Origin of the sequence: Shewanella sp. S1-58-MNA-CIBAN-0166 (genome assembly GCF_040310085.1) — a bacterium.
Taxonomy (GTDB): Bacteria; Pseudomonadota; Gammaproteobacteria; order Enterobacterales; family Shewanellaceae; genus Shewanella.
The window spans coordinates 1-56,282 of the sequence record NZ_JBEOPN010000002.1; the positions used below are offsets into that span (position 1 = coordinate 1).

At 41.2% G+C, this 56,282-nt stretch carries 63 protein-coding genes (1 of these 63 running past the window's edge); 29 read left to right on the top strand and 34 right to left on the bottom strand.

Features of this window, described 5'->3' with window-relative positions; translation table 11 throughout:
- Positions 1–852 precede the first annotated feature (852 nt).
- Both AAEY99_RS01490 and AAEY99_RS01495 read right to left on the bottom strand, forming a co-directional pair.
- Positions 853–1,980 carry a zinc-binding dehydrogenase gene (locus AAEY99_RS01490; RefSeq protein ID WP_350978753.1) on the bottom strand — a complete coding sequence of 376 codons (1,128 nt, stop codon included), beginning with the start codon at positions 1,978–1,980 and terminating at the stop codon, positions 853–855.
- 140 nt (positions 1,981–2,120) lie between these two features.
- Positions 2,121–2,798: a glutathione S-transferase family protein gene (locus AAEY99_RS01495; RefSeq protein ID WP_350978754.1), complete on the bottom strand. Its 678-nt coding sequence runs from the start codon at positions 2,796–2,798 to the stop codon at positions 2,121–2,123.
- A 221-nt stretch (positions 2,799–3,019) separates the two neighbouring features.
- Between AAEY99_RS01495 and AAEY99_RS01500 the strand changes: the two genes are divergently transcribed.
- From AAEY99_RS01500 to AAEY99_RS01515, 4 genes are all read left to right on the top strand, one after another.
- Positions 3,020–3,931: a LysR family transcriptional regulator gene (locus tag AAEY99_RS01500; RefSeq protein WP_162022851.1), complete on the top strand. Its 912-nt coding sequence runs from the start codon at positions 3,020–3,022 to the stop codon at positions 3,929–3,931.
- Positions 3,932–4,367: 436 nt separating this feature from the next.
- A complete protein-coding gene (locus AAEY99_RS01505) occupies positions 4,368–4,790 on the top strand; it encodes a hypothetical protein (protein WP_101087523.1) in 423 nt (140 codons plus the stop codon).
- Positions 4,791–5,003: 213 nt separating this feature from the next.
- A complete protein-coding gene (locus AAEY99_RS01510) occupies positions 5,004–6,011 on the top strand; it encodes an alpha/beta hydrolase family protein (RefSeq protein WP_351008724.1) in 1,008 nt (335 codons plus the stop codon).
- A gap of 145 nt (positions 6,012–6,156) precedes the next feature.
- A complete protein-coding gene (locus AAEY99_RS01515) occupies positions 6,157–7,017 on the top strand; it encodes a hypothetical protein (RefSeq protein WP_162022853.1) in 861 nt (286 codons plus the stop codon).
- Positions 7,018–7,674: 657 nt separating this feature from the next.
- Here the strand turns inward: AAEY99_RS01515 and AAEY99_RS01520 are convergent.
- From AAEY99_RS01520 to pdsR, 4 genes are all read right to left on the bottom strand, one after another.
- Complete coding sequence (locus AAEY99_RS01520) at positions 7,675–8,100, bottom strand: hypothetical protein (protein WP_162022854.1); 426 nt, start codon at positions 8,098–8,100, stop codon at positions 7,675–7,677.
- A 67-nt stretch (positions 8,101–8,167) separates the two neighbouring features.
- Positions 8,168–9,358 carry a cystathionine beta-lyase gene (locus tag AAEY99_RS01525; protein ID WP_351008727.1) on the bottom strand — a complete coding sequence of 397 codons (1,191 nt, stop codon included), beginning with the start codon at positions 9,356–9,358 and terminating at the stop codon, positions 8,168–8,170.
- Positions 9,359–9,521: 163 nt separating this feature from the next.
- The gene (gene pdsS, locus AAEY99_RS01530) at positions 9,522–11,693 is read right to left on the bottom strand and encodes a proteobacterial dedicated sortase system histidine kinase (protein ID WP_351008729.1); all 2,172 of its coding nucleotides are present in this window, start codon (positions 11,691–11,693) and stop codon (positions 9,522–9,524) included.
- Positions 11,694–11,696: 3 nt separating this feature from the next.
- On the bottom strand, positions 11,697–12,386 hold the full coding sequence (gene pdsR / locus AAEY99_RS01535; RefSeq protein ID WP_011637090.1) for a proteobacterial dedicated sortase system response regulator: 690 nt from the start codon (positions 12,384–12,386) through the stop codon (positions 11,697–11,699).
- Between the two features lie 261 nt (positions 12,387–12,647).
- Between pdsR and pdsO the strand changes: the two genes are divergently transcribed.
- The 3 genes from pdsO to AAEY99_RS01550 all read left to right on the top strand — a co-directional run bounded on the left by pdsO (position 12,648) and on the right by AAEY99_RS01550 (position 16,320).
- Positions 12,648–13,415, top strand: a complete 768-nt coding sequence (gene pdsO / locus AAEY99_RS01540; RefSeq protein ID WP_182744844.1) for a sortase-associated OmpA-like protein PdsO — start codon at positions 12,648–12,650, stop codon at positions 13,413–13,415.
- An 89-nt stretch (positions 13,416–13,504) separates the two neighbouring features.
- Positions 13,505–15,673 carry a marine proteobacterial sortase target protein gene (locus AAEY99_RS01545; RefSeq protein ID WP_351008732.1) on the top strand — a complete coding sequence of 723 codons (2,169 nt, stop codon included), beginning with the start codon at positions 13,505–13,507 and terminating at the stop codon, positions 15,671–15,673.
- Between the two features lie 14 nt (positions 15,674–15,687).
- Entirely contained in the window at positions 15,688–16,320 is a 633-nt protein-coding gene (locus tag AAEY99_RS01550; protein ID WP_351008735.1) for a class GN sortase, read from the top strand.
- A gap of 82 nt (positions 16,321–16,402) precedes the next feature.
- On the opposite strand, the gene ilvN is transcribed toward AAEY99_RS01550, so the two are convergent.
- The 3 genes from ilvN to AAEY99_RS01565 all read right to left on the bottom strand — a co-directional run bounded on the left by ilvN (position 16,403) and on the right by AAEY99_RS01565 (position 20,172).
- On the bottom strand, positions 16,403–16,897 hold the full coding sequence (gene ilvN / locus AAEY99_RS01555) for an acetolactate synthase small subunit (RefSeq protein WP_101087532.1): 495 nt from the start codon (positions 16,895–16,897) through the stop codon (positions 16,403–16,405).
- Positions 16,897–18,615 carry an acetolactate synthase 3 large subunit gene (locus AAEY99_RS01560; RefSeq protein WP_351008737.1) on the bottom strand — a complete coding sequence of 573 codons (1,719 nt, stop codon included), beginning with the start codon at positions 18,613–18,615 and terminating at the stop codon, positions 16,897–16,899. The genes ilvN and AAEY99_RS01560 overlap by 1 nt, the downstream gene beginning before the upstream one ends.
- A 396-nt stretch (positions 18,616–19,011) precedes the next feature.
- Positions 19,012–20,172 carry a multidrug effflux MFS transporter gene (locus AAEY99_RS01565; protein ID WP_182744867.1) on the bottom strand — a complete coding sequence of 387 codons (1,161 nt, stop codon included), beginning with the start codon at positions 20,170–20,172 and terminating at the stop codon, positions 19,012–19,014.
- Positions 20,173–20,476: 304 nt separating this feature from the next.
- On the opposite strand from AAEY99_RS01565, the gene AAEY99_RS01570 reads away from it, so the two are divergent.
- The 5 genes from AAEY99_RS01570 to AAEY99_RS01590 all read left to right on the top strand — a co-directional run bounded on the left by AAEY99_RS01570 (position 20,477) and on the right by AAEY99_RS01590 (position 26,394).
- On the top strand, positions 20,477–22,393 hold the full coding sequence (locus AAEY99_RS01570; protein ID WP_351008739.1) for a choice-of-anchor I family protein: 1,917 nt from the start codon (positions 20,477–20,479) through the stop codon (positions 22,391–22,393).
- Positions 22,394–22,544: 151 nt separating this feature from the next.
- The gene (locus tag AAEY99_RS01575; RefSeq protein ID WP_502959485.1) at positions 22,545–24,347 is read left to right on the top strand and encodes a SulP family inorganic anion transporter; all 1,803 of its coding nucleotides are present in this window, start codon (positions 22,545–22,547) and stop codon (positions 24,345–24,347) included.
- 228 nt (positions 24,348–24,575) lie between these two features.
- A complete protein-coding gene (locus AAEY99_RS01580) occupies positions 24,576–25,199 on the top strand; it encodes a 2OG-Fe(II) oxygenase (RefSeq protein WP_351008741.1) in 624 nt (207 codons plus the stop codon).
- A 181-nt stretch (positions 25,200–25,380) separates the two neighbouring features.
- Positions 25,381–25,971 (top strand): GNAT family N-acetyltransferase, encoded by a 591-nt coding sequence (locus AAEY99_RS01585; RefSeq protein ID WP_335692576.1) that lies wholly within the window; start codon positions 25,381–25,383, stop codon positions 25,969–25,971.
- Between the two features lie 18 nt (positions 25,972–25,989).
- Positions 25,990–26,394 carry a hypothetical protein gene (locus AAEY99_RS01590; RefSeq protein WP_101087535.1) on the top strand — a complete coding sequence of 135 codons (405 nt, stop codon included), beginning with the start codon at positions 25,990–25,992 and terminating at the stop codon, positions 26,392–26,394.
- A 52-nt stretch (positions 26,395–26,446) separates the two neighbouring features.
- Here AAEY99_RS01590 and AAEY99_RS01595 read toward each other — a convergent pair whose 3' ends face one another.
- The 5 genes from AAEY99_RS01595 to sbcB all read right to left on the bottom strand — a co-directional run bounded on the left by AAEY99_RS01595 (position 26,447) and on the right by sbcB (position 33,035).
- A complete protein-coding gene (locus AAEY99_RS01595) occupies positions 26,447–26,779 on the bottom strand; it encodes a YdbL family probable chaperone protein (RefSeq protein ID WP_182744849.1) in 333 nt (110 codons plus the stop codon).
- A 15-nt stretch (positions 26,780–26,794) separates the two neighbouring features.
- Positions 26,795–26,953 carry a YnbE family lipoprotein gene (locus tag AAEY99_RS01600; protein ID WP_081430160.1) on the bottom strand — a complete coding sequence of 53 codons (159 nt, stop codon included), beginning with the start codon at positions 26,951–26,953 and terminating at the stop codon, positions 26,795–26,797.
- Positions 26,954–27,016: 63 nt separating this feature from the next.
- Positions 27,017–30,163 (bottom strand): intermembrane phospholipid transport YdbH family protein, encoded by a 3,147-nt coding sequence (locus tag AAEY99_RS01605; protein WP_351008743.1) that lies wholly within the window; start codon positions 30,161–30,163, stop codon positions 27,017–27,019.
- A 508-nt stretch (positions 30,164–30,671) separates the two neighbouring features.
- On the bottom strand, positions 30,672–31,568 hold the full coding sequence (gene cdd / locus AAEY99_RS01610) for a cytidine deaminase (RefSeq protein ID WP_101087538.1): 897 nt from the start codon (positions 31,566–31,568) through the stop codon (positions 30,672–30,674).
- A 45-nt stretch (positions 31,569–31,613) separates the two neighbouring features.
- Positions 31,614–33,035 (bottom strand): exodeoxyribonuclease I, encoded by a 1,422-nt coding sequence (gene sbcB / locus AAEY99_RS01615; protein WP_162022861.1) that lies wholly within the window; start codon positions 33,033–33,035, stop codon positions 31,614–31,616.
- A gap of 186 nt (positions 33,036–33,221) precedes the next feature.
- On the opposite strand from sbcB, the gene AAEY99_RS01620 reads away from it, so the two are divergent.
- Entirely contained in the window at positions 33,222–34,433 is a 1,212-nt protein-coding gene (locus tag AAEY99_RS01620) for a tyrosine-type recombinase/integrase (RefSeq protein WP_351008746.1), read from the top strand.
- On the opposite strand, the gene AAEY99_RS01625 is transcribed toward AAEY99_RS01620, so the two are convergent.
- The 14 genes from AAEY99_RS01625 to AAEY99_RS01690 all read right to left on the bottom strand — a co-directional run bounded on the left by AAEY99_RS01625 (position 34,430) and on the right by AAEY99_RS01690 (position 41,629).
- Positions 34,430–34,651: a hypothetical protein gene (locus AAEY99_RS01625; protein ID WP_351008749.1), complete on the bottom strand. Its 222-nt coding sequence runs from the start codon at positions 34,649–34,651 to the stop codon at positions 34,430–34,432. The two genes, AAEY99_RS01620 and AAEY99_RS01625, sit on opposite strands and share 4 nt — an antisense overlap.
- Entirely contained in the window at positions 34,651–34,776 is a 126-nt protein-coding gene (locus tag AAEY99_RS01630) for a hypothetical protein (RefSeq protein ID WP_259395480.1), read from the bottom strand. Before AAEY99_RS01630 ends, AAEY99_RS01625 begins: the two co-directional genes overlap by 1 nt.
- A gap of 9 nt (positions 34,777–34,785) precedes the next feature.
- The gene (locus AAEY99_RS01635; RefSeq protein WP_351008751.1) at positions 34,786–36,216 is read right to left on the bottom strand and encodes a DNA cytosine methyltransferase; all 1,431 of its coding nucleotides are present in this window, start codon (positions 36,214–36,216) and stop codon (positions 34,786–34,788) included.
- Positions 36,213–36,455 (bottom strand): hypothetical protein, encoded by a 243-nt coding sequence (locus tag AAEY99_RS01640; RefSeq protein ID WP_351008754.1) that lies wholly within the window; start codon positions 36,453–36,455, stop codon positions 36,213–36,215. Before AAEY99_RS01640 ends, AAEY99_RS01635 begins: the two co-directional genes overlap by 4 nt.
- Positions 36,452–36,754, bottom strand: coding sequence for a hypothetical protein (locus AAEY99_RS01645; RefSeq protein ID WP_162022864.1), 303 nt, complete (start codon positions 36,752–36,754; stop codon positions 36,452–36,454). The genes AAEY99_RS01640 and AAEY99_RS01645 overlap by 4 nt, the downstream gene beginning before the upstream one ends.
- Positions 36,755–37,018 (bottom strand): PapB/FocB family fimbrial expression transcriptional regulator, encoded by a 264-nt coding sequence (locus AAEY99_RS01650; RefSeq protein WP_351008756.1) that lies wholly within the window; start codon positions 37,016–37,018, stop codon positions 36,755–36,757. It lies immediately after the preceding gene.
- Entirely contained in the window at positions 37,015–37,338 is a 324-nt protein-coding gene (locus tag AAEY99_RS01655) for a hypothetical protein (protein WP_351008759.1), read from the bottom strand. Before AAEY99_RS01655 ends, AAEY99_RS01650 begins: the two co-directional genes overlap by 4 nt.
- 11 nt (positions 37,339–37,349) lie before the next feature.
- Positions 37,350–37,685 carry a hypothetical protein gene (locus AAEY99_RS01660; RefSeq protein WP_351008761.1) on the bottom strand — a complete coding sequence of 112 codons (336 nt, stop codon included), beginning with the start codon at positions 37,683–37,685 and terminating at the stop codon, positions 37,350–37,352.
- An 8-nt stretch (positions 37,686–37,693) separates the two neighbouring features.
- Complete coding sequence (locus AAEY99_RS01665) at positions 37,694–37,855, bottom strand: hypothetical protein (RefSeq protein WP_351008764.1); 162 nt, start codon at positions 37,853–37,855, stop codon at positions 37,694–37,696.
- Positions 37,852–38,175 carry a hypothetical protein gene (locus tag AAEY99_RS01670; protein ID WP_351008766.1) on the bottom strand — a complete coding sequence of 108 codons (324 nt, stop codon included), beginning with the start codon at positions 38,173–38,175 and terminating at the stop codon, positions 37,852–37,854. The genes AAEY99_RS01665 and AAEY99_RS01670 overlap by 4 nt, the downstream gene beginning before the upstream one ends.
- A gap of 351 nt (positions 38,176–38,526) precedes the next feature.
- The gene (locus AAEY99_RS01675; RefSeq protein ID WP_351008768.1) at positions 38,527–39,102 is read right to left on the bottom strand and encodes a hypothetical protein; all 576 of its coding nucleotides are present in this window, start codon (positions 39,100–39,102) and stop codon (positions 38,527–38,529) included.
- A gap of 96 nt (positions 39,103–39,198) precedes the next feature.
- Positions 39,199–39,582: a hypothetical protein gene (locus tag AAEY99_RS01680; protein WP_351008770.1), complete on the bottom strand. Its 384-nt coding sequence runs from the start codon at positions 39,580–39,582 to the stop codon at positions 39,199–39,201.
- Positions 39,583–39,703: 121 nt separating this feature from the next.
- Positions 39,704–40,096, bottom strand: a complete 393-nt coding sequence (locus AAEY99_RS01685) for a hypothetical protein (RefSeq protein WP_188956585.1) — start codon at positions 40,094–40,096, stop codon at positions 39,704–39,706.
- 840 nt (positions 40,097–40,936) lie between these two features.
- Positions 40,937–41,629, bottom strand: a complete 693-nt coding sequence (locus AAEY99_RS01690) for an XRE family transcriptional regulator (protein WP_351008773.1) — start codon at positions 41,627–41,629, stop codon at positions 40,937–40,939.
- Positions 41,630–41,747: 118 nt separating this feature from the next.
- Between AAEY99_RS01690 and AAEY99_RS01695 the strand changes: the two genes are divergently transcribed.
- From AAEY99_RS01695 to AAEY99_RS01705, 3 genes are read left to right on the top strand one after another with little or no spacing between them, the layout of a single operon-like run.
- Positions 41,748–41,933, top strand: a complete 186-nt coding sequence (locus tag AAEY99_RS01695) for a Cro/CI family transcriptional regulator (protein WP_011637116.1) — start codon at positions 41,748–41,750, stop codon at positions 41,931–41,933.
- 27 nt (positions 41,934–41,960) lie between these two features.
- Positions 41,961–42,554: a toxin YdaT family protein gene (locus AAEY99_RS01700; protein ID WP_351008776.1), complete on the top strand. Its 594-nt coding sequence runs from the start codon at positions 41,961–41,963 to the stop codon at positions 42,552–42,554.
- Position 42,555: 1 nt separating this feature from the next.
- Positions 42,556–42,759, top strand: coding sequence for a hypothetical protein (locus AAEY99_RS01705; RefSeq protein ID WP_342859161.1), 204 nt, complete (start codon positions 42,556–42,558; stop codon positions 42,757–42,759).
- Between the two features lie 158 nt (positions 42,760–42,917).
- On the opposite strand, the gene AAEY99_RS01710 is transcribed toward AAEY99_RS01705, so the two are convergent.
- Positions 42,918–43,121, bottom strand: coding sequence for a hypothetical protein (locus AAEY99_RS01710; protein ID WP_123884537.1), 204 nt, complete (start codon positions 43,119–43,121; stop codon positions 42,918–42,920).
- Between the two features lie 166 nt (positions 43,122–43,287).
- Between AAEY99_RS01710 and AAEY99_RS01715 the strand changes: the two genes are divergently transcribed.
- From AAEY99_RS01715 to AAEY99_RS01740, 6 genes are read left to right on the top strand one after another with little or no spacing between them, the layout of a single operon-like run.
- The gene (locus AAEY99_RS01715; protein WP_351008778.1) at positions 43,288–44,064 is read left to right on the top strand and encodes a helix-turn-helix domain-containing protein; all 777 of its coding nucleotides are present in this window, start codon (positions 43,288–43,290) and stop codon (positions 44,062–44,064) included.
- Positions 44,061–44,723, top strand: a complete 663-nt coding sequence (locus AAEY99_RS01720) for a replication protein P (protein ID WP_351008780.1) — start codon at positions 44,061–44,063, stop codon at positions 44,721–44,723. Before AAEY99_RS01715 ends, AAEY99_RS01720 begins: the two co-directional genes overlap by 4 nt.
- Positions 44,716–44,937, top strand: coding sequence for a hypothetical protein (locus AAEY99_RS01725; RefSeq protein ID WP_351008782.1), 222 nt, complete (start codon positions 44,716–44,718; stop codon positions 44,935–44,937). The genes AAEY99_RS01720 and AAEY99_RS01725 overlap by 8 nt, the downstream gene beginning before the upstream one ends.
- Positions 44,937–46,199 carry a site-specific integrase gene (locus AAEY99_RS01730; protein ID WP_351008783.1) on the top strand — a complete coding sequence of 421 codons (1,263 nt, stop codon included), beginning with the start codon at positions 44,937–44,939 and terminating at the stop codon, positions 46,197–46,199. The genes AAEY99_RS01725 and AAEY99_RS01730 overlap by 1 nt, the downstream gene beginning before the upstream one ends.
- A 27-nt stretch (positions 46,200–46,226) precedes the next feature.
- Positions 46,227–46,472, top strand: a complete 246-nt coding sequence (locus tag AAEY99_RS01735) for a helix-turn-helix domain-containing protein (protein WP_351008786.1) — start codon at positions 46,227–46,229, stop codon at positions 46,470–46,472.
- A 50-nt stretch (positions 46,473–46,522) separates the two neighbouring features.
- Positions 46,523–46,840, top strand: a complete 318-nt coding sequence (locus AAEY99_RS01740) for a hypothetical protein (protein ID WP_351008789.1) — start codon at positions 46,523–46,525, stop codon at positions 46,838–46,840.
- A 107-nt stretch (positions 46,841–46,947) separates the two neighbouring features.
- On the opposite strand, the gene AAEY99_RS01745 is transcribed toward AAEY99_RS01740, so the two are convergent.
- From AAEY99_RS01745 to AAEY99_RS01755, 3 genes are all read right to left on the bottom strand, one after another.
- Positions 46,948–47,079 carry a hypothetical protein gene (locus AAEY99_RS01745; RefSeq protein WP_351008791.1) on the bottom strand — a complete coding sequence of 44 codons (132 nt, stop codon included), beginning with the start codon at positions 47,077–47,079 and terminating at the stop codon, positions 46,948–46,950.
- Between the two features lie 167 nt (positions 47,080–47,246).
- On the bottom strand, positions 47,247–47,765 hold the full coding sequence (locus tag AAEY99_RS01750) for an ImmA/IrrE family metallo-endopeptidase (RefSeq protein ID WP_351008793.1): 519 nt from the start codon (positions 47,763–47,765) through the stop codon (positions 47,247–47,249).
- Between the two features lie 4 nt (positions 47,766–47,769).
- A complete protein-coding gene (locus AAEY99_RS01755) occupies positions 47,770–48,123 on the bottom strand; it encodes a helix-turn-helix domain-containing protein (protein ID WP_351008796.1) in 354 nt (117 codons plus the stop codon).
- A 672-nt stretch (positions 48,124–48,795) separates the two neighbouring features.
- On the opposite strand from AAEY99_RS01755, the gene AAEY99_RS01760 reads away from it, so the two are divergent.
- The 3 genes from AAEY99_RS01760 (at position 48,796) to AAEY99_RS01770 (ending at position 51,158) form a co-directional block, all read left to right on the top strand.
- Positions 48,796–49,974 (top strand): hypothetical protein, encoded by a 1,179-nt coding sequence (locus AAEY99_RS01760; RefSeq protein WP_351008799.1) that lies wholly within the window; start codon positions 48,796–48,798, stop codon positions 49,972–49,974.
- A 322-nt stretch (positions 49,975–50,296) separates the two neighbouring features.
- A complete protein-coding gene (locus tag AAEY99_RS01765; protein WP_351008801.1) occupies positions 50,297–50,794 on the top strand; it encodes a hypothetical protein in 498 nt (165 codons plus the stop codon).
- Between the two features lies 1 nt (position 50,795).
- Positions 50,796–51,158 carry a hypothetical protein gene (locus AAEY99_RS01770; RefSeq protein ID WP_351008804.1) on the top strand — a complete coding sequence of 121 codons (363 nt, stop codon included), beginning with the start codon at positions 50,796–50,798 and terminating at the stop codon, positions 51,156–51,158.
- Positions 51,159–51,578: 420 nt separating this feature from the next.
- Here the strand turns inward: AAEY99_RS01770 and AAEY99_RS01775 are convergent, their stop codons facing one another.
- Together AAEY99_RS01775 and AAEY99_RS01780 are read right to left on the bottom strand one after the other, a co-directional pair.
- The gene (locus AAEY99_RS01775; protein WP_351008807.1) at positions 51,579–51,944 is read right to left on the bottom strand and encodes a hypothetical protein; all 366 of its coding nucleotides are present in this window, start codon (positions 51,942–51,944) and stop codon (positions 51,579–51,581) included.
- Positions 51,945–51,968: 24 nt separating this feature from the next.
- Entirely contained in the window at positions 51,969–52,553 is a 585-nt protein-coding gene (locus AAEY99_RS01780) for a Rha family transcriptional regulator (protein ID WP_351008810.1), read from the bottom strand.
- Positions 52,554–53,276: 723 nt separating this feature from the next.
- Here AAEY99_RS01780 and AAEY99_RS01785 point away from each other — a divergent pair.
- The 4 genes from AAEY99_RS01785 to AAEY99_RS01800 form a co-directional block, all read left to right on the top strand.
- On the top strand, positions 53,277–53,984 hold the full coding sequence (locus tag AAEY99_RS01785) for a hypothetical protein (RefSeq protein WP_351008812.1): 708 nt from the start codon (positions 53,277–53,279) through the stop codon (positions 53,982–53,984).
- 116 nt (positions 53,985–54,100) lie between these two features.
- Positions 54,101–54,847: a hypothetical protein gene (locus AAEY99_RS01790; protein ID WP_351008814.1), complete on the top strand. Its 747-nt coding sequence runs from the start codon at positions 54,101–54,103 to the stop codon at positions 54,845–54,847.
- 229 nt (positions 54,848–55,076) lie between these two features.
- On the top strand, positions 55,077–55,679 hold the full coding sequence (locus AAEY99_RS01795; protein WP_351008816.1) for a hypothetical protein: 603 nt from the start codon (positions 55,077–55,079) through the stop codon (positions 55,677–55,679).
- Positions 55,680–55,776: 97 nt separating this feature from the next.
- Positions 55,777–56,282, top strand: the 5' portion of a protein-coding gene (locus AAEY99_RS01800) for an HNH endonuclease signature motif containing protein (protein ID WP_351008819.1). Its footprint extends 229 nt past the window's final position; the window shows 506 of its 735 coding nt (coding positions 1–506); it begins with the start codon at positions 55,777–55,779; the stop codon falls past the right edge of the window.

Below are 56,282 nucleotides of genomic sequence, written 5' to 3' on the forward strand. Positions count from 1 at the left end.
CATTTATCGGTTAACCCTAAGATGGCACTATTCAAGTCAGAGGTGCTTTTTGCACAGTTAGTTTCAGGCTCATTTAGAGTGTAAACGACTTTGTTGATTGTATTTATTAATGCGCACCAATAAGGTGTCATTCTTTGTAAAATCAAGTGCAGTCGATGTAGCTTAAATAGCATTTGGCATAGTGATGATGGTCAGAAGTCATTGCTTCACTTTTCACATCATTCACGGTGATGATCGCTTCTCTTTTTAAGAGTATCTAGTTGGCCATTCAGCTCACTTTATTGCGCGACTTATCCTTTCAGGAATCTTTATTTATTGAACTCAGCCCTGTCCAAAAACGAGCTAGTTACTGCTTGAAAATATCTAAATTCAACTCTGAACTTGAGAACGTTGAAGAAAATAGCGTGAGCCTGACAGGACGTCAGGCTCGCTTTCGCGGTACAGGATGTACCATCGAAAGCGCTAGCATTTTCGAGTAAGGCCGAAGATGGTTACATACGCTGTCAGAAGCTCGATCAATTTCCGTCGCAATTTTTTCGCTGCTGTTGTTTGGTTAAAAAGCGAAAATGTTGCCGGAACGGCAGGGGTGATCCAAGAGGGGATTGCTGTTGATCCCCTTTTGGTCCGTGCAGGGTGGAACCTTGCGATCTTAATTCAAACGAAGTTTGATAAATCGGGTGTGGGCGACGCGCCACGACGTTAGTGGCCGCAGGCCATAAACAAGATAACATGGCCACCCACGATTGTTGCTATGATGAACAGGCAAATAAAAAGCAGATACTATAATCAGTATCTGCTTTTTATTGCTTTAAAAATCAATTGATTAAGCTGTTATGGCCTTTGGGGGGGTAACTATTTTTGTGGAGTAATTAAGTACTTCTCACCAGTAGCATGTTTTGAATAACCCGCTATTGATTTTAATTGTAATACCTCAGCTAATGACACTTCATGGGTGTAGTGGCTAGCAAATGTGGTGGTGATTTCATCTGCAACACGTTTACGCATCGCCATAACCGTTTTAGTGCCTAACTTGGCTAGCGCATTGAATAGTAAGAAGCCATTAACACCCCATGCAAAACCGAAGTTACGATTTAGAGTAATAGGGCCGCGGTCTAATGCGCCATAAATATAAGCTTGCTTGAAAGTGTCAGAACCATAAACGCTGTGTTCTTTCATATCGCGCGATGCAGCCACTTCCATACAGTTAAGAATGTCACTGGTTAATTTACCGCCGCCAATAGGGTCAAACGCAATCGTTGCACCTGTTTCAATAATTGCTGCGGTTAAGTCAGCTAGGAAAGTATCACTGCTTGAGTTAACAACGTATTTTGCGCCCATGTCACGTAATAGCGTTTCTTGTTCCGTTTTACGGACGATGTTAATTAAATCGACGCCATCGGCAATACAAATACGGTTTAACATTTGGCCAAGATTAGACGCAGCTGCTGCATGAATAATGGCTTTATGGCCTTCAGCACGCATTGTTTCGACCATTGCTAATGCTGTAAGCGGATTAACAAAAGAAGATGCACCTTCTTTAGCGGTAGTGCCTTGTTTCAATTCTAGGCAGCTTTGCACATTGGCACAGAGGTACTGACGATACGTTCCACCGCCAATGACAGCAACGGTTTTACCCATTAATGCTTGCGCTGCAGGCGATGAGCCTGCTGCGACAACGGTTCCTGCACCTTCATTACCAACAGGAATGGCTTTACCGACTCGGGTTTTAACCGCTGGCATAAATTTAGCCGGAACATCCGCAATAATAGCGGGGCTTTGTTCAGTGCCTGCTTGTGTCGCAGTAGTCATATCTGCAGCGCTGAACAGAACGGCTAAATCAGACGGATTTAATGGCGCAGCTTCAATGCGAATAACCACTTCATCGGCACCTGGTTGTGGCATGTCGATGTTTTTTAACGCAAGCGTTAATTTATTGTCTTCGCTGATCAATGAAGTCAGTTGGATATTGGTATCTGTCATTGGGATTCTCTCCTGTAAAATAATTAATTAATTGAGCCAATCACTTTATGGTATTGGCTATGTTCTGTTTGTAATTGAATTCAAGCCAAACGTCAGTATTGATTGTTTTTATCGCTAATATCATTTCGTATAAATAAGTGTTATCCAGCGTTCGCCGCTTGGATTTGAGCTTTCACTTTTTGCATAAATTCGGGCATGTTTGCTAGGCGATCGGATTCCACCTGTTGGGCAATAACCGTTTGGCTCATGGCATCGTTCCACTGTTTCATGCCTGGTATTTCAGCCAGTACATCCCAGTTAAGCTGGCTCGAGCCAAACGCGCTGACTATGGTGTTGACGTAATAAACGTAGATATCTGCCATGGTGAATTGTTCGCCGGCAATCCAAGGTGAAAACTGACACAAACGACTTAAGCCGGTAATGCCACGGGTTAACACTTGGCGGACCTCAGCGTTAACCGATTCAGGAACTTCTGTGCCAGAAAATGCATAAGGTATAAGTCGTCTGCTTGGCAGTTCAAAATAAAGCTCTGCCATTTTCATAATTTGACGCACAACTGCACGCTCTCCGGCATTTTCAGGGTATAGCGACGTTGCAGGGTAAGTCTCTTCGATAAAGTCGCAAATGACACTCGACTCTGAAATATTCAGTCCTTCAGTCGTTGTGATAGCAGGTACTTTGCCAGCTGGACTGACTTTCAGTAACTCGTCACTACCACCGTAAATAAGGTTTTCTTGAAATGGCAGTTGTTTGTATAGCAGTACATGTTTCACTAGGTTGTAATAGTTGCTAGCTGCAAAACCGTGCAAAGTAATCATAAGTCAGTGTCCATCATTTACGTGAAGGCTGGTGCTACTTGCCGAAAAATGCAATTAACACCTCTTTTTTTAATACGCGGCAACAGGGTTAAGGTTGCAATGTTTAAGTTAACTGTATTATTACCTGTTTTAATTTGGTTATATATAAGGGAAAATGCTAATCACTATTGCTTTTAAGACAACAATAAAGCCAAAGCACTCAGATTTAATGGAGAAGTAAGTTGGATCAACTACGTGCAATGCGGTATTTCAGTAAGGTAGTAGAAACGGGGAGCTTTACCAAAGCGGCGAGTGCGTTTAATGTGCCGCCATCATCCTTGTCCAGACGAGTTGCTGATTTAGAAAAGAGTTTGGGGGCGACCTTGTTAAAGCGTTCGACCCGAATCGTTAAACTAACCGAAGTGGGGCAAATTTATTATAACGATGTACAGCAAATATTGAATCAACTAGCGCAAAGTAATGAAACGGTTCGTAGTTACCAAACAACGCCAATGGGGCGTTTACGGATCAGTTCGATGGTGGGTTTTGGTGAAAAGATATTACTGCCGTTGTTAGATGAATTTAGCGCGTTATACCCTCAAATTGTTTTAGATGTCAGTTTAAGCGACGAGTTATCAACACTCGGACGTGACGATGTCGATATTGCTATTCGCGGTGGTTACGCGCCCAATGAGCGCGTGTTAGCAATAAGACTGATGGACAATGGCTTTATTCCTGTGGCGTCACCAAGTTACATAGAGAAACACGGTGTGCCTAACAATGCGATGGAATTAACGCAACATAATGGCCTGTATTTTAAAGCGCCAACAGGGCCAACGCCTTGGTTATGTAATATGAACGGTCAATGGCATGACGTTTCAGGACCGGCGGTGGCGATTTCAAATAACGGACCCTGGCTGGCGAAAAAGGCTTGTGATGGGGAAGGTATCTTAATGTCAACTCGATGGGCGTTAGCGTCTTATCTTGAGTCTGGTAAATTGCTAGAACTTAAGTTTGAGCATGAGTTAGCTATCACTCAACATTCTGATATGGCGGTTTACTTGCTGTATCAAAAACAGCGCTACTTAGTCCCAAAAGTAAAAGCGGCAGTAGACTTTTTAGTGGAAAGAATAAAAGTAACAAATGATCGTTAGAAAGCGCCATTCTCTTTCGTGGTGCCGTGGAGCTTCATTTCTGATACTTACTTGTTTTGTCATTATGACTTTTAACGTAAATATTTCTTTTGAAGCAAATTAAATAGTCTGTAATGGTCAAGTATTTCTAGAGAGATTTTAAGCCGCTTTTATTCAATATTTTATGCCGCGCACTTCCTACTATTTGGGTGTCAAAGTACTGCAATACGGTCTCCCAAGATTGCTCGGTAAATAAAGCAGAGTTTATTTACTCTTTCAAAATAATGATTAAAAATGGCCAGACCAAGATAAACTATCGTTAGTCTAGAAGGCATGCCTTACTTTAATAGTGTCGGAAGCTATCGCACTTCAAGCTAAAGAAGTGATGTTAATTAATTATAGGTAGGGAGTTGTCCGAGGTTGGATAATAAGCGATTAACTGTAAAAGGAGCTCGTCATGCAGTATAAAAACACTCAGCTTGGAATCGCGATGCTTTCAGTTATGGGAATTGTAACATTAGTGCTTATCTTTGCTTCGGCAACTCAACCTACCGAACCGATCGGATTTGCGTATTTAATTGTAGGTGTGGTTTCAATTCTTTTTTCAGCATTAACAATCAAAGTTGAAGATGGGAAAGTGAAATGGTTTTTTGGTCCAAAATTTTGGAATAAATCAATAAAAATATCTGAAATTGAGTCGACACAAGAGATAAGAACCAAATGGTACTATGGGCTCGGCATCCGGTTAATCTCAACTGGATGGTTATATAACGTTTCTGGTCTAACGGCTGTTGAATTAAAACTTAAAGATGGCACAACGGTTTGTCTGGGTACAAACGATCCAGAAAATCTAATAAAGGCTATTAAGCAAAGTAGCTGACTTGTGTTCGTTCATTGCAAGTTTGAGTCAACTATTTTCCGCCTTTTACTGTGCTCGTTATGTAGTGGTCACTACAGAACGTACAGCTTCAAAACTGGAATCCAAGTTTAATTTTCATAGACAAAATTAACACTTGAATTCGGGGAGTATGCAGCGATTGGATAGAGTCTATAAATTCAAAATTAGTAATATAGTCATAATATAAGGAAATTTATGAAATATTTAGGGTTGATATTTTTATCAATTATAAGCACGACCCTTGGCGCCAACGAAGTTGATCAAAATGGCAAGATATACAATCAGAGGGATTGTTTCTCAGGACCATTTACCAGTTATGATAATTGGATAAATTTCATGGAGAGAAAATTTTCTAGAAAGATTAAAAATCCCGAGTTATTAAAAAATAAAATGGATGGCTTCAAGAAGCAATTTGATAAGGATGAATTTAATACCTACAGCAACAACCTTTCATGTACTAATTTTACATACAATGTCGACGGGACTGATGTTCTTGGTTTTGTCATCAAACCTAAAGAGTCAACTACTGACCTACCTGTAATAGTTTACAATAGGGGCGGGAATGGTAATTTCGGTGGCGTTGTATTTGGTGCAATGATGAACAATCTTTTTCCTATAGCCAATAAGGGATTTGTGATCGTAGGTAGCCAGTATCGAGGCACATTTGGTTCACCAGATAAAGGTGAACAAGATCAATTTGGTGGTTCTGATGTCCAAGATGTTGTTGAACTAGTGAATCTGATTGGAGAGTTTGACGGAGCTGATACAAGTAAAATAGGTATGCTTGGAGCTAGTAGAGGTGGCATGCAATCATTTCTTGCTCTAAAACAACTTGATAATATAAAAGCAGTTGCAACGATTGCACTAAATGCCGATCTAAATGCAGATCTAGCAACGCGACCTGAAATGGAAAAAGTATATAAACACCGAATTCCAGATTACAAAGGAAACGAAAACAAAAAACTCGCTGAAAGGTCAGTTATCAATTGGGTGGACAAACTCCCTTCTGGTGTTCCAATTTTATTAATTCATGGCGAAAATGATGTTCGAGTCTCTGCTTCTCACTCTAAAACATTTGCAAAAGCACTAAAAGAAACTGAGATTGAGCATAAATTAGTAATTTATGATGATAATCACTTCATTTCATCTAACACCGCAAAAGCTCACAATGAGATTACCAAATGGTTTACAGAAAACATGTAAAATCGCAATGAACAATATGGTGTTAATGGGTAATTTCCCTAAAAATAGTATTTTTATTAATAACTTGCTATTGTTTCACTAGGTTTTAAAGTTCCTTTAATAGCTCATTTTAAACGTACGGTTTTATAGAAAATGTGGATAGCAAATGATTGATGCGGTTTGTACTTATGGTGGGCAAAAGCACACTTTTTCAATTTTGAAATTTCAGGCGTTAACTGAAACAGAAATTGAAAAGTTTAGGCAATTTTTACAATGCCCTGAGTGCAAAGGAAAAGCTTACTATCGTAAGAGAAGCTCAGACGGTAAAGCGGCGTGTTTTGGCTCTCGATATCATGTTGCAGAATGCGATGAAGGTCATTTTTCAACTCAACGAGACCGAGAGACTCGGCATAGCGTAGAAGTGAATAAAGTCATTTCAGATGCTGATATTATTAGCATTGATTTCATGTTATCAAACACCAAAAAGCCAGTTACAGAGGTGCAAACTGTTGCCTCTACATCAAGCCTCATCTCAAGCAGCCTCCCAAAAATCGATAATGCCAGTCGTAAACACAATGGCAACAATGAACAAACCAAGGTCAAAGTGCTAGGGCTGGAGAAAATACTCAATAGCCTAATGCGTGGTAGCGACTTAGCTGAGTCGAGTACTTTGATTGAGCTTGATACGGGTTATAAATTCAAAGCGAAGAATTTATTTGTTAACTTTGCCGAGGCTGAGCCAAGCGATAATGCTAAACAGGCAAAGCCTAAAATGTACTGGGGTACGATTTCGCATCTAGACAAAGAACTTGATTGGTTAAATCCATCTGATTGTACTGATGTTGGCATTCCTATCTCTAAATTTAAATCGGCAATATTGGAACGTTTCAATGTATCGGAAGGGCGTCAATTAGAAGGTGCGGGGATTATTTTGTTTGGAAAATGTTTTTGGAACTCAAAGAAGACACGCAAGATAATTGAACTGTGGAATGCAGACAGAATTTTCATATCAGTACTTGAAGACTAATCTGCAATAAGCCGTTTAGCCATTAAAGGCATACAGGCTTATATCACAATATGTTGTTTACAAAATTGAAGCAGTCTTTTGATAAATGGCATGTTTGGTTTTACAGTCGTGTTTGCCGCACTTTTGCTATTGGATTGACCTTTGAGTCGATCTTCTCTTATTTTACGCCGATCATCGGCACGGTTCGCGACTTCAGCGAACTGTTGTCGTTGTGCCAATGTCATGCTTGCCATAAAGCTCCGAAAGGGAACTTTGGGCGTGGCAGCGGCTAGGTTAGTTTTTGGTGTGCTACACATAGTTAAACTCTAGTTGGCAAATACTGGTGTACTTAATAAGACCGACAAGAGTGAGATAACATTTCATTTGTTGAGTAATTTACATTTGGCGGGCGATATCATCACATAAGTACGCTCAGATATTTATCACTTCTATAATTCCCTAAAGTATGTTTTGAGCAACTGTTTTGCTAAATGATTGCTAATAGTTTTGGCAACTATTGACTAAACGTTTGGTAAACTGCTTAGTCTTTGTTTTTATAGCTATTATTGATAATAAAAAGCCCTGAGACGATGACGGCTCAAGGCTTAGATTGATGGCAATGTTGACTAGCAAGATATGTTCACCTTGCTTTTGTTTAGCGCTCAAATTCGGATTCTGTTAAATACGTGCCATACGTTTAAGCAGTAACAACCACAGTATAGGTAGCAGTAAGATATAGAAAAATAGCACTTTTGCACCGATATCACCGTAGAACAAGGTGTTGTTTACAAACCTCACAATACCCATAGGATCCCATGGCATGTAATGGATATTGCCGTGCAATAACATGGCACCTAAAATCATAATGGTAATGGCAATCCATTGTCTTGCGGGCTCGTAACTTCTCACTAGAAACGCAGGGATTAACGCGGCTAAGCCGATACCAACAAAGTTCTGTGCAAGGTGAGCCAGTATTGGATATTCACTGCTATTAAACCACCACAATAAGTTACCAGCAGCAGACTGGCCAATTGCCACGATAGTTAATGCATAATAGCCAATGCTAATGCACAGGCTGAGTATGACTAATTTGATGATATTCATTTATTCCCTTATTGTTTGAACATTCCATTAACGTTTTTTGCAAAACGTTTCAGCAGCTGAGTAGAGGCTACTTTTGTAGTATTGCATTATATCGGCTAAATGCAGCATCGAGATCGGCAATTAAATCGTCGGCATCTTCAAGTCCAATATGTAAGCGTATTAATGGTTTGCTGCTGTCCCATTGAGTAGCGGTACGGATATTGTTAATACCGAATACCCCTAAAATTAAGCTTTCGAAACCGCCCCATGAAAAGCCCATTTTAAAATGGTCCATGTTTTCAACAAAAGCAGTGACTGACGCTAAGTCGCCTTGCTTGAGTACAAACGAGAACAAACCATTACCGCCGCTAAAGTCGCGTTTAAAAAACTCGTGACCTGGGCAAGTATCAAATGCTGGATGACGGACATGATCCACTTCTGCACGAGTCACCAACCAATTCGCCACTTTTAAGGCATTTTTATTATGTTGTGCCATACGTACCCCTAAGGTACGTAAGCCTCGCGCAGCTAAATAGACGTCATCCGGCGAGGTAGTTTGGCCCATTAAGTAACTGTTTTCGCGCAGTTGTTCCCAATGCTGTTCATTGGCAGTGGCGGTACCCATCATCACATCTGAATGGCCGACAATGTACTTGGTGGCGGCTTGAATAGAGATGTCGACACCCATATCAAATGGACGAGAATTAATCGGTGATGCCCAGGTATTATCCAGCATTACAATGACATCATGTTCGTGAGCGATACGGCAAAGCGATGGTACATCCTGCACTTCCATGGTGATAGAACCTGGTGATTCTAAAAATAATACCTTGGTGTTAGGACGAATTAACTCACGAATGCCTGCGCCAATCATTGGGTCGTAATAGGTGGTTTCGATGCCAAAACCTGCTAGCATTTTATTGCATAAATCGCGGGTTGGTTCATAGGCGGTGTCGACCATTAATAAATGGTCGCCACTTTTTAAAAATGACAACAAAGCGCTACTGATCGCGCCCGCACCAGAAGGGTATAATGCAGTGCCAGCACCACCTTCAAGTTCGCATATGGCTTGTTGAAATGAAAAATGGGTTGGGGTGCCGCGACGACCGTAAAACATTTCACCGTTGGTTTTGTTTTTAATCGCAAAACGCATCTCATCCATGGTGTCGAACACCACGGTAGATGCTCTAAATACAGGTGGATTAATAATGCCTTTAGTGAACTTTTTGTCGCGGCCAACGCTAACAATTTGGGTGGCCAGTTTATCGTCTTTGCTCATATTCTTATTTCCATTATGTGTAGAGTCCATGGTTTATGTTTTAGCTAATGTTTATTAGCAAATATCAATGACATGGATAAATGCGCTACGGTGAATGATCTACTGATGTTCATCATCCTAGCACCAACAAACCTAAATAAAAGCGCCTAAATGCTGTGGTTGACTATTTTTCATCACTCAAGGGTAACGTCAGGCATATTTCAACCCCTTCAATGTCGTTCTCTATTATGTTGGTTGCTTTAATGCTGCCATGGTGAAAGTCGGTAACTAATCGGGCAATGTATAAGCCTAAACCAAGATGAGGCTTACCATTAATACCTTGAGGCCTGATAGACACCATAGATTCAAAAATTTGGCTGTTCATGTCTTTTGGCAGTAAGGGACCGATGTTACTGACTTTTAATATTGCCTGTTTATGATATTGGGTCAGGCTGACGGTGATGGCACTGTTGGGCTGATGAAATTCAATGGCGTTGTTGATCAGTTTATCCATTAATTGGGCGATGTATTCCGGTACACCGTCGCAAGACATGGCTTTATCTTCAATGTGGATGCTAAAGAGCTGGTCTGGATAAGTCATTTGATAGCCTTGCATACAACCGCTAATCACTTTCTTTAATGAAAAACGACAGCTTTCAGCTTGGGTTAAACTGGCTTCCAAGCGAGTTGCTTCGCTTAAGTTATTTAAAATAAGGTGTAGGCGGCTGACACCTTCTTGGGCACGGCTAACATATTTTTGTGATTGCTCGTCCAGTTGTTGCAAGCCTAAGTGTTCAAGTGAGCTGCGCACCACGGCAACAGGGGTTCGAAGTTCGTGCGATAAACGCGACGACATGTTTTCTAAATAATGAGTGTATTGCCCAAGGCGGCTGACAATACTTGAAAAGCTGCGTGACAAATCACCGATTTCATCTCGGTTTTTTGATGCCACAATCTGCTGTCTTACTCGGCCCTGGCTGTCGATGGCGAGTTCAGCCTGATCACGTAAACGGCGAATGCGGCTTGAAATACTCGAGGCAAAAATAAACAAGGCTAATGTGCCCATGCTCATAATAGTTAATATGACGTTAAACAGTTTTTCCAGGGCGCGGTTACGCAGGCTGCGAATGCCGTGAGTGGTTTCTTCTGCAATAACTACCCCCATGACTTTATCGTCAATCCATATAGGGCTTGCTGCTGCTAATACCACGGCTTTGTTGTCTGGGGTTAAGCGCCATGTAGAGCCTTGTTTGCCGCTTAAAGCTTTTTCAATATGGCTGCCAGTGAGTTCAGTTGAATCTTGCAGTGAATCGATAAAGTCTTGTGGCGGACGAGTTAATATTTTGTAGTATAACGGCAGAATATATTGCTGCTTAAAGTGCAGCCAAAACGACTCAGGTTGATTGACCTCGATATCATCTGCCCAGGTGTTGGACGATGAACGAATATCACCAGATTTTGCCAGTACGCGGCCATGATTATCGACGACCCAAATTCGTGAGCTGTTGTGGCTCATGCCTTTAATGATATTTTCAATTTCAGGCGAGGGCACTAACACCGTGCCTAAACTGGCTACTGAGTCGGTGGCTGAGGTACCGATAACATTCACTAATTGACGTGTTTTTGTATCGTTTACATTATGAATCGCAAAGCCTAATTTGCTGCCTACCATTTCGAGTGGCAGTCTAAACTCAATATTGTATCCCTTGTCGGTTTTTAACCACTGGCCTTGAATGCGCACTTCTGGGGTAACGGGCATCGATTGGCTCGGGTCGGCGGGTAATTCAAACGCACTAAGCCAACCACTTTGGGTATTGGCAATAATATAACGCCTGAACATGCCATCGGGCGATTGAGTTGCCATGACTAAGTGATCGTTTCTATCAATGCGTAAGCTTTTACGGTTACGAAAAATCAGGTTCGGGTCATTGACGTTGAAAAAGCCGTATAAATAGCCGCCGTATTTGCCCACCATATGACTAAAGCTAATATCGATTGGCTCAGTTTCGCTGCGCTGATAAATAACATGTTTGTCTGAATAGTTGAGGGTGCGATGTTGGTATAAGTCCCAGTCACTCAGTTTACCGTCGAGTTGAATGGGCCCAGCTAACGGGTAGGCGTATAAGTCGCGGCCTTTTTCAACTTGGTTTAAAAAGCTGGCTTGGTTATCAAATAATTTTGGTCGCTCATGTAGCGCCGTAGCAAGCGCTTGAGTGGTGCCTTCAAGGGTTTTTTCTTGGCCATAACGCAGGTACTTTTCCATTTCCCACACGTATTCATACCCAAGCCATGGTAGGCAGAGTAAAAACAGCGACAAAATGACGACCTTGGCACGCAGCCCTATCGGTAAATTCATCTGTTAGATATTGTCCCAGCGGTAGCCCATGCCATAAACGGTATCGATACAGTCAAATTCAGCGTCGATGACGATAAACTTTTTCCTAATGCGCTTAACGTGCGAGGTGATCGTGCTGTCGTCGACGTAAATTTTAGCTTCTTGCATTAAATCCTGACGGCTGCGCACATGTCCTGGATGTTTGGCCATGGCATGAACCATCCAAAACTCGGTCACGGTCAGTTCAATGGGTTGCGATTTCCAATATACCTGAATGCGATTGCCATCGATGGTGAGGTGGCCGCGCTCAAGTAAGTTGTCTTCTATTGGGCTTGAACCGATTAATTCTGAACGGCGAAACAGGGCGGCAATACGGGCCATTAAATGGGGGAAACTGACTTCTTTTGTTAAATAATCATCGGCCCCTAAACGCAGACCACACACGGTGTCAAAGTCACTGTCGCGTGCGGTTAAAAAGATGATTGGTAGGCTGCTCGACATTGCACGCAGTGCCTGGCATAGGGTAAAACCGCCGTCTATTTCATGTTCTAAGCCAATATCAATAATGGCTAGGTCTGGTAAGCGGGCATTAAAGGCGAGCATGGCTGCGGGGCGATTTGCATAGGCTTGAACACTATACCCTTGCTGTTGCAGGACATCTTTGTAGTTTTCGCGGATAGCGGCTTCGTCTTCAACAATGGCAATTCGTTTCATGGGATGATTTCAATTAATAAGCTGATAATTAGATACAGTACTGACTATACAGGATTTTATGGTCCAAAAAAGCCGTTGACGGCAATTGCCATATTGTTGCCACATTTGATCGCCACATTGCCATTTTTGCTCCCCAATAAAGCCACCTATGAGGTGTTTAATAGCGACATAGAGTTAATCAGCAACGCATTAACTCATGTATTGATGATAACCATCATTTTTTAAACAACCACTTTAAACAACCGCTAAAAGGGATTCTTTATGAAAAAGCAACTTATTGCCGCAACAATTATTTCTACCATGATGATTTCAAACGTCAGTTGGGCAAATGACAATGACCATGGCATGAGCGAAGAGCGCGAACACACAGAAGAGCTAGTGGGTTTGAGCTCTGGGATTTTACTCGGTGCTGTTATCGGCGGCCCAGTGGGTGCCATTATTGGTGCATTTACCGGTACGTTTATTGGTAAGTCGGTTGGCGATGAAGCAGAACTCAGCGTCCAGAAACAACAATTAGTGCAGCAAGAACAAAAATTAACGCAAACTAACGAGCAATTAATGGCATTGAGCACTAAGCAGCAATCGTTGGAGCAAGTGTCGGAGAAATATTATCAATTACAGTCTAACTTGGCTGAACAAAAAGCGAATCAACAACAAACGCTTAATGAGTTAACCATTGGAATGAATGTGCAGTTTAAAACCGGTTCGAGCCATATTGAGCCGTTATTTGAACAACAATTAGATAATGTGGCTTACATGATGAGCTTGTCACCAGAATTGACCATAGATTTAACGGGTTATGCCGACCGCCGTGGCGATAATGATTTCAACCAAGCCTTGTCTGAACAGCGTTTAGCTGAAGTGACACAATACTTAGTTACCCAAGGCATTGCCCGCGAGCGTTTGCATGGACAGGCTTATGGTTCAACGTTGCCAATGCACCAGGAACAAAATTTTGAAAACGACTTTTTTGATCGTCGGGTGACGCTCAAGTTATTAGCCCCAGGTGCTGAACTTGCTGCTAACTAAATTTACACGTCGATTTTCCTTTTTGTTTTGAATATTACCCATCTAGGCGCAAACATTGATGTTGTAGCCTAAATGGGTGAGGAGCGAGTATGCGCCCGTTGTTTTTAATCTCACATTTGTCTATTAAACCTGTTTGTAAATCGCTGTGTTTTGGTTTGTTGTTTGTCATTTATGCCAGTATTACAACGGCATTTGCATCACCGTCAGGGTATCAAGATGACGATATCACTCAAGGAACATTAGAGTACTTTCAACAAAATCAAGTGATACAAGCTTTTGCGCTAGATACACAAGTGAGCATGGATGTGTCGGGATTACTCAATCGGGTCACCGTTAAGCAAGTGTTTATCAATGATTCTGATCAATGGGTGAATGGGCGATATCTATTTCCGTTACCTGAAACTGCAGCTGTCGATAGCATGCAGTTACGCATTGGCGACAAAGTCATAGCAGGACAAATACAACCTAAAAAACAAGCATTACAGACTTTTGAAACTGCCAAGAAACAAGGTAAACAAGCGAGTTTGTTACAGCAACAACGACGCAACTTGTTTACCTCAGATGTGGCCAATTTAGGGCCACACGAGCAACTCGTGGTAGAAATTAGTTATCAACAAAAGGTTGAGTATCGTGATGGGCTGTTTAGTTTACGTTTTCCATTAGCGATAACACCGCGTTATAACCCGCAAGCAGATCGCACTACCGAGCAGCCGCCATTGGCCATGCCATCGAGCGCTAATACGGCGATGTCTGTTAAACACGTCAGGCCGGAACTAAATGTGAAGATGCAGGTGAACATTGATGCCGGTTTTGAACTAACGTCATTAAACAGTCTTTATCATCCGATTAAACAGTCTATTGCCGGTAATCATTACAGTGTTAACTTTGACGGCAAGCAAATTGCTGACCGTGATTTTGTGCTGCAATGGCAAGCTAATGTAGGGGCAGTACCACAAGCCGCGACGTTTTATCAAACCGGTAAAACCCATGCAGCTGACAATAGCGATGAGCGTTCAGAAACAGCACAAAGACAACCTAATCCGGTTGATAATAATATGTACTCGTTAGTGATGTTAATGCCGCCGAGTGTGGAAGTGAGCGAGCAACACCTTATTGCCAGAGAACTGATTTTAGTTATCGATACGTCTGGTTCTATGTCTGGCCAGTCTATTACTCAAGCCAAGCAAGCATTACAGTTCGCACTAGCGGGACTGCGTGACATCGACAGCTTTAATATTATTGAATTTAATAGTGACGTAACAATGTTATCTGCCACGCCATTGTCGGCTAATAGCCGTAATATTGGTAAAGCAAACCGATTTATTCAGTCATTAGATGCTGATGGCGGCACCGAAATGCGCAGTGCATTACAAACTGCGCTGGTGGACAGCGTACAGCAAGATTCAGATCAAACCGATGCTCACAGCGAAATGTTACGCCAAGTGATTTTTATGACCGACGGTGCCGTTGGCAACGAACATGAGTTGTATCAGCTTATTAATGATCAATTGGGTGACAGCCGATTATTCACGGTCGGAATTGGCTCTGCGCCGAACTCCGATTTTATGCGCCGAGCGGCAACAATGGGTCGAGGAACATTTACCTATATTGGTAAAGAGTCTGAAGTGCAGCAAAAAATTGAACAATTACTTAATAAAATTGAGCAACCCGTGCTGACCAATATTGGCTTGTACTATCTTGATGGCAGTGTCCCGGATTATTGGCCGACCACCATTAGCGATTTATACCAAAATGAACCCCTTTGGGTAAGTATTAAATCGGCGTCACACCAACAACAGCCCATCATAGTGTCTGGCAATATTAATGGTCAATATTGGCAGCAACAACTTGATTTTGAAGAGAACCAAGCAGCTAAGGGGATTGATTTGTTATGGGCAAATGCGCAAATAACATCACTTGAGCTTTATAAAGACAATGCCAGCCGCGACCGCGTCAATAAGCAAGTAGAAGCATTAGGCTTGTTGTATCACTTAGTGACCAGTCAGACCAGTTTAGTTGCGGTGGATGTGACACCGGTTAACCCATTAATTGATAGCCCTATAGATGTGCAGTTACAGCCGCATATGCCCCATGGATTAAATGCTGCTCAGTCGTCGCAAGTATTGCCACAAACCGGTACCGCTAGTCGATTATGGTTATTAATTGGTTTTAGTTTGCTTAGCTTAGGATTGTTGCACTATTTATGGTTAAGGCAGCGCTTACCAGGCCAATTGTTAGTGATTGAATCACATGATTAAACAGGAGCGGAAATATGCAGCGAACAATATCACCGACCAAGCATTGGATTGTGATTGTGCTTCTAAGCGTACTGGGATGTGCATTATTATTACAGGGAGGTTATATGCAAGCTAAAGCCCATTTTGCCCAGTTTTTAATTGAACGGGCTTTTGAAAAAACCTTGGCAGATAGCCAACCACATAAACCCTGGTCTTGGGCAGACACTCATCCGGTAGCTAAGATGCGTGTGTTGCAACAACACAATGATAGCTTGCAACCTTTAGGCAGTGACTTGTACGTATTAGCGGGGGCCTCTGGGCGTAATTTAGCCTTTGGCCCTGGATTAATGTTAGCGGGGGCGGCGTTGGGTGAGCAGGGCAATATGATAATTGCCGGCCATCGAGACAGTCATTTTATGCGTTTACAATACGTTAAGGTTGGCGACATGATTGAGCTTTATAGCACTGCAGGTGAGCGAGTGTTATATCAAATTACTACCACGCATGTGGTGCATGAAACCGACTTAGATGTGCTGGCTCCCACAGCAGAAAGTCATTTAACCTTGATAACCTGTTATCCGTTTGACCAACTGAGTGGCAATGCCGAATATCGCTATATTGTTGAAGCTAAACCAATCGTTACAAAACCGCGATACAGTGTGAGTTAGCTATTTATGGCCACTCGTCTTAATTGCAATAAAAAAGCAGAGCCCAGTAGGACTCTGCTTTTTTGTGTCAGACAACCTGTAATTAGGCTCTCATTGATTTTTCACCTCGGGCTAAACCAACCACACCAGAACGCGATATTTCAATCACTTTGGTCATATCGGTGATCGCATGGATAAACGCATCAATTTTATCACTGGTTCCGACCATTTGGATCGTATAAATATTGGCGGTAACATCAACGATTTGGCCACGAAAAATATCCGCAGTGCGTTTGACTTCTTCGCGTTGATCGCCTTGAGCTTTCACTTTAACTAAGGCAATTTCACGTTCAATATAGGCCGACTCGGTAATGTTAGCCACTTTCAAAATATCGATAAGCTTATGCAATTGTTTTTCAATTTGCTCAAGAATATTGGCATCAGCAATCACGGTAATATTTAAGCGTGACAAGGTCACATCTTCAGTTGGCGCAACGGTTAAGCTTTCGATGTTGTAACCGCGTTGAGAAAATAATCCCACCACTCGTGACAAAGCGCCTGGTTGGTTTTCAAGTAATACAGAAATAATACGACGCATTAGCTTTTCTCCGTTTTGCTTAGCCACATTTCGTTCATCGCGCCGCCGCGAATCAGCATTGGGTACACATGTTCAGTCTCGTCTACGCTGATATCAACAAACACTAACTTGTCTTTCATCGCCAACGCTTCAGCGAGCTTAGATTCAAGTTCATCTGGATGATTAATGTTCATTCCCACATGGCCATAGGCTTCAGCAATTTTGGCAAAGTTAGGCACAGCATCCATATAAGAATGGGAATGACGACCTGAATAAATCATGTCCTGCCACTGTTTCACCATGCCAAGGAAGCGGTTGTTTAAGTTGATAATTTTAACTGGAGTATCATATTGCAGTGCCGTTGAAAGCTCCTGAATATTCATTTGGATAGAACCATCACCCGTAACGCACACTACAGTCGCTTCAGGGAACGCCATTTTAACGCCCATTGCCGCAGGCAAACCAAAGCCCATGGTGCCTAATCCACCTGAGTTAATCCAACGGCGTGGTTTATCGAACGGATAATATAACGCGGCAAACATTTGATGTTGGCCGACATCCGACGCCACATAAGCGTCACCATTGGTGAGTTTGTACAATGTTTCAATAACTTGCTGTGGTTTGATTCTATCTGTAGTGCGATCGAACTCTAAGCTCTTTCGTGAACGCCAAATTTCAATGTCGCTCCACCATGCTGCCATAGCAGTAGCATCATTGGTGTCCTTGGATTCATCAAGTAGATCTAACATGCCGTCTAAAATATTGTCGGCAGAGCCAACAATTGGAATATCGACCCGAACCGTTTTAGAGATAGAAGATGGATCAATATCGATGTGTAAAATGGTGGCGTTAGGACAATATTTTTCAACATTGTTGGTGGTGCGGTCGTCAAAACGGACCCCAATACCAAAGATTAAATCGGTGTTGTGCATTGCCATATTCGCTTCGTATAAACCATGCATTCCTAGCATGCCTAAACTCTGCTTATGGGTGCCAGGAAACGCGCCTAAGCCCATCAAGGTACTCACGACAGGGATGTTTAAACGTTCGGCAAGGGCAAGTATTTGTGCATCGCAACCCGAAATAATCGCGCCACCACCGACATATAATACCGGTTTTTTAGCCGCTAACAGGGCTTGTAAACCGCGACGAATTTGGCCTTTATGACCCGATGTAGTGGGGTTATACGAACGCATTTTAACGCTGTCCGGATAAACATAATCATGCAGTATATCTGGGCTTAAACAGTCTTTAGGCAAATCAATGACCACAGGGCCAGGGCGACCGGTAGCGGCAATGAAAAAGGCTTTTTTAACTGTTTCTGGAATGTCTTTTGCGTCTGTTATTAAAAAACTGTGCTTAACGATTGGGCGAGAAATACCAATCATGTCGCATTCTTGGAAGGCATCATTACCAATCAAATTACTCGGCACTTGACCAGACAACACAACCAGTGGGATTGAATCCATGTAAGCAGTGGCAATACCAGTAATAGCATTGGTAGCACCAGGGCCTGAAGTGACTAACACGACGCCAACTTTGCCAGTTGCACGGGCATAACCATCAGCCATGTGCACAGCGGCTTGTTCATGACGAACTAGGATATGTTCAATACCAGATATTTTATGCAGAGAATCATAGATGTCTAATACCGAACCACCGGGATAACCGAAGATATGGCTGACACCTTCATCTATTAATGAGCGCACGATCATACTCGCGCCAGAAAGCTTTTCCATGAAATGAATCCTTGTTAAGTTACCGTATGGTAAACAGTATCTTGTATACAACGACGGTAATCGTTTTAAAAAATAAGTTTGAAGGATAATCCAAACTCGAAGATTGAAATTGCTGTCGCAATATTCAATGGCTGGTTTCATTGTTACTGAACAAGTAACTAGCCTCCATCTTATGTAAATTTATTTTTACTGCAACCCCTTTAGTTAATTATTTTTCAAGGTTGAAATCATTTCATGTTTATGGGCTGTTTTTGGTTGTTGTGATGAGTTTGATGTTTAAGTGCTGCTATTTGCTCGGCGAAAGGGGATTGATAGTGTCTATCACCAATAATAAGGCAATAAAAAGACCACTAAAATAGTGGCCTCTGCATAATGTTATTTCAGAAATATTTTGCGTTATTCAGTTTTAGGTAAGGTACTTTGAAAAAACTGACATAATCCGACTAGCAATATTGCGCCAAGCATCAGCGCTGAAAAGGGCACGGCAGTACCATCATAAAAGTACGCCAACAGTGGCCCCGCTACTGCACCAAAACCAAATCTTAGCGTACCAATGACGGCAGTTGCGGTGCCGGTTTCTTGCTTGAACTTCATTAATACAATGGCGTCTGCATTGACCGACATTACCCCGAGCGAACCCATTAAAGGGATAAGCATTAACACGGTAAAATGATAACTTAAATCAAGTAAATTAACCGCTAGTAGGCCGGTTGCGGCAATGACGCCGAAGAATGTTGCTACGTGTAACATCCGTTTTGAGCCGAATCGGGTTACCACTCTAGAGTTAACAATATTGGCGAGCATCAAGGCTCCCACATTGGTGCTAAATAAAATCGCAAACAGCGATTTATCTAAATTAAACACTTCCATGTAAATAAATGGCGAAGCGGTTAAGTAACAAAAGAAAGCAAATGACGTTAATACACCGCTGGATAAATTCAGTTTGACGCCATTGCGAGCAAAGACTGTGTAGTAACCGCCTAAAAATGTCTTTTGACTGCGACTGCCAAGATCTTTATCGCTGGGCATTTTTAGTTTAAATAATACTAATACCAATAATGTGATGGCATAACAACTTTGGCTTAAAAAGATAAGATGCCAATCACCGAGCTCCATAATTAAACTGCCTAAAGTAGGGGCGAGCAATGGTGCTAACATCATGATAAGACTTACATAAGACATACCTTTGGCGGTGTTGTCGCCATAGATCTCTTTAATATAACCCGGTACCACAACCGTGGCAGCTGCGCCAATGAGAGCTTGTGCAAAACGCAATATTAAAAACTGTTCAATACTGGTACTAAGTGCAATTAACAAACTGATAATGGTGAAACCTAACAACCCAAAAATCACCAGTGGTCGACGACCAATTTTATCGGCAAGGGGGCCAAAAATCAGCATGCCTAAGGCATAACCTGCAAGATAAATACTGAGTGACTGTTGTACTGTGGTGATGTCGGTCTCAAAACCTAATGCCAGCATGGACATTGCCGGTAAGTACATGTCTATGGCTAAAGGCGTAATGGCGACAATAGCGGCAAGCATAGGGATTAGCATCGCTAAGTGGGGAATACCCGCAGAGACTGGAGACGAGTCGAATTTTGATGGCGATACCACGTGAACCTCATGTGCTTTAGGTGTTGCAGACGATGCTAATTTAATCAACGCTAGTTTACCACGATATTAGACATTTACTGCGGCTGATTTTGTAATGAATAATATGTACAGATTGTGCTTACATTTTCATTATATTGATTTTTATTGATGGCACATAAATGCAACATTATTGTCATTAAAGCTTCATTGTTTTTGATTAGATTATTCGCTTTAGATTACCAACCTCTATTCGGAACTTTAGTTTATGATGCGCTTTGTTCAAGGAAAAACGGCACTGTTAGTGTCTGCAATAATGACCGCCATGCTACTAACAGCGTGCGATGGCGATGACGGCCAAATGGGCTCAAAGGGTGATAGTGGCGTAGATGGAGCCAGTGGTAATAATGGTTTATCTGCTTTGGTTAGTGTAACCCCTCTTGCTGTAGGTCATGCTCAGTGCGCGTTTGGTGGTCAGCAAATTGACACTGGATTAGACACTAATAGTAACGGCGTATTAGAGATGAGTGAGGTTGATAGCAACCAAACTCAAACGATTTGTAATGTTACTCAAAATACTTTGGCAGTTGATTTAGTGGGGCGTTATCAGTCTGGTGTTTATGGCTTAAGTGCTGCAGAAATTGTCGATTATCATCCGTTGAGTCAGAGCGCATTTGTGGTGAATGCTCAAAGTGGCAAAGTAGATGTACTCGATTTATCGACATTAACTCAAACAGCCGTTCAAGATGAAGCAGGCTACAGTTTAAATAATATTGCCAAAAAGACCGAATTGAATATTAGCGTCGATACCGGGTTAACCTTACTGGGCGCCGTGAACAGTGTCAGTGTCTCGGGTAATTTGTTAGCGGCAGCCGTTGAGCGAGGCGATGCGTTAGGTAACGCTACTCAAGGTAATGGTATAGTGGCGTTCTATCGATTATCTGAAAGCGCATTACCCGTTTATTTGTCGTTTGTTGAGGTGGGTGCATTACCTGATAATGTCACTTTTAGCCCTGACGGTAGTGTGTTGTTAGTTGCCGGTGAAGGTGAGCCTAATAGCGCTTATGATGTTGACCCTGAAGGTTCTGTTGCGTTAATTGCCATTGAGGGTGGTGTGCCAGCAACCACGGCAACTGTCATTGATTTTAAAGATTTTAATATTGGTGGTACGCGTAATTCAGAGCTTAATCCATTGATTAAAATTAATGGTCCTGGCGCGAGTGTGGCGCAAGATTTAGAACCTGAGTACATTTCAGTGTCAGCTGACAGTCAATTTGCGTATGTCAGTTTACAAGAAAACAATGCTATTGCTGTGATTGATATAGCAACAGCAACGGTAAAGCGTATTATTGCATTAGGGCTTAAAGATTTTGGTTTAGACGCTAATAAAATTGATGCCAGTGACAAAGACGATGCCATAAATTTACAAGCTTACGAAGGTGTTTATGGTATGTATCAGCCTGATACTATTGCTAGTTATCGATGGAATAATACTGATTTTATCGTAACGGCCAACGAAGGTGATGCCCGCGACTATGACGGTTTTTCTGAAGAAGCTCGAGCTGAAGATTTGAATTTAGACCCTAACCATCCGCAGTTTGCTGCCGCACAAGATAAAACCCAACTTGGGCGCTTAAAAGTCACCACGAGTATGGGCGATGAGAATAATGATGGCTTAATGGATAAAATAGTCGCTTACGGTGGCCGTTCATTTTCGATTTGGACTGCAGAGGGGCAACAAGTTTTTGACAGTGGCAGTGATTTCGAGCGTATTACCGCGGCGTTATTAGCGATGAACTTCAATAACAACAACGATGAAAACAAAGGTGATAGCCGCAGCGACGACAAAGGCCCGGAGCCAGAGGCATTAGCTATTGGCCAAATAGGTTCACATACTTATGCCTTTATTGGTTTAGAACGCACCGGTGGTTTTATGATCTACGACATTACTAACCCTTTTGCCGTATCGTTTGTCGATTATGTTCGTAATCGTAATTTTGATGCCGACTTTGCCATTGATACCGACACCGGCGAAGTAGAAGGTGATGCCTCTTTAGCGGGTGATTTAGGTCCTGAGGGGATGAAGTTTATTGCTAGTCAATACAGCCCTACCGGATTGCCATTATTGTTAATTGGTAATGAAGTCAGCGGCACCACTGTGGTATATCAATTACGTTTACAGTAACGATATCGCTACTTCTGTATCATTATGGCTATTTTATATTAGCCACAAATTAGTAACTCAAAACGCCAAGTCTAACTCGCTTGGCGTTTTTTATTGGATGAAATTTTATTTATCGTTGGTGAATATGTCGTAATTAATTTGAAATAAAACTATGATAACAACCTGCTTTATTATTATTGAGGTTGTTGTGTTACTGAGTCGGTTATATGGATTTATGCCTGGTTTAGAAACCTTTTCTCGTTACGAGCGAAGCTGGCTTAAAGATGATGTTCGTGCTGGTTTATCTGTTGCTGCAGTCGCTTTACCCGTGGCAATTGCGTATGCGCAGTTAACGGGCGTGAATGCAGCTGTAGGTTTGTATTCATGCGTGTTGCCGATGCTCATCTACGCCTTATTTGGCACCTCAAGACAACTAATCGTTGGCCCTGATGCTGCAACATGTGCGGTAATTGCCGCCGTTGTGACCCCTCTAGCGGCCGGCGATAGCCTAAAACATTGGCAATTAGTGATGACCATGACCGTGATGACAGGGTTTTGGTGCTTGATTGCAAGTCGATTTAAATTAGGCGTGTTAGCCGATTTCTTATCCAAACCCATTCTGATGGGGCTGCTTAACGGTGTCGCTATTACCATTATTGTGGGGCAATTCTCAAAAATATTCGGTTTTACCTTTGATGAAAAATACTTGCTTGAACGCCTAGGCGGTGCGCCAAGTTATTTATCACAAACTCACATACCGACATTGATGATGGCCATTCTCACTGTGGTTGTTTATTTTGTGATGAAGCGGTTAAAACCGACATGGCCAGCATCAATGTTTGCAATTGCAGTCGGTGGTGCATTTGTGTGGGCTTTTCATTTAACCGATTATGATGTGGCGGTTATTGGTAGCGTGGCAGGTGGTTTGCCATCATTTCAAGCTCCTGTGTTTAACATAGGTATTGCGCGTGAATTAGTGATGCCGGCACTCAACTTAGCCATGGTCAGTTTTGTGAGTATGATGCTGACCGCACGCAGTTTTGCTGCTAAAAATGGTTACGACATTGATGCCGACAAAGAGTTTAAAGCCTTAGGCTTAGCCAATATTGCTTCTGCATTATCGCAAGGTTTTGCCGTGAGTGGTGCCGATTCTCGTACTGCGGTGAACGATGCTAACGGCGGTAAAACTCAGTTAGTATCGGTAATTGCTGCGGTGTTAATCGCCGTAGTGGCGGTGTTTTTAACCGCGCCGTTAGAGTTTATTCCCAGTGCAGCGCTCGGGGTAGTATTAGTGATAGCGTCTGTGCACCTTATCGACTTAAAAGCGATTTGGGGCTTACGTTTACGTGATCGCCAAGCCTTTTATTTAGCTTTAACCACTTTCCTCGCAGTACTTTTTATTGGCGTGATCCCTGGGATTACGCTGGCAGTGTTATTAGGATTGTTTCAGTTTCTTCGTACGGTTATGCGACCGACGGATCAAGTGTTGGGGCTGGATGCAAAAGGCATTATTCGCAGCTTAGATAGCAGCGACAAAGCCTCATCGGTACCTGGCGTGTTTATTTATCGGTTCAATTCTCCGCTAACCTATTTTAATGCCACCTACTTTAAACGCCGTTTACTGGAACGCTTTGCTCGGCAGAACCAACTTGAAACGGTCGAATGTGTGATTATAGATGCGGTACCTTGCTTTACTCATTTAGATCTAAGCGTAATGGCAATGCTGACCGACATCGATGTGTTATTAAGAAAGCGTGGTGTCAGTTTAGTGTTGGCAGGGCGTAAGCGGCAGTTAATTAGCTGGTTTGAACAAACAGATATGGTGTCGGGCGAAGAAGGTATTACTATTCGCTCAGATTTATATCTCGCTCTAAAAATGCAACAAAGCCATGTTGCAGCCTGTGAGGCACAAAAGCTTGATGATAGTCATAGCGATGATTCAACCGAGGCCGTATTAACACATAGTCAAATTTAACCATTAGGTTTAGCTGGTACTGTGTGTTAGCTTGGTTTAAGTTTATGAATTTTAATGATTTTAATAAATGTTGTTCATGGCGGTTTTATTCTATAAAATCGCCGAAAATAACCAAGGTATGGCAATCATACTTTGTAATGACGCCCCCTCGAAAATCAGGCCCTTAATTTCCTTTCTGTGCCCTTGAGTAAAGTAAAAAGCGTAGTCTTTCTGTTGGATGTGGCATATATGGTTTCGCAAGTAAGTGAAGCAATGCTGGATGTGATCGCAGATGCGTTAGTCGATAAAGGGTATATCCTTTTATCTGATATCATTCCTGATTATGTAAGTTTAGCCTTGCTTGAAAAAGTGCAAGCTCAGCAAGATATTGATTTTAAAAAAGCCGCCATTGGTCGAGGGATTGAACAACAAATCAATACTGAAATTCGCTCGGATAAAATTAGCTGGTTAGACAATCAAGATCATACCGACCGTGAATATTTATCGATTATGAGCCAATTGAAAGACGGGCTAAATCGTCGTTTGTTTATGGGGCTGTTTGACTTTGAAAGTCACTATGCTGTTTATGAGCCTGGTGCGTTTTATAAAAAACACCTTGATTCACTTCATGGCAGCCAAAATCGTATTTTATCGACAGTATTTTTCTTGAATCCAGATTGGCAAGACAGCGATGGTGGCGAATTGATCATTTATGATGAGTTTGATGCACCTTTAGAAGTCGTTAATCCTAAAATTGGTACCTTGGTATTGTTTTTAAGTGAACGCTTTCCGCATGAAGTCAGGCCGACCACAAAAACCCGTAATAGTATTGCCGGCTGGTTTAGGGTGAGTAACGCGAATCACGGTTTTTAATTCTACCGTTGGCAAGGGATCCATCTTTAGTGATTGGTTGTAGCAACAGCAAAACAATGTTTTTACGCTATAGATAAAAACATTGTAGTTGCTGGCTGTAAATCTATATGCAGTTAAGGTAATGTAACCTTTTACTATAAGGAGCGTTAATTTGAGCTGGATTAATAGACAAGATTGCTTAATGGGCGAACATGTTATCCTAGAGCCACTGTCTTTCGATCACGTTCCTGGATTAACTGTGGCTGCCAGTGATGGCGATTTGTGGACATTATGGTTTACGCAAATTCCTAATGCCGATGGTATGAAAGCGTATGTCGAGCACGCTTTAGCTTGTGAAAACAAAGGCGAAGCGGTCGCGTTTGCGGTGCGTGATAAAGTCTCTGGCAATATTATTGGTTGTACTCGAATTTGCCACTGGGACCAACCTAATCGTAGACTCGAAATAGGCTACACTTGGTACGCTAAATCTTATCAACGTAGTGCTATTAATACTGAGTCCAAGTTATTATTACTCCGCTATGCATTTAATACCTTAGATGCTATCGCGGTCGAATTCAGGACGCATTGGCATAATCATGCCTCTCGAAACGCTATCGCACGGTTGGGTGCTAAGCAAGATGGCATTATACGCAATCATAAAATTCAAGCTGACGGGACTATTCGTGACACTGTGGTGTTTTCGATTATTGAAACCGAATGGCCTCAAGTTGAACAATTTTTAACATCTCGCTTAGCGCATTATCAATCGTTAACTTTATCTCCAAATTTCTAAAAACGAAGGGAAACAACCATGAACAAATCTGCTATGTGGGTTTTTACTGTGTCGGCTATATGCATGAGTGTAACTGCACACGCAGAAGATGCTGCAGAAAAAGCATTCACTGATGAACTACTTGAATGTGCAGCGTATTATCAAATTAGCTCGGAAGCGATTGCTGCGATGAATGCCCCACAAATGAAAGCGGTGGGTGATCGTTTAAAAACCTCTGCAATTGATGCCGTGGCGATAGCGGGTAAGTACCGTGCCCCAGAGCAAGTTGAAAAAGATGTTGTTGCTGCTAAACAAAAGCAAATTGATAAATTAGCTGGGTCGAATAACTTAGGCGCATTGATGTCAAAATACAAAGACTCTTGCAAATCGATTGTCACAGACCCACAGAAGCGCTTAGATTATTGGGTTATGGCGACCATGTAATGGTTTGTTAGATATAGACATAGACATAACCACGTAGAGGCAACTCTCGTGGTTATTTTTTTAGCCATTGCCCTTGTGGCGTTTGGATCATATGCCCAGGTTCCGCTGCTTCAATCGCTTTTTGAGCAGCAAGAGTGGCAATTTTATCTAGGCTAATTTTATTTCTCTCAGCGATGAGTTGATAATAGTGTTTGCGTTTGGTATTAACCGTAAGTACTAGCTGTTGTGTTTCTTTTGATGGAATGACAACACCTAAATAACCGTTTGTTTGCTCACCTACTAGTCTGGCCGTTTTGGCTTGTTGCAATGTCATTGCCCAAGCAGTGGCACACCATAATAAACTGGTTAAGCATACGGCAGTGGCTAAAGCGAATCTAGATTTCATCTTGATAACCTCTGCTTAAAATAACTCGTCATTCTCAAGTAAATTATTGAGTTCTTTTTCCACTTTAATTCTAATTTCATGCTCAATTTTAACATTTAAGTTAATGACAATTGGCTTGTCAGGTGGCTCTATCTTTACGGTAGGCGTACAAGCTGATAACCATAACGATGCCATTATGGTGCTGATACTGACTAAATATGTCGATGAATATTTCACGTGGACGATCCTTTTATGCTGCTATTGGACTTTTGCTTCAATTTTGCTTTGTAGCTGATTACCGATCTGAGTACTTTTGTATAACTGAATTAAGTTTTCTTGGTGAGAGTAATTAAGGTGAACAGGGCGCTCAATGTCACGGCTGTTACCTTTTACTGCAATATTAATCTGTGCATCGCCGTTGGGTATCATGTCAAAGGAGCTCGACAATTCAGTATAGTTAAGATGCTCAAGTGCGGTAAAGACTAATCCAAGATAAGGCTGAGATAATTCTAGCTGATCCATTGCAGGATTTCCGGCAACTTCAATTAATCCTCCAGGTGCTCGCGCAGCCAGTTTGCCACCAGTAACAGTCACTTTGCCATCAACCAGTACCGCGGGTAATACGCCATCAAATAAGCCATTGGCTTTAACACCCACTTGCGGTTGCTCTTCTAAGAATTTTTCTAGGCTCAACCCTTGTAATAATAAGTATCCATAAGATTTATCATGCAGTTTTAGTACAAACTCAGGTAATAAAAAGCGTCCATCAAGCATGTCGCCGCTGGCGGTAAGGTTGATGTTGGTCTCGCTTAACCCTGTAACTTGCTGTAACCAATTGGTCGGCGTTTTATTGCCGTCTTTATTGAGTTCGATATCGGCATTCAAATTCAAGTTTGTTAGCGATAAACCAAGCTTAGCTTGCTGTAAACTGATTGCGGTTTGTGGGCAGACTAATTGACTGTGAGCAAAGTGTTTTTCAGCCGCAGGAGTATTAGGACCATCGTGATTTTGCTGCCAGTTAAATTGGCATTGGGCAAACACGTCACCGCCGTTAAAGGTTTTATCTTCCCATTGGCCTGACAAAGATGATAACTGTTGTTGAATTTTCATTTCAAACTGACTGGTGTTGCCTATTTCGCTTAATGCAAAACCTGCGATTAGTTTGCTGTGGCCTTGAATTGTAAAGTTATCTGGCAAGGGTTGGACTTTTTGTAATGTCTTGATTGCTGTTTCAATGTCGGTATCAAAAGTCCATTGGCCAGCTAATGATAATGGGCTTTTTTTATCAGCAAATTTAAGTAAGTGATAACTGCTTAAGTTAAGGGTATCGAGTTGCCATTGTTCGCTACCAACCAGTAATCCTTTGGACAAATTGAGCTGCTGAGTAACCGTAATCTTATCAAGCGCAAGTAGTGGCTGGCGGCGACTTTTGCCCAGTTGCTTGGTGATATCGAGTTTATTGATACGCCAAGCTATGTCGTTGGTTGCAGGGTTTTGTAACCAACGTTCTAGCGACTTGTCGATGGGCTCATCTTGATGTAACGCCAAGATTATACCTTGATTGATGGCAATATCGGCTTTGTTAACCGAGGCCAGTGTGGTTGATAGTTTACTGTTGTCCACTTGGGTTGCTTGCTGAACAATCAATTGACCAATTTGCAGTGTAAACGGAGATAGATTGAGTTGAGTATTATTTTGTTTGAATGACATGGTCGAGGTGTCGTTAAGCACAAGTCCGAATGACCCTAATAGTGCAGAAGATTTTTTGGTCTGCTTGGTATGTTGTTCATTCTCACTGGTAATACTGCGCAATATACTTGTGTTGTTGACGGCTACGCTGGAGCTTGGCAGCAATGACAGTTCGAGTTGATTTTGTTGCCACTGCGATATTTGACCGACTAGATTCACTTTCGCATTAGAAAGTGACAGCTGCTCTAACGGGATCTCAGGGAATAAGGCTTTTATATCAATTAGACTTGGAGCCATCGCGGTTACTGGTGCTGATGTTGGTTCGGATATATTTTCACTGACGGTTACGGTTGTGTTGGCTGTGGTGAGTGTGTTAACTGGCTGTTGTTGTGTCTTGGCTGTTGCTTCCGGGGTCGACAATGCCATACCCCAATCGAAATGACTGTTAAATTGTTGATGACTATTGAATGTGGTGTGCGCCAGTTTTAATTTGCTTTGGAGCAATAAACCTTCAATGCTGACGCTTAGGTCAGGAATTGACACCTGCAGAGGTAGAGCATCATTTTGCAGCGGGATAACGACTTCAACGGGATAGGCCATGCCTACATCGATACTGGCTAGCTGAGAAGGTGATTTAGGGGTTAACTGTTCAATGATATGAACTATTTGATTGGCGTGATCATCGGCTAACAATGCAATTAATTTATTTCTGTCGTCTTGTGAGGGCGACAGTTGGTAGTGTAGCGGGGCAATATCAAGTTTTAGCGCGAAGGCATCGATGGTTTTACTGTTGTCTAGTGAGGCCTGTAGCGGGTAATTGCCCAAATTAAGCATCGCCTTAATGGGTTGTTGCGGCGAAAAATAGACACTAGGCCAAAGTGGCGAGTGCAAAGATAATCCGTCTATCGATTGCTGACTGCTCATCTCGCCGCTGATTAAGTTAATTTTACTGTTGGCTGTCCATTGGCCTTCTATGGTGACTTGCTGTTGACGAATGGGTTGTAGAAGTTGTGATAGCTGCGTATGCAAACCATGAAGCATATTGTTGCTTTGCGCTTGTTGTGACTGTTGTTTATTGTTTAATAAGCTTAAATATTGTTCTAATGAATCAAGCCCTTGATAGCTTAACCCTAAATCAACAAGGGTGTTAAATTGCCAAGCACGTTTGTCTAAGCTGGCATCTAGGCTAAATAGCGGGAAGTCATTAAATCGCCACAAGGTATTTAGTTGACCTTTTTGTGTCAACGTAAGCTGGTCCATCTTTAAAGTGTGTTGCTGTGGGAGATCTTTATCCAGCACTGGTAGCTTAATGTTTATTTCACCTAGCTCAATAGTGGGTAATTTTGCGAGGTTGAGTTGCATTGCCGCTGGAGATTCTTCAGTTTGTTGTGATTGACGAATGAAAAAACTGTCGCCCAAATCAACATAAACACTCTGGGTTTTGATGCTAACGATATCGTCGGCGTTGATTTGTTGGTTTTTAAGAATTTGCAGGCTGTCACGCAGCTCAAGATTGAACTCTTGGATAGCGATATGACTGTCTTCAATTTTTAGGACTAACCTGGGGATCCGAATATGATTAAATGAGACATATTCGGCATCAAAATTAAGCACTTCTATGTGGTTGTCGGCTAATAAGTTGTTGAGTATTTTGACCGTAAGAGGTTTGGCATTTTCGATAATGGCCCATACTAAAGCGACTGTACAAAACAGCATAAAGAGTAAAACTTTGCTAAGGCTCGATATGCGCAATAGTGACTCGCTTTACATTTGTTTGTTCATAGATAACGATGTGCCCGTTAATAATGTTGCAGTTATTATCTGAATTTGGCTATAAGATTGATTAATATCGGCCATGGTAATAATCCTACTCATTATCTGCCATTAAAGGAGATAAATTATCTACAGACTGTTGTTGATTAAACGCTGCATTAGATGAAAATTATTAGCCAGTAAATAATTAAAATAGCAATAAACAGTTGTTTGTTTAACGATGTGTACACCGATAATTTAATGTTATCCATGCTAAATTAATATTATCCATGCTAAATTAATATTATCCATGCTAAAAATGTCAATTAGCTTAGCATGGTATCAGCAGTAGATTGTTAAAATATAATACATTATTAATCTAGGTTTAATGTAGTGTTAATCCAAATAAAAAAAGGCGCTTATTAGCGCCTTCCATCTATCTGAATATTTAACATAGTAAGTTTGCTGTTATTTATCCCAGCAATGGTTCTACAACCATATGTTGAAGCTCAATCGGTGCGATTGCATGCAGAGCATCCATAGCAGCGCCGACCAAGGTAATTTTGCCTACTGATGATTCGACTAATACCGCGCGCTTTATTTCGCTGTATTGACGGTTATGGCGGATTAAATTGGATAATGCCATTTGCATCGGTTGCATTGATGGATTAAATGCCGCACTTTCAGCATAACGACCACAGAAAGTGGCGCCGTCGTTAGTTTCTAATACAACAGCGGCATTGCTATTAGTATATGGCGCGTAACTGAGGCCCATTTGATCAATGGCTTCGATGATCATTGGGTCATCTGAATCACAATTAAATTCTTGCTCGCGCTTACATAATAGTGGCACGGTTATATCTAAGTCTGCCGGCCCAAACGCATAAGGTAAATAATGCGCTAATGTTTGGGTTGGTTGATTAGGCAGGTGAATATTTATCTTACTGCCATTGACTAGTTCGTTCATAAATTGGCGACAATGACCACAAGGACTGAAGTTTACAATGATATCAACAATTTCTGTTTCACCACTTAACCATGCATGACTGATGGCACTTTGTTCAGCATGAACACTGTGAAATAACGCTTCTCCGGGTAATTCTAAATTAGCACCCATGTACAAGTCGCCACTGCCACCTTTTGCAATAGCACCGACATAAAATTCGCTTATCGGTGGGTTAGCGAGTGCTGCGGCAATAGGTAATAAATCCATGAGCACTTGTTGCTCTGTTTTACCGCTTGCGTTAACTAGGCCTGCAAATTGACTTGCATCAATATGACCGCAAAATTGCTCGTGTAATAATGGCACAAGCGCATTGGCCAAAGGTTTGTCTAGTTGAGTAATGCTTTCTAAAAAACGATTTTGCATTCCCTTAATCCTTAGATGAAATAAATTGGGTAAAAATAAAATTTACTATAGTGACTGTAAATATTGATATAGGGCTTTTAATAGCTTTTGTTTGTGTTCATTCTCGCTGGTTTCTTCGACCAGGTTCTCGAGTTTAATCACATAATCGGCATCCGATAAGCGTTGTTGACAGAAATCACGCCATTTACGGACTTCACTGTCGCTTAATGTTTCTGGATAATTACGTGCCCGAAAACGAAACAACATTTCATTGATCCGCGGATCATCAAATTGCAATGCCAAAGCTGCTAAATTATGTGGTGCAGTATGGCAAATAATGTCCATTTTTGTTTTATCAGCATGGCTGAAAAATCCACCGCTATATAGCATTAAATCAGGATCGGTGATCGGTTTACGATCTGATTCAAGTTCAAATACTTGGTTAAGCTTTTCGCGCAATTCTGGGTGGTTTTTTAAGCGTTTATATTGCTCACGTGCAAATGCTTTATCGAACTGTAATTTTTCAGCTACCTCGTCGTCAAGTAATTTTGGCGATCCGATAAAGGGACACTTGTTAAGGTGGATTTGTTTGAGTGGTATAGCGAGCTCATTTTCAGCTAAGTTTTGACGAGACGTATACATACGGTCGTTTATTTCTTGAGCAGATAATTCTAATAATGGCGAGATATCCATGGCCAAATTAACGCATATCACCGCATTTTTATTAGTTGGGTGATATGCCACTGGCGCGATTAACGTAGTACAGCCTTGCAGCGCACTAATTTTTGAACTGACATGAACCAAAGGCTGCATTTTAAGGACATCAATATGATCCGCAACCGCTTGTTTACGCCTTAAATTAAAATAATATTCGTACAGCTTGGGTTGTGTCTGCTTTATCAGTTTAGCCATAGCAATCGTGGCATAAACGTCTGACATAGCATCATGGGCTTTTTCATGACTTAAACCATTCGCTTGGGTGAGTAACTCTAGCTTGAAACTCGGTGAGCCATCTTCTTTCTTCGGCCAATTTATTCCGTCTGGACGAAATGCATAGCAAGCTCGAACTAAATCAATGATATCCCAACGAGAATTACCGTTTTGCCATTCTCGCGCGTAAGGGTCTATAAAATTACGATAGAAACCATAGCGACTGACCTCATCATCAAAACGTAATGAGTTATAGCCCACAACACAGGTGCTGGGTTGGCTAAACAGCGTATTAATACGTTTCATAAACTCAGCTTCTGGTACGCCCTTAAGGTTGGCCAGTTGTGGGGTTATCCCCGTAATTAATATGGCTTCGGGAGACGGTAAATAGTCAGGCGCGAGTTTGCAATAAAATGTTTCAGGTTCGCCGATAATGTTGAGTTCTAGATCGGTTCGAATTCCCGCAAACTGAGACGGACGATCTTTGCTTGGGTTTGCCCCGAATGTTTCATAATCGTGCCAGTAAAGTGATGGGGTTTCTTCATGATTTATTTTCATTTTATTCTGCTCATTTTTGCATTTAACTTTATGTAAATCATGGTTAAATCCGCTTTAAACCTTTCATTCTAATTTAGTTGGTTTTCTTGTGCTGCTTTAGCTTCCGCGTACACCTGTGTGTACATATTTGGTTTTGTGTCATAAACTCGTTATATCGAGTAATAAATCTGTACACGGATTTTTTAAATGTCTTTATCTGACACGCAGTTACGTTCTATAAACGGAAAACCATATACTGGTAAGCCTGAGATTGCTGACCGTGACGGTTTAAGTGTCCGCATTAGTAATGCCGGCACTATAACTTGGCAGTACCGCTTCCGTTTTCGTTCTTCTGTTGGACGTTTAACTTTAGGTCGCTATCCTGATGTTAAATTATCTGAAGCTCGAAAATTCGTACCTGAACTGAGAAACGCATTAGCGAATGATACAGATCCAAGAGTGTATTGGAAACAACGCAATACAAGAAGAGGCAAAGTGAATGTCAGATATTGCTGCGAACAGTTTTTACTTAAACAAGGTAGTTCGTTAAAGCCTGGAACGATTGCTACCTATCAATCATGTTTTCGTGTGCATTTGTTTGATGCTTTTGATGATAGGTTAGTTGATGATATTACACTTGGAGAATGGATTGACTTCTTTGATGAGAAATCAAAAGTGAGTCGAGTAACCTCTGGTGCCATACTAAAACAGTTAAAGACAATACTAAATTGGTCAGTAAGAAGACAATTAATCAAATCGGTTGATGTGTTACAGCTTAGAGTATCAGACATTGGCTCAGCCTCCACAGTGGGTTCACGAGTGTTAACCGTACTCGAATGCGGGAGAATTTGGCGTGAGCTAGATAAAACAAGAGCAACAAGAACCATCACTAATGCTATAAAGGCTTGCATGATGACAGGGGCGAGGGTGTCTGAGCTACTTAAATCAAGTCGTGCTGATTTTGATTTAGACAGTATGGTGTGGACTGTTCCGGTTATTAACAGTAAAACTAACCAACCTATCAGGCGGCCAATAAGCCCAGCTTTACTCGAGCTGCTTCAGGAGCAATGGTCTTTACATCGCTCTCAATGGACTTTTCCTGCACCAAATGACTTTAAAAGACCTGTTGGTATAGCGTCGGTTAATAAATTAGTCAGAGAAATCAGACCAAGAGTAGATATTCCAGACTGGAGACTGCATGATTTCAGAAGAACTATTTCAACGAGACTTTCTGAGCTTGGTGTTTTGCCGCATGTAACAGAAAAAATGCTAGGTCATGTCCTTGGTGGTGTGATGGCTGTTTATAACAAGCATGATTGGCTAGATGAGCAAGCAGCAGCATACCAAATGTGGACGGAAAAACTGCTGCTGTCTGCTAAAGGGGATAGAAATGCAATGTTGTTGGATACCTTGCCTTAAGATGCCAATTGCTCTTCATCCCACTTTTTAAGTGCTTGTATGTTGTAAAATCGCCCATTATGGATTGGGTTTGGGAAACCAAGAGTTTTGCGCCACTTCCATAATGTAGCAGTAGAGCCGATCCGATAACGCACCATGACTTCTTTGGTGTTGAGGAACAATGGTTCTTGTTGTATTCCTGTATTGGCGTGACTATCTTGTTGATTTAAATTACTCATTATTGACCTTCCTTTTTAAGCTTTTCTGCTAGTGTTTTCATGTAATGCTGGCATGAGCCGACCTGATCCCGGGGAAGGGCATACCATTGTTTTAATGCTTCTTTGATAACGTCTGACTTTTTCATGTAAACCCCTTATGCTGCTTTTGCAATTTGTGTGCATTGTTCTGGTAGGTTCGCCCTTACTAGTGCCTCTGATAGTTGCGGAGGAACACTATTGCCTACTCGTGCGACTTGTTGTTTCTTGGTGCTTTTACCGTTGTAGTTGCTGATCACGTAATCTGTGGTAAAGCCTTGGCATGCAAATAGCTCATGTGGTTCAAGCATACGCAGGCCAATATCGACTATTTGATACTGTTCACCTTTAATGGTGACTAATCCAAAACGGTCATTGGTGGTGATGGTGTGTAGCGGTTCGTCACATGCAACCCCATCTTGTTCATTACCGTAGTATTTGATGAAGAACGCTCGCACTTCGCCAAGGTGTAAACCGCCAGCCGTGATGGTGTGCGCGGGCTCGGTCATTTCAAAACCGATGTTTGTGCCGCGCATTTTGACCATATGACTGGTGACTAATGCAAAGTGGCCCCCTTTAACTTCTGCGCAAATAGTGCGTAACGGTTCATTTGCAGGCATGTTGCGTTGGGCGCTAGCATTTGCGCATTCCGTTACGAATGGAGTGATCATTGCTTGTGCCGGTGCAATAAATGGGTTGGCATTATCGATAACAAACTTTTGAATACCTTTGGCAATTCGCTTCATTGTGTTTTCAGCTAAAGGGCGTTTGCGGCCAAATATTGATTTACAGGGTATTGACCAATCAATGCATTCTGCAGCCGTTCGCCAAGGTTTTAATGTACCTAGTTTTACACCTTCACTATTTGGTGCGCCGTGTGTTGGTTGTGGCCATACGATTGGTTGATTATCGCAACGTGCAATCATAAAGAAGCGTTTGCGAATGGTTGGCGAACCAAAATCACATGCACGCATTTCACGCCATTCAACTTTATAGCCAAGGCCTTTAATTAGTTTGGCGGTATTAACAAGCCCAAGGGTGTCAACGCATTCGGTGAGTCCAGGGTGGTCTGCATCTATTCCATTGCTAAGCATCTTCACAAAAGCATCAAATGTTTCACCTTTACGGTCTGGGCAAGGTCGCATTGACTCGGTTACCAGGCACTCAATTACTGGCCCCCACGTTTTAAATTCTTCGACGTTTTCTAGCATGATGACTTTTGGGCGTACTTTCATTGCCCAGCGAATGGTTACCCATGCAAGACCGCGAATTTCTTTGTTAACAGGTTTACTGCCTTTGGCTTTTGAAAAATGCTTACAGTCTGGGCTAAACCACGCTAAATCAACTGGCTTACCTGCAGTCGCTTGCACTGGGTCAATATCAAATACTGACTCGCAATAGTGCAGGGTGTCTGGATGATTAGCTTTATGCATCGCAATGGCATCAGGATCATGATTTATTGCAATGTCAACGCTGCGCCCAATTGCCCATGCAATACCGGTACTTGCTCCACCACCGCCAGCGAAGTTATCAACAATTAATCCATTCATGCTGCATACCCCTGTAGTCGTAGTTTTGAATCGGCGGTTGTCGCAAATAACTCTGCATCTGCTTGGGTAAAGTTACTGACTTCAATAGCGTTAAACGTTTTGCACATACCCCAGCCGTTGTAGTTGTTGGGTTTATAAGTTGCTTCAACTTGCTGCTGTTCGTGCATTAGCGTGAAGAACGGGGTTGATAACGTGACCACACCTTGTTTGGTGCTGAACGTTTTGGTTACCTTATTCATGCTGCACCGCCTAATACCGCTTTTAAGTCTATTTTTGGGTAACCGTTAACTTGGTAACCCGCTACAGGGTGACCAGGTAATCGAATTTGGTGGTACTTGTAAGAATGAATAATCGTTCTACCAATCCCTTTTGCGAGATTAGTTAGGCCATTGCCCAATGCTTGCCAGTAAAGACAATCAAGTGCACCAAGTATCATGGCCACTTTGATTCGGTCGCCACTATGGATATTAAATGGCAACCCCACTTTTTGGGCGCGATAGTGGCCTAAGATATGGTTAAACGCTGCTTTAGATTTCATTTACGCCACCTTGCTTGGTTTAAGTTTTTGCCAATCCAGTTCTTTGATTTGTTCGACCGTGAATGTCACTTGCTCTAATCGTGCTATTGCCCGTGATAAATTGCTTTTTTTAACGTTGTTTCGAACAGCTGCCACCGTGTCTTGGTGGCCTGTGACGAAGTGGTCTTGTAATGCGGCCACTATGTCGGGCGATTCAATGTTGGTTAGTTTCAATAGCAGCTGCAGGCGTTCAGCGCTTTCACTGCCTTGGATCAGGTATTTCATGCATCAGTGTCCTTATCCTTAGGCGCGAAGAACAGTGCGACTGGGCCATCTTCTGTATCGTGAATGCTCAGTAAGAATGAACAAGCTTTTTTGCAAACAGGGAGCCAATCACTGATATCAGTCTCACCTTGTTCAAAGTAACTATCGATAAGCTTTTCAGGTGCATCATATTCAAACCGAATAACCACAAACTCACCGCCATTATCTGCCGCCCACGACTCGCATTCCGCTCGTGTAGTACCTTCATCCCATTCAGGTAAGTCTGGATGCGTCCAATAACCTTCATCACGTTTAATCGTTGCTGCTTGTATTTGACTCATACTAAATCCTCTCAACTTATGTAAGTGGCCCATTCCAAAACTTCTTTTTTGGTTTTAGGGTTGATACTTCCTGTTGGTTTTCGGTATCGAATTTCTATATCTCGACACTTTTCTTGTGCTTTTGTTAACTCTGAATACTGCTTAGCTAAGCTTGGGGTCGATAAACTGTGACTTAGCTTTTGTGCTTTCATTTTGGCAAACAGTTCATCACGGGTTTTAGCTAGCTTTTGTTGGTATTCATCAATAGTTAGTTCTCGTCTATTTGGATAAGTACCAGTGAACCTGCTGCACTTTTTATCAGCTGCTTTCTTAACTAATGTTTCACTTACTCCGAATACAAAAAACATAGAACCCCCTACAAAACTTCTTTGACCGTTGAACTTTGTTGTAACTGCTGCTTAGTGCGTTTCCAGCCTTTAATTAAGCGCTTAAGGCATGGTGCTTCGTGGGGCCAAGTGCGGATCATGTCTTTGCACTTGGCTATTTCACGGTCGCAGTATTCGTTTGCGGCACTCATACATTCGCTCTCAGTTGGAACACTTTGCCGCTTTGATGTAATGGGGTATTGCGCCAGATGGTAATGCGGCCAGTGCGGTGGTTGAAACGCATGGCGAGGTTGTCACCGAGTTCACCGGCTTGGTTTTCAAATTGGCTACTGAACAGTTGGCTTGGGTTGCTGTGCATTAATTGACGTTCAAGTTTTGCTACACGCGATGCAACACGTTCACAGTCCATTGGGTCTTGTTTGGTGGTGAGCAGGCAGGCAAAACGGATACTGACCAGATGGAAATGTTCAGCACGTTGTTTGTCTGTGGTAGGGGTATTTGTCAGTATCATTTTGCCGTCCTCAGTTATTGGGTACGACATGAATATAACCAAGGTTAATTAATTGGTCAATAACTTTGGTTAACTATTTTTCTTTAATTGATTTTTTAATAACCTGTATTGAGGTTGGTGTTATAAATAAACTATTGAACTAAGGGGGAGGATGAGTGTGATTGAAACGTTAAGATCTTCAATTAGAGCTGGTGAGATAGTGACTATTGTTTACCATGGTGGCAATGTAGTGGCCAATAAAAACTGGCCGCTACATTAGGGCCTTTCAAACTCGTTTGTGGACATTTCCGAGTTAGAACATTAATTCTAATTCGTGAGTTTCAGGTTAAAATTTCTATGTGTAACGCTATTTTATACACCGCTTTCACAATGCTTTGCAATGAAAGCCTCAATCATTGCATCAAATGACTTAAATGCTGGGTTGTGCGGGTGAATACGCCCCTTAAACACATTTTTATCGCTGTTGTATACAGACAAAGACTCTTGGTACTTTATGCAACCATTAACATAGTCATTATCTGTACCGTATGCATTACCCATAGAAAACAAAGCCTTTGATACACCCCAGTAATCTCCGTCTTCTTCAAATGCTTTAGCAGCTAACTCAAAATGTTTAATGGATTTTGACGCAGTTGGATCGTATTCATTGTGTTTTATGTAAAAGTCTTTGTGTTCGCGGTAACTTCTATTTTTATAAAACAAACCGAGAAAGGTATGAGCCTCAGCAACACCATAAATATTTTTTGATTTTTCAAGATCAACAAGTGCCTCTAATCCAAGTTTTTCAGCCGCTAATCCTCGCCCCTGAGTTCCCATTAGTTGATATGCGTAATTTAGCTTCGTCATAGGGTCACTTGTATATGGAACTCCTGCCGCAGCGCAGCCGAGTAAAAATAGAGTGATTAGTGAAATAATGGTTAGCTTCATGCCAAACTTTCCTTAGGTGTATAACGCCTCTCTAATAAGTGAACCATGTGCTGGCGGGCGATTTGCTCAGCAAATGGTAGACAGCCTTGGCGAATCTTAATTCAGAGGCTTGTTAGGTGTCTGGGTAGACTTTGAAAATGTTCTGGCACCCCATATGCTTGCCAACTGAAAAATAAAAATACCAACCGCTACTTTATATAGCGACAAATCTACAACTAGCACTAGAACCCAAAAAGGGGTACACAGATACGAATTTCCTAGCATAAACGCACACAATGTACTTCTTAGTGCTTCAAACACCCCACCATTAACACAGAATAGCCATACACTGGCAGCTACCATAGCAAAAAAGGTTGCAGTGAAGATTACAAGCCAAGCTAATGGGCTATCACTAACTATCAATGCAAGTAGTACTAGTAACACTAAAGGTGAAAGAAGGGAAAGGCTTCCTGCATAGGTTCGACGTTTATCATCATCCATGTTGAACACCTAACGCCTTACTAATGGGCGCATAAATGCTTGGCTAAAATTAGCGACGAAGGAGCACAAGCCAAGCGTTTTGCGTCCTTTTAAGTAACTTGTTATAAGGCTTTACAACCATTTAAGGCATTTCAAGATATTGCCTTTTTCTAAATATCTTGCATAAGTGACCTGAACAAAATTCAAGTGTAACGCTATCAAAAAAATAGGCTGACTCAAACATAACTACCCATTTATCAGAAGCATAAAAGTCGTGAGTATTTGACGATAACACGCCTCTTTTCGAAGATTTATTATCGGCACTTACTAAGTTAATAGCCTCGATATTTTTTTCTGTGTGCTCCTGCAAATTAGCGAACACTTCGGCTTTACTCATCCCGATTGAGAATCCAAATGCGTTACCATCTTCAATAACTTCATGAATTGCACTTAACCAAAGAAATAATACAATAATCATTAGAAACGATATTGTTCCCAATAATGCTTTGGGGATTAGGTTAACTTTAGCTTTCATCCATTAAAACCATACGAGTTAGATTTGCCTTATAACAGCTTATTGAACGGCTCGCCCGATAAAGTCAGCTGTTCAAGTTATTGATTTATATCATCCTACATTCTCTATGTCTTTGATGTAAAGCGATAAAATACTCTCAACATCCTAAAACAAAACGAGCTTGCGCGTTAATGTCGTTAAAAAAAATAAGAGAAAAATTTATTTTCAATATTATCAACCAATTATAGTTTTCTAATTAAGCCTACGTTACGACTTTAGGCTTATTTAATGAGTTGTTTGATTTAAATTAAGCCAAATCTCATTATACCTGTATATAAAACCAGTTCATTAGATTATGCAATCTAGGCAGTAAGAATTGCATCGGTAAAAGAGCAATATCAATTAAATTTTGTATGGAAAACGAAGGTAAGCATTGTTAAATAGAGCTTTGGTTCTAAGTAACTTTGGGTCAAAAAAAGTTAGTTTGCTTGACTTGGAAATGGACCGATTCAACATTAAAATTGAGGCCGTTGAAGAAAATAGCGTGAGCCTGACAGGACGTCAGGCTAGCTTTCGTTGGCCAGGGATGGCCTATCGGAAGCGTTAGCATTTTCGAATAAGGACGAAGCAGGATTCAAATGAAGTTAAAAGCTGGATCTACCCCATGGCGACCTTTTCGCTGTTTGAAAATGTTGCGGGGCGGCTGGGTGATCCAAGAAGGAATAGCCGTTGATTTCCTCTTGGTCTAGTGTGGGCGAAGCACCACGACGTTAGTGGCCGCAGGCCATAGCCCAAACAAATTTTGGGGCAGAAACGTTTTAAGGTATGCCCCTCTTTTTGACAAAATAATATTGGTCTATATTAAAGTAATACTGAATACCAAAAGACTTTACCGATGATTTTGATTTGATTGATGATTTCACCTTCGTAGCGTTCGTCTGGCCACTCGTCTAGGTTAAAGCTGCGAAGGCGCAAACCACCACCTGGTAGCTTGTATAAGGTTTTAACCCTTAACATTCCATCGTGATTAATAGCGTACATTTTGCCGTCGGTCACATCTGTTTGTGATGTGTCTACGCCAACGGTCGAGCCGTTGGGTAATACCGGTTCCATGCTATTACCACTAACACGCACGCAAGCTGCATTAGTTGGGTCAACACTTGATTTACGTAATGTTGATTTTGCAAAGCGTAGTTTGGGACCGTGATATTCGCTAGCCTCTGCTATACCGTGTCCTGCGGCTAATTCTACTTCCATATAAAACGGTATCTCTACTTCATCATCATTTAGTGGGGTGTTGCTGTCCCATGTTTCCATTGGGCCTGCCCATTCGGCATTGCTCGTTGGAACATGCTTTTCTAATCCATACATTAACTCTTCTGCAGTGCAACCTAATACACCTGCTATAGCAACTAATTTTGATGACTCTTTAGCTTTTCCAGAAATGAGTTTGTGCACCATCACCTGTGAGATGTTGGCGCGTTCTGCTAATTCCTTTTGGGTTAAACCAGAAGCTTTTAGCTTTTCTTGTATGTTTTGGGCAAGTGTTTTCATGGGTTAATTATATTACTTAGGTTATAACCTTGGATACTAACCAAAGTTAATTTAATTGTTGAGTTCAATTAACTTTGGTTATAATATGATTTTGGTTAATTAAAATTTTGGAGTTTTTATGAAGACAGCTGATGTTATTGCTCACTTTGGAGGTCAAGGGCGCTTAGCTAAGGTTCTTGATGTTTCACAGCCTGCAATTTCAAAGTGGGGGGATACCGTCCCATTACTTCGAGCTTATCAAATTCAAGTGATCACAAACGGTAAGCTCAAAGTTGGTAACCCGCAGATCAAGCAAGCAGTTTAATTTTAGTCGTAAGCATGGAGAAAAAGCATGAAACAAAGATCACGTTTAGATTTATTGATGAAAGCCATTAATAAGTGGCTTGAATTACCCAAAGTCAGTCGTTCGGCGTTGGCCACTGCAGTAGTGCAAGCCGTTGATGACTTAAAGCTGGCTACGGTATTGGCTAAAGAGGGGATTGCATTTACCTACTCGGATGATATTTACAACGATGCTCGAGTTAATGCGCAAAAGATTTTCCGTTGGCTTGGGCAGTACGCTGACCAAAACGCGGTACCTGAGCGTTTGTTTTATGTTGAGCAGGCGATATTGGCCGCTATGCCAGTTGAATTGCGCATTGGGTATTTAAACGATGTTTACGGCATGATCGGTGTGACCGTTGTTGTTGACCATGTGAGTGATGCTATGTCGTTAAGTGCAGATGACATGGCGGCTACGTTAACCAAAGAAAACTGCGATGCACAAGTTGCTGTTATTCGTTTAGGCATTAACCCAAGCCGTCATCAAGTTGAAACGGCTTACCGTGAACTACGTGAATCACGCGGGGTGACATCAATGTCTTTGGATGTGCTTGAGCGTAAGTTCCCTTATTTAACCAATAAATCACTTAAGTCGGCTGGTTAGCATGGCAGATAACGTTGATGAAGCTAATCAATTAGCTGAACTGCATTTAACCAGTGAGTTGGCCAAGGCAAAAGCGATATTACCACCATTAACGGGGCGTTGTTTTTATTGCGAGTCACCGACGGCTGAACGCTTTTGTGATGCAGATTGTCGTGATGATTATGAGCGCTTACAGCGCAGTGTGCTGATGCGTAAACGAGGTTGATATGACTCAATTAAGTGATAACAAATCGATTGAAAAGAAAGAAAAATGGGTTATTGAGAAGTCTGGCGAAAAGGTTTCTTTTACTCGATTTTTGGGAGAACAGGTGCACGAAAGTTATGCACCAGTCTCACAAGAAGTTGCGAGCATTTATGCGGTGGCTATTGTGCAAGGTTTTCAACCACCACGTTGTTTGAACTATCTCGATAAACTTGCTGGTTAAATTCAACTTGGACTAGCGTTGGCGATCGCTGTTTTAGTCGATTGAAATCGAGCATTGAGAAGTCAAGCAGCATGTTGTCAGGGTAGTGGCTGAGCATTTCTTTGAACTCGCCGACGGTTATTGATGGTTTGTATCGTTCCATGATTCGTCCTTGATGGTGATGTTATGAATTTTAAAAATAAGAAACCCCGCTTAAGTTTGGCGACCGAACGGGGTTAATACCTAAAGAGAGGCAATATTATGTTACGCAAGCATTTGTGTTACGTCAATTTAGCGTTTGCTGAGTTGGTTTTGTGGGGATTACGCCCATGAGTATGGAATTAATGGTTAAGGCTATGAAGGCGAAGGTGGGTAATCCACTGCGCAAGTTGGTGTTATTGAAATTGGCGGATAACGCGAACGACCAGGGTGAGTGTTGGCCTAGTTATAATTACATTGCTGAGCAGTGTGAAATGAGCCGTCGTAGCGTTATGGACCATGTTAAAAAACTCGAAAAGTCGGGCTTTTTGCGTCGTGAATATCGCAAGGGTGTTAAGGGTAATTCGTCTAATGTTTTTCATCTGGATTTTGATGAAAATACAGGGTTAGGTGGTGAATCTGATGCACTACCTAGTGAATCTACCGCACTACCCCCTAGTGAATCTGCTGCACTACCTAGTGAATCTGCTGCACTACCTAGTGAATCTGCTGCACTACCCCTAGTGAATCTCCTGCACCCAGAACCAGTCACTTTAGAACCAGTCAATGAATCTTTAAAAGATGTAGTCACCACATCGAAAAAATCACCTTTGGATTTTTCAAAGTGGCCATCGTTGCCAAGCGAACCCATTTTTAAAGACTGGTTAGCCATTCGCAAACAGAAAAAAGCCAAGTTAACCCAAACAGCGGTTAATCGCCTGGCACCGCATTTGGTGAAAGCGGTTGCTGCGGGTTGTTCGGTTGATGACGTTTTTGCGTTATGCGCTTCACGTTGCTGGATTGGTTTTGAGTTTGACTGGCTGGTTAACGCTGGCCTAGTTGCTAAGCAAGCGGTTAAAGCCGATTGGTCTCATGCCGTTTTTGACCCAGAGGACCCTTTGATATGAAGTCGATTCAATCAGTGATCAATTCAACTCAGGTTGGTATGCCCACCGCTGGCCGTGCTAACAAGCAACCGTCAAACATGGATATGGCCATTGTTGACAGTGTGTTTGCTAAGTTGCGGGTGTTGTTTCCAGTTGGGGCACCTAGGCCTGAAGACGAAGCCGTTCACAAGAGCGAGTGGCTTAAGACGCTAGCACTGCAGAATGTGAGAGCTACCGAGCAGGTGCAAATGGGGTTGAACAGGGCAAGACGTGAGCAGGGTGATCGCCAGTTTTGGCCAACACCACGCCAGTTTGCGTTGTGGTGTCAGCCAACGGCTTATGATTATGGTTTGCCTGATTTGGATTCGGCATATCGTGAGGCTAAGCGCCATTATCACAATGTAGCGGGCCATAAATGGAGCCATGATGTTGTTGGCTTGGCTGTGCGCCAATGTGGTACCTGGTTGTTTGCTACCGGCATTGAAAAAGACGTATTAACCATGTTTACCCGCCAATACGAGATTTTATGTCGTAAATACGGCAATGGTGAGTTGGTTGATGTTGAGTTACCTAAAGCGTTACCGACTCGTGCTACCCGCCGGATTGAACCTGCTGAGGGTAAAGCGTTGGTGGCAAAGTTTAGGCGTCAACTTGGTTTAAGGAGTGCTAACGATGAGTAATCAATCTTTGACTCAAAAAGAGCGTTTGACGCGGATTTTAAGCGGTGGCTGTTTTCTCACTTTGTATGAAATCCAACAACAGTGTTTTGACCAGTTTGGGGTGCACGATAGCGAAACTGCGTTAAGTGCCCGTTGGCGTGAGTTGCCCAATTCGGTTAAGCAAAAGCGCCGCCGTGAAAAGTGTACTGCTTGGGAATATAGGTTGGTAGCCTGATGATGGTAAAGGCGGCATCTGGTGTTGAGGTTGGCAAGTTAAACGATGCGGCGTTAAAGCGTTGGTTACGCGCTGGGGTGAGTCGTGATTATCGTGATCCGCAGTTTCCTGAAATTCGTTTACGTGCTGCAGCTGGGCGAACGCGGGCGAGTGTTCATTTGGTGTTGAATGAAAACGGTAAGACAGTTTGGCAAAAGGTGGGCACTTGGCCAAGCATGTGTATTAAGACCTTATGTGCTGATTTACCGGTGATGTTGGCTAAACGTAATGTGGGCGGCATGGTGACCGGCCAGTTTGATTCGGTCGGCAGTTTGCTTGAGTGGTACCAGGAACATATTGCCAATAACACGACTTATAGCAAAAGTTGGCGCAGCAATATTAAGTCGATGATCAAGTGTCATCTGTTACCGAGGTTGGCTGATGTTCGATTGCATGAAGTCAGTTTTATTGCGGTTGACGGCATTTTGGTTAAACCGATGTTGGTTGAGGGTTTTGCGCCTAAGTACATTCGTGAAGTGGTGAATAAGCTTAAGGCGGTGTTTGCTGCGGCTTCAAAGCTTCGTTTGATTAACACTAATCCGTTAGCCGGTTATCGAGTGACGTATTCAATCAAAGTGAATGATGCCATGGATACGCGCTTGTTTGAGTCAGATTTGGCCGAGTTGTTTACTCGTTTAGGTGCCGTGGTAATGCCGGTGCAAATGTTGTTTGTGTTGATGATGATGTTTGGTACTCGTATTAACGAAACTCGTTTGGCTCGGTGGGAGCATTTTGCCGGTGATTATTGGGTTATTCCGGCCAGTAATGCCAAGAACAAAGAAGAACATCGAGTACCGATGACCGATTCTGCTAAGGCACTTATTCAGCATTATAAATGTTGGCAGCTTAAGCATGTTGGCAAACGCGCTTATTTGTTCCCTGGCACCAGTGGGGCTATTTCCATTCGTTGTGCTCATGATTGGCACACTCAAATCCGCTTTAAACATTTCACTAGCCATGATTTACGTCGATTGTTCAGGACCATTGTTGCTGACTTAGGTGTCGATACGATGATTGGTGAACGTTTGTTGAATCATGCATTGCCTGTGTTGCTGCGTAAGTACGTTAAATCGACCTTGGATAAGGGCATGAGTTTAGCGTTAGAGCAATATCATCAATATTTAATTTATCGTGGGTTTTCTTCTGTTGCGCCCGAGATATTGCCTAGATCGTCAGTGAAAAGTGAGAACGGTCAAACCCTGACTGCCAGTGGGTGGCTGTGATGATCGCTGCATCATTATTAGAAGAATATGCAATTAGAGGTTTTTGGGGGCGAAATGGCATTACGCGGGTTTGATTTTTTGAAAACAGGCAGGAATATTCGCGGGCTAACCCAGACCGAAGTGGCCGAGATTTACGGGGTAAGTGAACGAACTTATCAGCGTTGGGAACGGGGTGATGTGCGAGTGCCATTTGATGATGTTTCGGCAATATGCGCCCAGGTGTTTAAGTTAGGGATTGATGAAATAAGTGCGCTTATTAGTGGTGAAGAATAATGGCGAAGATTAATGTGCAGCAGCTGCAGCATCAACAAGTGACGCTGAACATGAAAGCGTTGCGTCATGGATTAACACGCTGGGGTAACTATTGGGCCCATCAAGAATATGGCCAAGGGTTCGCAAGCCGAAGCCAGTGCGACAAGTTAGGCGAGGTGATTGTTTACGGTAGTTCGGCAGTGGTCGAGATAACGCCACCGCGTGAGGTTAGGCTGTTTGACCAGATGATTGAGCGGCTAGCACCGCAATGTATACGGGCCATTAGAGCCCACTACGTCTGCAAAGGCCAGTGGGCCTTGATGGGATTTGATAGCAAGAAGTCGTATTTGTATTGGTTGAGAAGGGCAGAGATTGAAATAGTTGAGTGATTTTCTGCAGGTTAAATATTTGGTAAATATAGACACGCACTTACAATAAATTAAAGCTCTGCCTTTAAGGCAGAGCTTTATTTTGTACTCTAGACTGATTAAAAAAGTTAGCCTTTATACTTTGACGCTGGTATTTCTAAACGCCACATACCACCACCTTTACGGAAAATTCGTTTTCCATAACGGGTAATAAAAGGGCGGTAGATAACAACCACATCCTCTTTCAATAGGTTAGACATAAGTCATTCCTTTTGCTTGCCATCGTTGACAAACTGCCTAACCATGCGTACTATTCAAATTGTCAAGTTTGCGTAAGCGTGCTGGTTAATCCAGACACCCTAGATGACAGCGTTACCTAGGATGTTTTCGTTTTCGTTGTAATGGGAAGGGGTCGCAGCCTTCCTTTTTACTTTCTATGTTTCTTTAGTTTCATGCATGCAGCAGTATAACTAACACCAAACCTTTCAACTAAATCTTCAGCACTGTCTGTAGAATAAATGAAATCAGTATTCATTAAGAACTCGCTTGCAAATGTGTCAGCTTGCCATTCGCTATCCTCAAACACTTTGTGAGTACCACGAGAGAAGCCTGGTTGCACACCTTTATGCAGATCTAAGTGACCTAATTCATGAGCTATTGTAAACCTAGCTCTGCCATTACCATCAGCAGCTGCCTCATAAACAGAATTTTTAATCAAAATCCGCTTATTATTAGGATATGTTCTCGCATCCTCATCTCCTAGTTCATGGTCTTCAACAACCTCATAAACTAAGAGTGATAATTCCTGTAGAGCGTCTAGTAATTTGCAAACGTTAATATAGGGTTTTGTTATCCTAAATGACGTTCTACAGTTTCTTGCCGCCGCTTCAATGGTCGCAGTACTGAGCGGCGGTACTTTCATACCAAGTTTACGTTTGTGTGCCATGTTCCTAACCTTCTAGTAACTTCAAGAGTCTCTGCTGTTCTTCTGGCGATATCTCTTGATACTTACGAGCAAAAGATACGGCTAATTCACGTTGTTCAATTGTATTCCCTGTTAAATCTAATTTAATTGATGGCTGTGACATTGTGGCAGCTTGCCTTAACTCCGCAAATTCTTTATCACTAAGTTGAAAATACTCAACTATTTGTATTATATTTTTTTCTGCAACAGACTTTTTCCCAAGTTCTAATGCAGATAAATATGCAGAACTAACGCCTAGTACCGTTGCTAAGTCTTTCATTATCATGCCATGATCAATTCTTAACTTACGCAAATAGCGGCCGAAGGCTGTAGTTTTCATAATGTTGTCCTCGTGTATACGGAAGATATACTCTCCACAGTTGAATTAAACCATTAGAAGGTTTTTCTGTCAACCATTTTTGGTTGATTTTTACTTCTGAATTAGATCTTTTTCAATAATATGAACAGATTTTAAGTGATAAAGTTATTTTAATCAGCAGGGGCATCAACTAGTGACGCTGAACATGAAGGCGTTATGTTATGGGCTAAGGCGCAGAAATTGAAATAGTGGAGTGAGATATGGTAATGCTTCAAGGCTTTAGTCTGACTCAATGTAAACGAGAGTGGTTATCATTTTAGGTCAAGAAATTAATGGGTCCTTCTGGCTCGGTGCACTGCGGGGGAGGACAAGCGCAGTGCTTCACTATATATGAAAAATTTAGGGGGTTACGTTGTTGTTTTATCAACCCTAATCCAAACTAATCAATATCAAGCATGACAGGCTATGTTTAAGTAATTGAATCTGTGTAGTTATATTGCTTTGTGTTAGCCTTTGAATTTTGTGCACCTTCTGCATACCTCAAACACCAACTTTTGATCTTTAAATTTCAATAATACATATCTCAAAAAAATCAACAGAATTGTTAGCCAAATCTATCATTGAAATAGTATGTGGTGTATAAATAATAAGCTAGTTAAGTAAGGGTTTAAATTCGATTTGAAAGGATTAGATATGAAAAAAGGAATTTTGTTACTACTAATTTTTGTTGCTGGTTGTACTTCAAATGATAATGCGCAAACTAAATCCGAATCCCAACATAATTGGTATAATGAGCATAAAACACCAATGCACGTTGGTATAGCATGGAAAGGGCAAGAAGGTTCTAAAGAGTTACTAGAAACTCTGGGTTCGTGCGATAAAACCATCACAGAATCTGATTTTGCTACAAAATATTTAGCAGCAGTGCAAGCTGATGCACAAAATGCATCAGTGCAAACTAAAAATGATTTAGCAAATACAAGAAATGCTTTAATTAAGTTTGCAGCAAGGGGAGATAATTCATCAACCAAATGCTATTTAGATACCCTTACAGAAAGTGAGTCTATCTTAGTTATTAGAGATGCGACTACTGGCGCAGAAGTAAATGCATCAATTGCATCTTCAAGTTATGAGGGGCGTGATTATGAGATTGCAATGAAGTGGTCAAAACATACATGGATGCTAGAACCAACTTATAATGAAAAAATAGATGAATTACAGATATCCGATGACTCAATATATAAGATTGGTGTTGGTGTCAATATCGTGGCAAAAATATACAACGCTAAGGCAGGATTAGATTTAACAAATTTACCAGCTTTAGCTTTTCAGATTAAAAATACTGAAACTAAGGGCACGATAAGCTTTAACCGTATAGGTATTAATGGGAAAGTAACAGAGCTAATTTTTCCCAGCGCCAGTAAGGATTTATCACCAGAAACACTCGCCCAAGCCATAAGCGGATTACAAAAAATTCAAATACTTTTGTACACAGATGATGACATAGTTTTGAAACCATCAGTTTTAGGGTATACGAACCCAAATTTAGAAATTAATACGGAAGATAGTGCATGGCTGTATATTGGTCACTATCCTGATGCTAATCAATCGCTTTTAAATCAGTATGGCATTACAGCGGCAGCTAATAGTATTTCCGTAGCAAATTTATTGGGAGAGACAATAACAGTATCTCAAAATAGATCTTTAAGAGTCGATAGGCCGAGATTTCCATCATATTCAATACCAGAACAAAAAATGCTCGTTAGTGCGAATTGTGAATTAAAAGTACTTCAACTAGTCAGCGTTGGTTTTGATAAATATTGGGCGTTAGTATCCAAAGCTAATGAAGATTTATGTAAAGCTCCGGAATAACTCACTTAACCGATAGCTTTCAAACAAAAATGGCTACTTAATGTAGCCATTTTTATGGGTGTTTTACTGTGGTTTTTATCGTAAACGGGCTTGTTTCTCTGCCAATCTTGCTAATGTCGCAATCTGTTGGTTTGATGTTGACACTTTTAACGCGCAATTTAAGTTTTTTATTTGAGTGTAATAGTCATTAAATTGCTTTACTTCAAAGACATAGAAAATGTAGGATGATATTAATCAATAACTTAAGCGGGCGGCTTTATCGGTCGTGCCGTTGAATAAGCTGTTAGGAGTTTCGTGAATCAATTTATCAAAGGAGTTTTAAATGTCACTAAAAGACATTAATCATCCAATTCTATATTCTGCAATGACTACTCTTGCATTTAATATTAATAAGCAATATTACGGAGACGAGCATTACATGTGGTGTACTCCCTATTTTGGTTCTGATTTTGACTCACCTCATTTCACTGTACCACCAAGCTCATCCCCGCTTGAAATATATGGGATGTTGAAAAAGGAAGTCGATGGAGCTGATTTACATAATACAAAAATAGATTACAACAGAAGGGGAATTAGAAAAGGGGCATCTGTGATGCTAAAACTAGGTAAAATTACTCAAGAAGCGCACGATGAGATAATAACCATTACTAAAATAGCAAAAGATCAACAGTTTAAACCTTTACTATGTGTTATTTCTCGAATAGAGGCTGTACCTTTTTATCAAAAAGTTGATGTTAAAGATAAGGCTAACCCACTGTCCCATGAATACATTCTATCGGGTTTACCGCAGTCTGCATTTGATATCATTAGGATTGGATAATATGAAAAAATTTATTGAACTAATAGAAGGTGCAGAAACTTCGGACGCAAGATCTGCTTTCTACTACCTTGGTCGTTATTTAAAACAAGCTGAACATTATTGGCGATATGAGAAAGATTTTTTTGAAGATGATTACCAAAGTAAACCATCTGAAGAAGCAAAAGCATTAACTTTTTCTCTAATTGATTTTATTGAAGAATACGAAAATAAAAAAGCCAATGATTTCACTGATGAACAGTATATCTTTTGGGTAGAAAAATTGGATGAAGTTGAATCAAAACTAGACCCTGAACCAACTAAAGAACAAATTGAAGTCGCAAGGGCTTTCATTGCAGATGAATACGATGACGATATCCCATTTTAATGCAAAAACTCCTAACAAGGCACTTAAATGGAACAAAAAAACAGTGGGTTATGTTTCGCTTCGCTACACATTTTAACCCACAATTTTTGTCCGCTTAAGCAGGCGTTGAACTAAGCCGCTGCGCGGAGCCAAGAGTTGACTCAATCGAGTGTATTAACCTTATTGAATCAGTTAGACTTAAAAAAGATGTGATGGAGCACCATAATGACAAGGGAATTTCAATGAAATACGTACAAACCAAGCCATATTATCAGTTCAACATTGCTCTACAGCCCAGTGCTAGCTTCAAAAAAAGCAAATCCCTATAGCATAAAGCGTACCCATTAACCTGGACTCGGCATCGGCCAAGTCCAACAAGCGATTTATGCCTTGCAAATAGCGCAACGCATAAATACTAAAACGTTATGTATAAACCGAGACTTAGTGAGTGATCGAAATATTTTTACTTATGTATATTCCGTTGGGTACATATCTTCTAAATAAGTGGAGAATGTATTTGAGCACAACAGCTACTGGCCGGAGCGGTTCATATATCATTGTTTCAATTATTACGGGTGCAGCTCCATTGATATATGCGCGGTCAATAGCGCCAGACCATTCTGCTTTACTAGTGGTTTTGGCTGGTATAGCTTTATTTTGGTTTGCCATAGTTGGGGCGCGCAGTGTTTCCACATAACAAGTTAAATCATCGGAAAACCACTCACTGGCTGCGCCAAAGCGTTCGTGTTTTCCGCTGTTTAAAGCGTTATAAGCTACAAACAAAAAATGGCTACTTGATGTAGCCATTTTTATGGGCGTTTAGCGGTGTTTTTATCGTAAACGGGCTTGTTTATCTGCCAATCTTGCTAATGTCGCAATTTGTTGGTTTGCGGCTTCACTGATTTCTAGCAATTGCTCAAGAGATAAAAAGCGGGGTTCGCGCATGTACTGCACTAATTTATCGCGGCTGGTGACAAACTGGTCATCATGTATCGGTTGCGAGCTCACTATTTTGCCGCCTTCCCATGTAAACATCATGCGCTGACGCTCAAAAGGGTGTGTCGTGCGGCTAAGTCGCTTTTGGGCTTCGTTAAAGGCATTAATGAAGTTGATCTTGAGTTCGGCAGCTTTGGCACCGGTAAAGCCCATGACTAAAAACATAAAACCGTCTTTGGTTAGGTGATAACACTTTAAATCGCGCTGACTGGTGCCAACCTGTTGATTTTGCACGTTAGCCCAAAAATGGGCTGACGTAAATTCACTTGGCGCATCAGCAAGTATTTCATCAATTTTTCGTAAAACATGACTATGACGTTTGCCAAAATAATCAGCGACGATCAGTGAATTGGTAATGGTTTGTTGGCCGTTGATAAAGACCAATTGTGCAGGGTAGTTTTTAGACTGTTGTAAGTTCATGGGTGACACTCCTGTGTTCGAGAGTAATCATCACCAAACGGTTCGAATCATTGGGTGATGAGCTGAGCAAGGTTCGAACTACCGTCACAGGAACGGCCAGCCAAATGGCTGCCTCACCCAGCCCACCATAGTAGTGGTGCGCCGAGTCACGCAATAAAAAACCAGCACTAGGCTGGCGACAATTGCGCCTGTGATACTGCGGGGTTCGAATCCCGGCATTGGATTTTGCCAATACCTGATTAGTATCGCCCCACTTAGGCGCATTTGTCAATTTTACTTATGAGTTATCAGTTAAGTGAGTTATCAATAACCATTCAGCCATTTTATAAAGCTAACATGGTGTAATCGAGAATCTTTGATCACACTGCTATTTGCTACCTAAAGTAAAGCGTATGCGTTTTAAGGACTAAGCAAAAATAATGGGTGCAATATTAAGCTGTAAGCTGCGGTTTTAGATTCTCTATTTTAAATTTTGTCGATGCTATCCAATTGAATTAATGCTATTTTATTGGAAAATTATTTACATAACGAGCCATATCATTCTCGGTTATCTAAATTCTCGCTTTCGTCCAGACTAAAGAGTGATTGATTCGAGATGTTTAAACTGGTAAGTTATTAAAATCATTAATAATTAAAGTGGTATAGACGCTGGATTTTGGTTGGCATGCTCTTAATGTTTATCGAATTCACGCTAATACGCTGTTAAAGCACTAAGGTAAGTTTATGCGCAATCTCATCGTAATTATTTTTATCACTCTATTAGTTGGTTGTGCAGCTACGCAACCATCTTTCTCTGTATCCGTTGATTCACTAGCTTCTCCGATTGCGGCAACTAAAAAAACGTATTTATTAATCCCTGGTAACAAAGGTGTTTCTCATAATGATTTACAGTTCCAAGAGTATGAAAACTACCTCAAGCGTGTACTTAACGGCAGAGGTTATATAGCAGCAAGCTCAGAAGAAGATGCTGATTTAGCAATCGTTCTATCTTATGGCATCGGAGATCCTCAAAAACAACAGTATTCATATTCTTTGCCTACATGGGGTAAAACAGGCGTTTCTTCTGCTAATACATATGGCACAGCTACAACATATGGAAATACAACCTCGGTTAATACAACAACAACTTATACTCCAACATACGGAATTACAGGCTCTACTAATCATACAGGAACTCGAACTACATTTTTTAGATACGTATTAATTACTGGCTACGATTACACCGAATTTAAACAGTCGGAAAAAGAAGTTCAAATATGGAAAACTACTGTTAGTAGCACTGGTTCTAGTGGTGATCTTAGACGCGTATTTCCAGTTTTAATGGCTGCCTCAGAACCTTATATAGCTACAAATACAGGTCAACAAATTCCTGTGTCACTTTCTGAATCAGATAATGCAGTTAAAATTATTAAAGGTCAGGCAGTAGAGTAATTAGTGCCTTAACGAGTCATTAGAGCAGGACAAAAAACAGTTGGTTTTTGCTCCTTCGTCGCTTATTTTAACCAACTATTTTTTGCCTGTTAATTAGGCGTATAAATAGGAAGTATATGAAAGAAATTCCATTTTATTTAGATTGGCAGTTCTGGTCTGCAGTTGCAGCCGTTGCTGCTTTAGTTTTATCTCAGCTTCCACCAGTAAAATTACTGTTTAAGAAAGGTGTGCTTACTATAGAAAAACACGGAACCATATTTATTCATCATACAATCGGGAGTCCGAATATTAACCTATTTGTGATTCTAAAAAATATCGGTGGCTCAAGCATCAGTGTACATTCGATTGATATGAATATAATCCGCAAGAGTTCTACCTCATTCTTACTTAAGGGACGAGGCTATGCAAACAACCCTTCTGACTATAACTTTGTAATGCTTACTCCTTTTGAAATTGAGCCTAATCAAACATGGGCACATACAATCAGTTTTGTTGATTTATGGAATAGAGCTGAACAAAAAGAGTATAAGGCTATATATTCAAATATCAGAGATACCATAACTGAAAAAAACAGGGTTGACCCAGGATACACTAAAAGACATGAGGCTGATGAAAGTGACTATATAAAAATTTGCAATTTTTTCGAAAAAAATTACAAATGGATTGATGGAGAATATGACGCTGAAATTTTAGTTAAGGATAAAGAGAATAACGTTATTGCTAAAGATAAAGTGAAATTTACTTTATTTGAAAGTGAATCTGATGAGCTGAGGTTATGGGTTGAAGACTATAAGTATGGTAACTCAATCCATCTACCTGTCTCACAAAAACAGTATGGCGTCTGGGTGGATCTTTCTGATTAATCAAAAATTTATAACAGCTAAATACGAAACATGGCCACCCACGATTATTTTTACATTTGACGTTGACACTTTTAACGCGCAATTTAAGTTTTTTATTTAAGTGTTAGAGTCATTAAGTTGCTTTACTTCAAAGATATGGTAAGTGTAGGATGATATTAATCAATAACTTAAACAGTCGGCTTTATCGGGCGAACCGTTCAATAAGCGTTATATTTAATACAAGGTGTCTATGGGCTCGAAAAATACACAAAGATCAAATGCTAGAAAAAGATCGATGATAGTGCGTCTGAAAAAGGTAAAAGAAAAAACTGATGTAATCATCATGGTAGATGCAATGTTTGTAGCTTTAAAATCTTCTTTATTTACTAGTGTCGTAATTTTTTTAGGTGCATTAGTTCCAACTGTTTTAGCTTTATTCTTATATGATAAGCAAATATGGACTAGTTTTACTGCTTATATAATTGCTTCAGTTCTATTATTTTTGGTTCTTACCATTGTTTGGTTTAAACCCCAAAGTAAAATATTAAAAGTCATAAATGTACTTATCACTTCATTATTAGGGTTTATAGCATCTATAGATTTATTAAAAATAATTTCTAACTTAGTACTTTTTAATAAATACGGAGAAACACCTCTAGATAAAGTTCCATCTATATTCATTGATAGTGCAACATTTTCGAATCCATATCACACATTGGTTTTTAGTATTTTAACTGTATTTGTTTTTATGTTTTTTTATCATCTTTCAATAACTTATTGTAGAGCTAAGAATTTACAGAAGAAGGAGTTACTCTTGAAAGAAAAACATTTAGGTTACAGATATAAATTATAACAAGGTATTTAAACAGTGTACCATATTTCGTTCCTCAACAATTTTGGCACACTTTTTTAGTCCGCTTAATGCGACGTTATAAAAAAAGGAGAATTAAGTGGCGTTTAAAACAAAAGTGGCAGAAATGTTAGCATATCGTTCTGCGTACATTTGTAATAATCCAGAATGTAATACCTTAACTGTTGGTGCTGCATTGAATGACTGTAGCCTCAAGTTAAAGCTAGGTGAAGCTGCGCACATAATTGGTGAGAAACCACGGGCTGCGAGGTATGAAAACATTGGTGAAGAGAAACTATCCTCAATAGAAAATGGGATTTGGCTATGTGCAAATTGCCACACAATGATCGATAAAATTGATGGCATTGAGTTTAAAAAAGAAGAACTGTATGACTGGAAAGAAAAGCATGAAAAAATGATATCAATGCTTTTGAAAACACATAAAAGTCCAGTTCCATTGTTAGTTCGTCAAACAGAAAATTTTGATCTTGCTCAGAGCTTAGTGGACTTTTTGTCCGGAAAAGGTGCGTTTTACGAGCCTGCAAGTTTTGAAAACCCAACACATGTCGTGTTATCTCTCGACGAAACTAGAAAGTTCATTAATCG

Coding starts and splice junctions, on each gene's coding strand:
- AAEY99_RS01490 (WP_350978753.1), bottom strand. CDS start 1,980: ATGACAGATACCAATATCCAACTGACTTCATTGATCAGCGAAGACAAT.
- AAEY99_RS01495 (WP_350978754.1), bottom strand. CDS start 2,798: ATGATTACTTTGCACGGTTTTGCAGCTAGCAACTATTACAACCTAGTG.
- AAEY99_RS01505 (WP_101087523.1), top strand. CDS start 4,368: ATGCAGTATAAAAACACTCAGCTTGGAATCGCGATGCTTTCAGTTATG.
- AAEY99_RS01510 (WP_351008724.1), top strand. CDS start 5,004: ATGAAATATTTAGGGTTGATATTTTTATCAATTATAAGCACGACCCTT.
- AAEY99_RS01515 (WP_162022853.1), top strand. CDS start 6,157: ATGATTGATGCGGTTTGTACTTATGGTGGGCAAAAGCACACTTTTTCA.
- AAEY99_RS01520 (WP_162022854.1), bottom strand. CDS start 8,100: ATGAATATCATCAAATTAGTCATACTCAGCCTGTGCATTAGCATTGGC.
- AAEY99_RS01525 (WP_351008727.1), bottom strand. CDS start 9,358: ATGAGCAAAGACGATAAACTGGCCACCCAAATTGTTAGCGTTGGCCGC.
- pdsS (WP_351008729.1), bottom strand. CDS start 11,693: ATGAATTTACCGATAGGGCTGCGTGCCAAGGTCGTCATTTTGTCGCTG.
- pdsR (WP_011637090.1), bottom strand. CDS start 12,386: ATGAAACGAATTGCCATTGTTGAAGACGAAGCCGCTATCCGCGAAAAC.
- pdsO (WP_182744844.1), top strand. CDS start 12,648: ATGAAAAAGCAACTTATTGCCGCAACAATTATTTCTACCATGATGATT.
- AAEY99_RS01545 (WP_351008732.1), top strand. CDS start 13,505: ATGCGCCCGTTGTTTTTAATCTCACATTTGTCTATTAAACCTGTTTGT.
- AAEY99_RS01550 (WP_351008735.1), top strand. CDS start 15,688: ATGCAGCGAACAATATCACCGACCAAGCATTGGATTGTGATTGTGCTT.
- ilvN (WP_101087532.1), bottom strand. CDS start 16,897: ATGCGTCGTATTATTTCTGTATTACTTGAAAACCAACCAGGCGCTTTG.
- AAEY99_RS01560 (WP_351008737.1), bottom strand. CDS start 18,615: ATGGAAAAGCTTTCTGGCGCGAGTATGATCGTGCGCTCATTAATAGAT.
- AAEY99_RS01565 (WP_182744867.1), bottom strand. CDS start 20,172: ATGCTAATCCCTATGCTTGCCGCTATTGTCGCCATTACGCCTTTAGCC.
- AAEY99_RS01570 (WP_351008739.1), top strand. CDS start 20,477: ATGATGCGCTTTGTTCAAGGAAAAACGGCACTGTTAGTGTCTGCAATA.
- AAEY99_RS01575 (WP_502959485.1), top strand. CDS start 22,545: ATGATAACAACCTGCTTTATTATTATTGAGGTTGTTGTGTTACTGAGT.
- AAEY99_RS01580 (WP_351008741.1), top strand. CDS start 24,576: ATGGTTTCGCAAGTAAGTGAAGCAATGCTGGATGTGATCGCAGATGCG.
- AAEY99_RS01585 (WP_335692576.1), top strand. CDS start 25,381: ATGGGCGAACATGTTATCCTAGAGCCACTGTCTTTCGATCACGTTCCT.
- AAEY99_RS01590 (WP_101087535.1), top strand. CDS start 25,990: ATGAACAAATCTGCTATGTGGGTTTTTACTGTGTCGGCTATATGCATG.
- AAEY99_RS01595 (WP_182744849.1), bottom strand. CDS start 26,779: ATGAAATCTAGATTCGCTTTAGCCACTGCCGTATGCTTAACCAGTTTA.
- AAEY99_RS01600 (WP_081430160.1), bottom strand. CDS start 26,953: ATGGCATCGTTATGGTTATCAGCTTGTACGCCTACCGTAAAGATAGAG.
- AAEY99_RS01605 (WP_351008743.1), bottom strand. CDS start 30,163: ATGCTGTTTTGTACAGTCGCTTTAGTATGGGCCATTATCGAAAATGCC.
- cdd (WP_101087538.1), bottom strand. CDS start 31,568: ATGCAAAATCGTTTTTTAGAAAGCATTACTCAACTAGACAAACCTTTG.
- sbcB (WP_162022861.1), bottom strand. CDS start 33,035: ATGAAAATAAATCATGAAGAAACCCCATCACTTTACTGGCACGATTAT.
- AAEY99_RS01620 (WP_351008746.1), top strand. CDS start 33,222: ATGTCTTTATCTGACACGCAGTTACGTTCTATAAACGGAAAACCATAT.
- AAEY99_RS01625 (WP_351008749.1), bottom strand. CDS start 34,651: ATGAGTAATTTAAATCAACAAGATAGTCACGCCAATACAGGAATACAA.
- AAEY99_RS01630 (WP_259395480.1), bottom strand. CDS start 34,776: ATGAAAAAGTCAGACGTTATCAAAGAAGCATTAAAACAATGGTATGCC.
- AAEY99_RS01635 (WP_351008751.1), bottom strand. CDS start 36,216: ATGAATGGATTAATTGTTGATAACTTCGCTGGCGGTGGTGGAGCAAGT.
- AAEY99_RS01640 (WP_351008754.1), bottom strand. CDS start 36,455: ATGAATAAGGTAACCAAAACGTTCAGCACCAAACAAGGTGTGGTCACG.
- AAEY99_RS01645 (WP_162022864.1), bottom strand. CDS start 36,754: ATGAAATCTAAAGCAGCGTTTAACCATATCTTAGGCCACTATCGCGCC.
- AAEY99_RS01650 (WP_351008756.1), bottom strand. CDS start 37,018: ATGAAATACCTGATCCAAGGCAGTGAAAGCGCTGAACGCCTGCAGCTG.
- AAEY99_RS01655 (WP_351008759.1), bottom strand. CDS start 37,338: ATGAGTCAAATACAAGCAGCAACGATTAAACGTGATGAAGGTTATTGG.
- AAEY99_RS01660 (WP_351008761.1), bottom strand. CDS start 37,685: ATGTTTTTTGTATTCGGAGTAAGTGAAACATTAGTTAAGAAAGCAGCT.
- AAEY99_RS01665 (WP_351008764.1), bottom strand. CDS start 37,855: ATGAGTGCCGCAAACGAATACTGCGACCGTGAAATAGCCAAGTGCAAA.
- AAEY99_RS01670 (WP_351008766.1), bottom strand. CDS start 38,175: ATGATACTGACAAATACCCCTACCACAGACAAACAACGTGCTGAACAT.
- AAEY99_RS01675 (WP_351008768.1), bottom strand. CDS start 39,102: ATGAAGCTAACCATTATTTCACTAATCACTCTATTTTTACTCGGCTGC.
- AAEY99_RS01680 (WP_351008770.1), bottom strand. CDS start 39,582: ATGGATGATGATAAACGTCGAACCTATGCAGGAAGCCTTTCCCTTCTT.
- AAEY99_RS01685 (WP_188956585.1), bottom strand. CDS start 40,096: ATGAAAGCTAAAGTTAACCTAATCCCCAAAGCATTATTGGGAACAATA.
- AAEY99_RS01690 (WP_351008773.1), bottom strand. CDS start 41,629: ATGAAAACACTTGCCCAAAACATACAAGAAAAGCTAAAAGCTTCTGGT.
- AAEY99_RS01695 (WP_011637116.1), top strand. CDS start 41,748: ATGAAGACAGCTGATGTTATTGCTCACTTTGGAGGTCAAGGGCGCTTA.
- AAEY99_RS01700 (WP_351008776.1), top strand. CDS start 41,961: ATGAAACAAAGATCACGTTTAGATTTATTGATGAAAGCCATTAATAAG.
- AAEY99_RS01705 (WP_342859161.1), top strand. CDS start 42,556: ATGGCAGATAACGTTGATGAAGCTAATCAATTAGCTGAACTGCATTTA.
- AAEY99_RS01710 (WP_123884537.1), bottom strand. CDS start 43,121: ATGGAACGATACAAACCATCAATAACCGTCGGCGAGTTCAAAGAAATG.
- AAEY99_RS01715 (WP_351008778.1), top strand. CDS start 43,288: ATGAGTATGGAATTAATGGTTAAGGCTATGAAGGCGAAGGTGGGTAAT.
- AAEY99_RS01720 (WP_351008780.1), top strand. CDS start 44,061: ATGAAGTCGATTCAATCAGTGATCAATTCAACTCAGGTTGGTATGCCC.
- AAEY99_RS01725 (WP_351008782.1), top strand. CDS start 44,716: ATGAGTAATCAATCTTTGACTCAAAAAGAGCGTTTGACGCGGATTTTA.
- AAEY99_RS01730 (WP_351008783.1), top strand. CDS start 44,937: ATGATGGTAAAGGCGGCATCTGGTGTTGAGGTTGGCAAGTTAAACGAT.
- AAEY99_RS01735 (WP_351008786.1), top strand. CDS start 46,227: ATGCAATTAGAGGTTTTTGGGGGCGAAATGGCATTACGCGGGTTTGAT.
- AAEY99_RS01740 (WP_351008789.1), top strand. CDS start 46,523: ATGAAAGCGTTGCGTCATGGATTAACACGCTGGGGTAACTATTGGGCC.
- AAEY99_RS01745 (WP_351008791.1), bottom strand. CDS start 47,079: ATGTCTAACCTATTGAAAGAGGATGTGGTTGTTATCTACCGCCCTTTT.
- AAEY99_RS01750 (WP_351008793.1), bottom strand. CDS start 47,765: ATGGCACACAAACGTAAACTTGGTATGAAAGTACCGCCGCTCAGTACT.
- AAEY99_RS01755 (WP_351008796.1), bottom strand. CDS start 48,123: ATGAAAACTACAGCCTTCGGCCGCTATTTGCGTAAGTTAAGAATTGAT.
- AAEY99_RS01760 (WP_351008799.1), top strand. CDS start 48,796: ATGAAAAAAGGAATTTTGTTACTACTAATTTTTGTTGCTGGTTGTACT.
- AAEY99_RS01765 (WP_351008801.1), top strand. CDS start 50,297: ATGTCACTAAAAGACATTAATCATCCAATTCTATATTCTGCAATGACT.
- AAEY99_RS01770 (WP_351008804.1), top strand. CDS start 50,796: ATGAAAAAATTTATTGAACTAATAGAAGGTGCAGAAACTTCGGACGCA.
- AAEY99_RS01775 (WP_351008807.1), bottom strand. CDS start 51,944: ATGGCTACATCAAGTAGCCATTTTTTGTTTGTAGCTTATAACGCTTTA.
- AAEY99_RS01780 (WP_351008810.1), bottom strand. CDS start 52,553: ATGAACTTACAACAGTCTAAAAACTACCCTGCACAATTGGTCTTTATC.
- AAEY99_RS01785 (WP_351008812.1), top strand. CDS start 53,277: ATGCGCAATCTCATCGTAATTATTTTTATCACTCTATTAGTTGGTTGT.
- AAEY99_RS01790 (WP_351008814.1), top strand. CDS start 54,101: ATGAAAGAAATTCCATTTTATTTAGATTGGCAGTTCTGGTCTGCAGTT.
- AAEY99_RS01795 (WP_351008816.1), top strand. CDS start 55,077: ATGGGCTCGAAAAATACACAAAGATCAAATGCTAGAAAAAGATCGATG.